At 36.4% G+C, this 57,671-nt stretch carries 54 protein-coding genes (2 of these 54 cut by a window edge); 21 read left to right on the top strand and 33 right to left on the bottom strand.

The window, feature by feature from the left end:
• On the bottom strand, nucleotides 1-77 hold the 5' portion of the coding sequence (locus tag CIK00_RS05640) for a transposase (RefSeq protein ID WP_101767940.1). The gene continues 931 nt to the left of window position 1, outside the view; the window shows 77 of its 1,008 coding nt (coding positions 1-77); the start codon lies at nucleotides 75-77; the stop codon falls past the left edge of the window.
• An 81-nt stretch (nucleotides 78-158) separates the two neighbouring features.
• Nucleotides 159-743: a hypothetical protein gene (locus CIK00_RS05635; protein ID WP_101767939.1), complete on the bottom strand. Its 585-nt coding sequence runs from the start codon at nucleotides 741-743 to the stop codon at nucleotides 159-161.
• Between the two features lie 335 nt (nucleotides 744-1,078).
• On the opposite strand from CIK00_RS05635, the gene CIK00_RS05630 reads away from it, so the two are divergent.
• Complete coding sequence (locus tag CIK00_RS05630) at nucleotides 1,079-1,417, top strand: cytosolic protein (protein ID WP_101768016.1); 339 nt, start codon at nucleotides 1,079-1,081, stop codon at nucleotides 1,415-1,417.
• Between the two features lie 29 nt (nucleotides 1,418-1,446).
• Here the strand turns inward: CIK00_RS05630 and CIK00_RS05625 are convergent, their stop codons facing one another.
• From CIK00_RS05625 to CIK00_RS05605, 5 genes are all read right to left on the bottom strand, one after another.
• On the bottom strand, nucleotides 1,447-1,863 hold the full coding sequence (locus CIK00_RS05625; RefSeq protein ID WP_101767938.1) for a GFA family protein: 417 nt from the start codon (nucleotides 1,861-1,863) through the stop codon (nucleotides 1,447-1,449).
• A 401-nt stretch (nucleotides 1,864-2,264) separates the two neighbouring features.
• On the bottom strand, nucleotides 2,265-2,693 hold the full coding sequence (locus CIK00_RS05620) for a helix-turn-helix domain-containing protein (protein WP_101767937.1): 429 nt from the start codon (nucleotides 2,691-2,693) through the stop codon (nucleotides 2,265-2,267).
• Nucleotides 2,690-3,001 carry a type II toxin-antitoxin system HigB family toxin gene (locus tag CIK00_RS05615; RefSeq protein ID WP_045039475.1) on the bottom strand — a complete coding sequence of 104 codons (312 nt, stop codon included), beginning with the start codon at nucleotides 2,999-3,001 and terminating at the stop codon, nucleotides 2,690-2,692. The genes CIK00_RS05620 and CIK00_RS05615 overlap by 4 nt, the downstream gene beginning before the upstream one ends.
• A 513-nt stretch (nucleotides 3,002-3,514) precedes the next feature.
• Nucleotides 3,515-4,138 carry a restriction endonuclease gene (locus CIK00_RS05610; protein WP_232583335.1) on the bottom strand — a complete coding sequence of 208 codons (624 nt, stop codon included), beginning with the start codon at nucleotides 4,136-4,138 and terminating at the stop codon, nucleotides 3,515-3,517.
• 447 nt (nucleotides 4,139-4,585) lie between these two features.
• On the bottom strand, nucleotides 4,586-4,783 hold the full coding sequence (locus tag CIK00_RS05605) for a hypothetical protein (protein ID WP_036791113.1): 198 nt from the start codon (nucleotides 4,781-4,783) through the stop codon (nucleotides 4,586-4,588).
• Nucleotides 4,784-5,255: 472 nt separating this feature from the next.
• Between CIK00_RS05605 and CIK00_RS05600 the strand changes: the two genes are divergently transcribed.
• Nucleotides 5,256-6,194, top strand: coding sequence for a Dyp-type peroxidase (locus CIK00_RS05600; protein WP_101767936.1), 939 nt, complete (start codon nucleotides 5,256-5,258; stop codon nucleotides 6,192-6,194).
• Nucleotides 6,195-6,456: 262 nt separating this feature from the next.
• Nucleotides 6,457-7,308 (top strand): hypothetical protein, encoded by an 852-nt coding sequence (locus tag CIK00_RS05595; RefSeq protein ID WP_101767935.1) that lies wholly within the window; start codon nucleotides 6,457-6,459, stop codon nucleotides 7,306-7,308.
• A 115-nt stretch (nucleotides 7,309-7,423) separates the two neighbouring features.
• On the opposite strand, the gene CIK00_RS05590 is transcribed toward CIK00_RS05595, so the two are convergent.
• The 5 genes from CIK00_RS05590 to trmY all read right to left on the bottom strand — a co-directional run bounded on the left by CIK00_RS05590 (nucleotide 7,424) and on the right by trmY (nucleotide 13,468).
• Nucleotides 7,424-8,401: an alpha/beta fold hydrolase gene (locus tag CIK00_RS05590; protein WP_232575300.1), complete on the bottom strand. Its 978-nt coding sequence runs from the start codon at nucleotides 8,399-8,401 to the stop codon at nucleotides 7,424-7,426.
• Between the two features lie 71 nt (nucleotides 8,402-8,472).
• The gene (locus tag CIK00_RS05585; protein WP_101767933.1) at nucleotides 8,473-9,462 is read right to left on the bottom strand and encodes a patatin-like phospholipase family protein; all 990 of its coding nucleotides are present in this window, start codon (nucleotides 9,460-9,462) and stop codon (nucleotides 8,473-8,475) included.
• A gap of 153 nt (nucleotides 9,463-9,615) precedes the next feature.
• Nucleotides 9,616-10,935: an ABC1 kinase family protein gene (locus CIK00_RS05580; RefSeq protein WP_101767932.1), complete on the bottom strand. Its 1,320-nt coding sequence runs from the start codon at nucleotides 10,933-10,935 to the stop codon at nucleotides 9,616-9,618.
• A 92-nt stretch (nucleotides 10,936-11,027) separates the two neighbouring features.
• Nucleotides 11,028-12,488 (bottom strand): peptide MFS transporter, encoded by a 1,461-nt coding sequence (locus CIK00_RS05575; protein ID WP_101767931.1) that lies wholly within the window; start codon nucleotides 12,486-12,488, stop codon nucleotides 11,028-11,030.
• A 383-nt stretch (nucleotides 12,489-12,871) separates the two neighbouring features.
• Nucleotides 12,872-13,468: a tRNA (pseudouridine(54)-N(1))-methyltransferase TrmY gene (trmY, locus tag CIK00_RS05570; protein WP_101767930.1), complete on the bottom strand. Its 597-nt coding sequence runs from the start codon at nucleotides 13,466-13,468 to the stop codon at nucleotides 12,872-12,874.
• A 169-nt stretch (nucleotides 13,469-13,637) separates the two neighbouring features.
• On the opposite strand from trmY, the gene CIK00_RS05565 reads away from it, so the two are divergent.
• On the top strand, nucleotides 13,638-14,036 hold the full coding sequence (locus CIK00_RS05565; protein WP_101767929.1) for a thiol-disulfide oxidoreductase DCC family protein: 399 nt from the start codon (nucleotides 13,638-13,640) through the stop codon (nucleotides 14,034-14,036).
• Nucleotides 14,037-14,242: 206 nt separating this feature from the next.
• Here the strand turns inward: CIK00_RS05565 and CIK00_RS05560 are convergent, their stop codons facing one another.
• A complete protein-coding gene (locus tag CIK00_RS05560; RefSeq protein ID WP_101767928.1) occupies nucleotides 14,243-15,499 on the bottom strand; it encodes an adenylosuccinate synthase in 1,257 nt (418 codons plus the stop codon).
• A gap of 173 nt (nucleotides 15,500-15,672) precedes the next feature.
• On the opposite strand from CIK00_RS05560, the gene CIK00_RS05555 reads away from it, so the two are divergent.
• Nucleotides 15,673-16,578 (top strand): LysR family transcriptional regulator, encoded by a 906-nt coding sequence (locus CIK00_RS05555; protein ID WP_101767927.1) that lies wholly within the window; start codon nucleotides 15,673-15,675, stop codon nucleotides 16,576-16,578.
• A gap of 118 nt (nucleotides 16,579-16,696) precedes the next feature.
• Here CIK00_RS05555 and CIK00_RS05550 read toward each other — a convergent pair whose 3' ends face one another.
• The 4 genes from CIK00_RS05550 to CIK00_RS05535 form a co-directional block, all read right to left on the bottom strand.
• Nucleotides 16,697-17,137, bottom strand: coding sequence for a copper resistance protein NlpE (locus CIK00_RS05550; RefSeq protein ID WP_101767926.1), 441 nt, complete (start codon nucleotides 17,135-17,137; stop codon nucleotides 16,697-16,699).
• A 98-nt stretch (nucleotides 17,138-17,235) separates the two neighbouring features.
• Nucleotides 17,236-17,802, bottom strand: a complete 567-nt coding sequence (locus CIK00_RS05545; protein ID WP_101767925.1) for a hypothetical protein — start codon at nucleotides 17,800-17,802, stop codon at nucleotides 17,236-17,238.
• Nucleotides 17,803-18,169: 367 nt separating this feature from the next.
• The gene (locus CIK00_RS05540; RefSeq protein WP_101767924.1) at nucleotides 18,170-20,083 is read right to left on the bottom strand and encodes a metallophosphoesterase family protein; all 1,914 of its coding nucleotides are present in this window, start codon (nucleotides 20,081-20,083) and stop codon (nucleotides 18,170-18,172) included.
• A gap of 31 nt (nucleotides 20,084-20,114) precedes the next feature.
• Entirely contained in the window at nucleotides 20,115-20,999 is an 885-nt protein-coding gene (locus tag CIK00_RS05535) for a LysR family transcriptional regulator (RefSeq protein WP_101767923.1), read from the bottom strand.
• A 93-nt stretch (nucleotides 21,000-21,092) separates the two neighbouring features.
• On the opposite strand from CIK00_RS05535, the gene CIK00_RS05530 reads away from it, so the two are divergent.
• From CIK00_RS05530 to CIK00_RS05515, 4 genes are all read left to right on the top strand, one after another.
• On the top strand, nucleotides 21,093-22,469 hold the full coding sequence (locus CIK00_RS05530; protein ID WP_193435454.1) for an MATE family efflux transporter: 1,377 nt from the start codon (nucleotides 21,093-21,095) through the stop codon (nucleotides 22,467-22,469).
• Nucleotides 22,470-22,795: 326 nt separating this feature from the next.
• Nucleotides 22,796-23,743 carry an SIS domain-containing protein gene (locus tag CIK00_RS05525; RefSeq protein WP_167388520.1) on the top strand — a complete coding sequence of 316 codons (948 nt, stop codon included), beginning with the start codon at nucleotides 22,796-22,798 and terminating at the stop codon, nucleotides 23,741-23,743.
• Nucleotides 23,740-25,035, top strand: coding sequence for an RraA family protein (locus CIK00_RS05520; protein ID WP_101767920.1), 1,296 nt, complete (start codon nucleotides 23,740-23,742; stop codon nucleotides 25,033-25,035). The genes CIK00_RS05525 and CIK00_RS05520 overlap by 4 nt, the downstream gene beginning before the upstream one ends.
• Nucleotides 25,022-26,047, top strand: a complete 1,026-nt coding sequence (locus CIK00_RS05515; RefSeq protein ID WP_167388519.1) for a glycosyltransferase family 2 protein — start codon at nucleotides 25,022-25,024, stop codon at nucleotides 26,045-26,047. Before CIK00_RS05520 ends, CIK00_RS05515 begins: the two co-directional genes overlap by 14 nt.
• Here CIK00_RS05515 and CIK00_RS05510 read toward each other — a convergent pair.
• Genes CIK00_RS05510 through CIK00_RS05495 form a run of 4 tightly spaced genes read right to left on the bottom strand, consistent with a single transcriptional unit; the run spans nucleotide 25,995 to nucleotide 31,541 of the window.
• On the bottom strand, nucleotides 25,995-27,299 hold the full coding sequence (locus CIK00_RS05510; RefSeq protein WP_101767918.1) for an O-antigen ligase family protein: 1,305 nt from the start codon (nucleotides 27,297-27,299) through the stop codon (nucleotides 25,995-25,997). The genes CIK00_RS05515 and CIK00_RS05510 overlap by 53 nt on opposite strands.
• A complete protein-coding gene (locus CIK00_RS05505) occupies nucleotides 27,263-28,588 on the bottom strand; it encodes a GumC domain-containing protein (protein ID WP_101767917.1) in 1,326 nt (441 codons plus the stop codon). Before CIK00_RS05505 ends, CIK00_RS05510 begins: the two co-directional genes overlap by 37 nt.
• Nucleotides 28,582-29,751, bottom strand: a complete 1,170-nt coding sequence (locus tag CIK00_RS05500) for a polysaccharide biosynthesis/export family protein (RefSeq protein WP_101767916.1) — start codon at nucleotides 29,749-29,751, stop codon at nucleotides 28,582-28,584. The genes CIK00_RS05505 and CIK00_RS05500 overlap by 7 nt, the downstream gene beginning before the upstream one ends.
• Nucleotides 29,751-31,541 carry a WecB/TagA/CpsF family glycosyltransferase gene (locus tag CIK00_RS05495; protein WP_101767915.1) on the bottom strand — a complete coding sequence of 597 codons (1,791 nt, stop codon included), beginning with the start codon at nucleotides 31,539-31,541 and terminating at the stop codon, nucleotides 29,751-29,753. Before CIK00_RS05495 ends, CIK00_RS05500 begins: the two co-directional genes overlap by 1 nt.
• Nucleotides 31,542-31,565: 24 nt before the next feature.
• Between CIK00_RS05495 and CIK00_RS05490 the strand changes: the two genes are divergently transcribed.
• The 3 genes from CIK00_RS05490 to CIK00_RS05480 all read left to right on the top strand — a co-directional run bounded on the left by CIK00_RS05490 (nucleotide 31,566) and on the right by CIK00_RS05480 (nucleotide 33,769).
• On the top strand, nucleotides 31,566-32,438 hold the full coding sequence (locus CIK00_RS05490; protein ID WP_101767914.1) for a glycosyltransferase family protein: 873 nt from the start codon (nucleotides 31,566-31,568) through the stop codon (nucleotides 32,436-32,438).
• A gap of 72 nt (nucleotides 32,439-32,510) precedes the next feature.
• A complete protein-coding gene (locus CIK00_RS21285) occupies nucleotides 32,511-33,137 on the top strand; it encodes a hypothetical protein (RefSeq protein WP_101767913.1) in 627 nt (208 codons plus the stop codon).
• Nucleotides 33,071-33,769, top strand: a complete 699-nt coding sequence (locus CIK00_RS05480; protein WP_101767912.1) for an MATE family efflux transporter — start codon at nucleotides 33,071-33,073, stop codon at nucleotides 33,767-33,769. Before CIK00_RS21285 ends, CIK00_RS05480 begins: the two co-directional genes overlap by 67 nt.
• Nucleotides 33,770-33,803: 34 nt before the next feature.
• Here CIK00_RS05480 and CIK00_RS05475 read toward each other — a convergent pair whose 3' ends face one another.
• From CIK00_RS05475 to CIK00_RS05460, 4 genes are all read right to left on the bottom strand, one after another.
• The gene (locus tag CIK00_RS05475) at nucleotides 33,804-34,463 is read right to left on the bottom strand and encodes an alpha/beta hydrolase (protein WP_101768014.1); all 660 of its coding nucleotides are present in this window, start codon (nucleotides 34,461-34,463) and stop codon (nucleotides 33,804-33,806) included.
• Nucleotides 34,464-34,497: 34 nt separating this feature from the next.
• Complete coding sequence (locus tag CIK00_RS05470) at nucleotides 34,498-35,754, bottom strand: ABC transporter substrate-binding protein (protein ID WP_101767911.1); 1,257 nt, start codon at nucleotides 35,752-35,754, stop codon at nucleotides 34,498-34,500.
• A gap of 13 nt (nucleotides 35,755-35,767) precedes the next feature.
• Nucleotides 35,768-37,219 carry an ATP-binding protein gene (locus CIK00_RS05465; protein WP_101767910.1) on the bottom strand — a complete coding sequence of 484 codons (1,452 nt, stop codon included), beginning with the start codon at nucleotides 37,217-37,219 and terminating at the stop codon, nucleotides 35,768-35,770.
• Nucleotides 37,220-37,296: 77 nt separating this feature from the next.
• Nucleotides 37,297-38,025, bottom strand: a complete 729-nt coding sequence (locus CIK00_RS05460; protein ID WP_101767909.1) for a response regulator — start codon at nucleotides 38,023-38,025, stop codon at nucleotides 37,297-37,299.
• Nucleotides 38,026-38,665: 640 nt separating this feature from the next.
• Between CIK00_RS05460 and yidA the strand changes: the two genes are divergently transcribed.
• Entirely contained in the window at nucleotides 38,666-39,475 is an 810-nt protein-coding gene (gene yidA / locus CIK00_RS05455) for a sugar-phosphatase (RefSeq protein ID WP_101767908.1), read from the top strand.
• A 64-nt stretch (nucleotides 39,476-39,539) separates the two neighbouring features.
• Here yidA and CIK00_RS05450 read toward each other — a convergent pair whose 3' ends face one another.
• Nucleotides 39,540-39,950 carry a YgiW/YdeI family stress tolerance OB fold protein gene (locus CIK00_RS05450; RefSeq protein WP_101767907.1) on the bottom strand — a complete coding sequence of 137 codons (411 nt, stop codon included), beginning with the start codon at nucleotides 39,948-39,950 and terminating at the stop codon, nucleotides 39,540-39,542.
• 131 nt (nucleotides 39,951-40,081) lie between these two features.
• A complete protein-coding gene (locus CIK00_RS05445; RefSeq protein ID WP_101767906.1) occupies nucleotides 40,082-40,687 on the bottom strand; it encodes a TetR/AcrR family transcriptional regulator in 606 nt (201 codons plus the stop codon).
• A gap of 196 nt (nucleotides 40,688-40,883) precedes the next feature.
• On the opposite strand from CIK00_RS05445, the gene CIK00_RS05440 reads away from it, so the two are divergent.
• A complete protein-coding gene (locus CIK00_RS05440; RefSeq protein WP_101768013.1) occupies nucleotides 40,884-41,981 on the top strand; it encodes an efflux RND transporter periplasmic adaptor subunit in 1,098 nt (365 codons plus the stop codon).
• 3 nt (nucleotides 41,982-41,984) lie between these two features.
• Entirely contained in the window at nucleotides 41,985-45,038 is a 3,054-nt protein-coding gene (locus tag CIK00_RS05435) for an efflux RND transporter permease subunit (protein ID WP_101767905.1), read from the top strand.
• An 89-nt stretch (nucleotides 45,039-45,127) separates the two neighbouring features.
• On the opposite strand, the gene CIK00_RS05430 is transcribed toward CIK00_RS05435, so the two are convergent.
• Nucleotides 45,128-45,706 (bottom strand): TetR/AcrR family transcriptional regulator, encoded by a 579-nt coding sequence (locus CIK00_RS05430; protein ID WP_101767904.1) that lies wholly within the window; start codon nucleotides 45,704-45,706, stop codon nucleotides 45,128-45,130.
• A gap of 124 nt (nucleotides 45,707-45,830) precedes the next feature.
• Here CIK00_RS05430 and CIK00_RS05425 point away from each other — a divergent pair, with 124 nt between their 5' ends.
• The 6 genes from CIK00_RS05425 to CIK00_RS05400 all read left to right on the top strand — a co-directional run bounded on the left by CIK00_RS05425 (nucleotide 45,831) and on the right by CIK00_RS05400 (nucleotide 53,012).
• Complete coding sequence (locus CIK00_RS05425; protein WP_101767903.1) at nucleotides 45,831-46,874, top strand: alkene reductase; 1,044 nt, start codon at nucleotides 45,831-45,833, stop codon at nucleotides 46,872-46,874.
• A 169-nt stretch (nucleotides 46,875-47,043) separates the two neighbouring features.
• Nucleotides 47,044-47,919, top strand: a complete 876-nt coding sequence (locus tag CIK00_RS05420) for a phospholipase A (RefSeq protein WP_101767902.1) — start codon at nucleotides 47,044-47,046, stop codon at nucleotides 47,917-47,919.
• A gap of 261 nt (nucleotides 47,920-48,180) precedes the next feature.
• Nucleotides 48,181-48,897, top strand: coding sequence for a PAS and helix-turn-helix domain-containing protein (locus CIK00_RS05415; protein WP_227990347.1), 717 nt, complete (start codon nucleotides 48,181-48,183; stop codon nucleotides 48,895-48,897).
• Between the two features lie 100 nt (nucleotides 48,898-48,997).
• Entirely contained in the window at nucleotides 48,998-50,434 is a 1,437-nt protein-coding gene (locus tag CIK00_RS05410; protein WP_101767901.1) for an amidohydrolase, read from the top strand.
• 226 nt (nucleotides 50,435-50,660) lie between these two features.
• A complete protein-coding gene (locus CIK00_RS05405; protein WP_101767900.1) occupies nucleotides 50,661-52,586 on the top strand; it encodes a RecQ family ATP-dependent DNA helicase in 1,926 nt (641 codons plus the stop codon).
• 126 nt (nucleotides 52,587-52,712) lie between these two features.
• Nucleotides 52,713-53,012, top strand: a complete 300-nt coding sequence (locus tag CIK00_RS05400; RefSeq protein WP_101767899.1) for a DUF406 family protein — start codon at nucleotides 52,713-52,715, stop codon at nucleotides 53,010-53,012.
• Between the two features lie 101 nt (nucleotides 53,013-53,113).
• On the opposite strand, the gene CIK00_RS05395 is transcribed toward CIK00_RS05400, so the two are convergent.
• The 5 genes from CIK00_RS05395 to CIK00_RS05375 form a co-directional block, all read right to left on the bottom strand.
• Nucleotides 53,114-53,422: a DUF1496 domain-containing protein gene (locus CIK00_RS05395; RefSeq protein ID WP_101767898.1), complete on the bottom strand. Its 309-nt coding sequence runs from the start codon at nucleotides 53,420-53,422 to the stop codon at nucleotides 53,114-53,116.
• 133 nt (nucleotides 53,423-53,555) lie between these two features.
• Nucleotides 53,556-55,337 carry a class I poly(R)-hydroxyalkanoic acid synthase gene (gene phaC, locus CIK00_RS05390; protein ID WP_101767897.1) on the bottom strand — a complete coding sequence of 594 codons (1,782 nt, stop codon included), beginning with the start codon at nucleotides 55,335-55,337 and terminating at the stop codon, nucleotides 53,556-53,558.
• Between the two features lie 105 nt (nucleotides 55,338-55,442).
• Nucleotides 55,443-55,793, bottom strand: coding sequence for a phasin family protein (locus CIK00_RS05385; RefSeq protein WP_101767896.1), 351 nt, complete (start codon nucleotides 55,791-55,793; stop codon nucleotides 55,443-55,445).
• A gap of 75 nt (nucleotides 55,794-55,868) precedes the next feature.
• Nucleotides 55,869-57,074, bottom strand: coding sequence for an acetyl-CoA C-acetyltransferase (locus CIK00_RS05380; RefSeq protein ID WP_101767895.1), 1,206 nt, complete (start codon nucleotides 57,072-57,074; stop codon nucleotides 55,869-55,871).
• A 58-nt stretch (nucleotides 57,075-57,132) separates the two neighbouring features.
• On the bottom strand, nucleotides 57,133-57,671 hold the 3' portion of the coding sequence (locus CIK00_RS05375; RefSeq protein WP_101767894.1) for an SDR family oxidoreductase. 202 nt of this gene lie beyond the right edge of the window; the window shows 539 of its 741 coding nt (coding positions 203-741); the start codon falls outside the window, past its right edge — the gene reads right to left on this strand; the stop codon is at nucleotides 57,133-57,135.

Raw genomic sequence — 57,671 nt, 5'->3', positions numbered from 1 at the left:
CGACGTACACAACGATTAATTACATGATAAAAAGGCGTAATTTGAGGCTCTATCAATTTGCGTCTTGAGATAGTCATTCGTTTCACCATAAGCAACTTGAAGCTTAAGTGTAGTAGCTCATGGTTGATGTGCAAGGTTATGGCTGTCCTTTGTTTTCTTTATTTGTTTTCTTTAACCCGCTCATATGTTTCTTTCATTTCTTCTGGAGCAATACCATATTCATAATTAGCCAAATAACCATCTTTATAGACCGTCATTCCATTGTCACTCCAACTAACTTTAATGGTTGCCGTTTTACCATCTTTACTTCCCATAAGTTTGAGCATTTCAGTATCAATCAAAATGGCTTTTATCGTTTTAATACGTTTAAAAGATTGAAATTCACTCGATACAGGTAACTCACCATAAGTCTTAACCCAAGTAGACTTAGGAACTAACCATTGATTATAAATATTATCAACAATCGGAGTTATTTTACTCGCAATTACAATATCATTTGTCACACGGTTAGAGGTTTCAACAATAAAACCACCTTTAGTATCAGAAATATAAGTCGGAAAAACTGAACCCATTTCAGTATCTGTGGGTAATCGTCCTAATGTTTTATCTTTCTTTACAAAAACTTGAGCATGTTCAAATTTAGCCATGATTTCAGGGATTTTCTGAAATTCAACGGGAGCAGCAAACACATTACAAGTTAAAGTGAACATAGAAGCAGCAAATATGGTTTTTATCATTTTCATTATCTTATTCTTTAATATCACAGTCAAAAGACTCAGTGAATAATGCAACATAACGGCACATTACCTATCCCATCTTACAAGGTAAACGCCCAGTGACTATTGATAATTATAATTGTGCATTTCCTCACATTACTCACTCTTTAAATAAATCATTCATCACCCCTGACAATAGTGTTAACAATTGTCTATTTTATAAAGCGAAAATTATGGCTGTCCTTTGTTTTTATGTTTGTTTTCGAAATGGCACAGAATTACCACCTTTAGTAACTAAATCCCTACTACATTCAGCCCTTGATAGTGATAGAATCTCCGCATCAGAATTACCGAGAAACTCTATGTTTATCCATCACGTTAACGGCATCGACTGGCTGGTGATTACAGCTTTTGAAGAAATGAAAACTTTATTTATCGAAGAAGCTGGTGCGATCTCCTGTTGCTTCTCTACCGCCAGCGAATTGGACCTAATTGATCAAGCCAAGCGCACTTATGGATATTTGCCTACACTCAGCGGCATAATCACCGATACAGGCACATTTCAACGCCAGAATAACGAAGAAAATTTAGACCCACAGCTTGCCTGCCTAGTTGAGGGACGTGGTCGAGTGTTTATCTATCACGGTGGCTTTGTAGCTTTTGTGGATGACGAGCAAACCTTTATTACTCGAATGGACTAACAAGTTAGCCCCACAAACACCCACCTCATCTACATTTTATCGGCAAAATACGCCATGATTTCAGCGGTTGTCATTTCTTTGGTTTGATTAGTAAAACAATAATAACTAGGGCGGGCATCGCTGAAATACTGCATATTCATTGTTAGCCCTTTTAAATCAGGGAACAAACCTACAGGCATATTATATTCACCACTGGCTTTTATTTTATAGAACAAATGAGTGCCACATTCAGAACAAAAACCACGCGATGCCCAAACTGATGATGGATATATTTTAATGTTCTCTTCACCTTCAAAGGTTACTTGAGTACCACATTGAACAGCAAAAAATGGCGCACCACCCCACGTTCGACATGACAGGCAATGACACACTGAAAACTTAGGATTAGCGTCTGCTGCAACAATTTTTACCGCACCGCAAAGGCAGCTTGCTTTTGAATCTGACATAGTAAAACACCGTCAATTAATGGATAGAGAAGAATAGATATCCAGTCATCATAATTACACATTAAATACTGTATATAAATACAGTTCTATTTTGTGATGTTACTCAAAAACATATTTAGAATAACGAAGACAAAAATATAGGACAGCCATATATTTATGTTAAAAATTCAACACTCTGTGAGTAGATTCCCTATCGTCCTCGCGGGCATTCACTGTAGGAAATGACGATAATCAGTCCTGCCAATAACATTAATTCTTATCTGTTTTCTAAAGGGAAATTTATGGGTGTCCTATGTTTTAGTTTTTCATCATGACATGCGTAATATTTACTTATATAAGGCTACTCGGGCTTGTCCAACACTTCGGATATGTGTCGGCTGCACGACACATATCCTTATCAGTTAAACGCAGCTAAAAAACAATGCAGGGCTGATATTATATTTATATGAAATGGCTTGGATATGCTCTTTCGTTAGCTTACGAGAACCATTAAGGATCATTGAAACTAAACTTTTACCACCAATGACATCTTTTAAGTCATCAGCTTTAAGTTGATACTGATCCATTAATACACGTAGTGTTGCTACACCATCATCTAAGTTCTCAATACGAGCATTAAACTCTGCAAATTCATCTGCATGATCTTCCCAACGTTCGATAGAGACTTCCAAAACCTCAATTAATGGTTTGTAGATATCATATTCTTCAATAAGATCTTCCATTAACGCCAAGGCTTCAGCATATTCTTCTTCCGTTGAAATATGACCGACAAAACTAGCCATTGAAAATAATTGTAATGCTGTTGATTTAACTTGACTAAAATTTTTCATTTCGACTCCTTTGCGTATTTTGCACATAATTTGTCATATTCTGCGTGAGGAACAATATGCTTAACAAACATTCTATTATCTCGAAATTCGATAAAAGTCATTAATCGTAAATTATTCCCACCGATATCCAGAACATACCATTTATCTTTATACTTAAAGTTATCTAAGCTTGGGTAAACATTTTTCATTTCAAGTGGATTTGAAAAGTTATTATTTTTTAATGATTTATATATTGCATCAATGGCCGCAGCATCATTCGGGTATTTTTTTGCCGCATCACTAAAAGGTTTTCTTGATATTACGTGCATAAACACCTCTAAGTTCACTATATGTGAATATAGCACCTACGAACCAAGTTCACAACTTGTGAACTTACAAAAAAACGTTTAACAACTTGCCCGAATTTGTTCTTTGAACATGCGCCCGTATTTATCTTTTAATAATATAAAAAACGTTATAAATCAGATGCATTTTTACTTATAAATCCTGATAGTAATTACAAAATAGGGCACTTACCATTTAGTTCCCGGTTTTTCTACTAATAGCTATTACTGTGCAGCGAATAAAGGACAGCCATATCTTTATTTTAAAAATTCAACGCGCTGTGAGTAGATTCCCTATCGCCCTCCCGAGCATTCACTGTAGGAATGGCAATAATCAGCCCTGACAATAACGTTAATTCTTATCTGTTTTCTAAAGGGAAATTTATGGGTGTCCTATATTTTTTTTCATGACATTCGCAATATTTACTTATATAAGGTTGCTCAGGCTTGTCCAACACTTCGGATAGGTGTCGGCTGCGCGACACATATCCTTATCTGTTATATTCTCATTTCCTCATCGAGTGAAGATATATACTCCTCAGTGAGTAATTTTGTATTATAGCAATCAGCATCTGAATACGAAAAAATCTCGCCAGCAAACTGAGGTAAATCAATAGGAACAGGCGTATCTTCAGTAGACTTAGTTTCATATATTGCTTCACCATCAATAATACGTACTAAAGCAATACCGTGTTGTGTTGCATATTGAATAGCTCCTTTTTGAAAACCAGTTGTTGCGACGATAAATCCCTTATGAGCACCTATTGACTCAAGTTTCCCATGAAGAAGCTGAACCACATCCCGTTTAATAGGATTTTTGTGGCGTTTACATTCAACTAAGACCTTAAAATCACCACCGAACATTTCAAACTGACAATAGATATCAATTTGATATTCTCCATCATGAGACTTTATTTTTTTATCATGCTCAACGGTAATGTCTTTTAACTTATGAGTTAAACTTGAAAGCCATGCAGTTACCTGTTTTTCAAACTGAATTGGTGAAATATCTAATTCCGATTCAAACCAAGGCGGTAATCTTTTCTTCAATTGAATGTCCTTATCTAATACAAAAGTTAGCCTGAGAATATAACAACTTGCCCGAATTTGTTCTTTGAACATGCGCCCGTATTTATCTTTTAATAATATAAAAAACGTTATAAATCAGATGCATTTTTACTTATAAATCCTGATAGTAATTACAAAATAGGGCACTTACCATTTAGTTCCCAGTTTTTCCAGAATAAAGGACAGCCACATCTTTACTTGAAAAATTCAACACCCTGTGAGTAGATTCCCTATCGCCCTCGCAGGCATTCACTGTAGGGAATGACGGTTGTTATTTGGGGGGTATTTAAACAAAAAAGGGACACTACGATGAGTATCCCTAGGAAGAGTTCAGAGTGCGAGCTATAACAGTTTGCTTATACCTCGCGTTAATAATGTAAGTTGCCTTACCTTGCCTCTGACATTGCTGTACGTTCACGATTTGGAACGTTGTAATGCGGTTAACGAATAACTGACACATGCACCTCGCCTCGTTGGCTAATGCGCTAATTCATCCCATTCTTAATGCAATAAACCCAACTCTCTGGCTTCGGCTAAGGTTAAGCCACTGGCTTGAATATCGCGTAGCATCTCAATGCGTCGTCGTGCAGCACCTTGCTGCTTCTTGCTATCTGCGATGTTGGTTGCCGAATCGTCTTTGTGTTCCCACTTAGATGAGACGGAAGAAATTTCTGAATAATCGATAGAGTTAATAGACACAATACCCTCCTAAAGAAACCTGTGTCGACATGCAGTATTTAGTATCAAAGGTTTTTAATTGAAAAAAGCACATAACAACAACTTTGTGAACAAGGCCATATTCGTAATAAAATAACTAAAAAAGACTAGTAATAGATCTATTTATTGCGTAGCTTTGATCGTTCACGCCTTACAAAAAACGCATGCTTAATCGCAAATATTTATTCCGTTATGTCGCCTTTTTGCCCCATGTGTTTATTCGCTTTTATACCTAAAAAACTCGACTAAGTTCATAACGTCACGTTAATACCATTAGAAGTAAAAATTATTAACGATATAAACAGTTAATGCACTTCGTTGTTTCACTATTAACAACAGATTAGGTATCATTTTACAGTCTAAAATGTGAAACTTTACATTACAAAAATTTACCTATAGCCCGCTATCTAAAAAGCGTACCGTAACAAGATAGCTTTAATTAAGGTCTACTATTATGAATGCAATGTCATCTGAACGTGCCCAACCAGGCGCTTTATCAAATCCAAATACGTTTGCTGAATATCTTACTTTTGTTTTTAAAACAGATATTGATGCCGAAGCCGTTAGTGATGCTTTCGCTAAAATTCAGATCATTGAAAAATCCATTGGTCAAAAAGATTCAGCCGCAGACCTTAGTTTCACACTAGGTGTTTCTCAACACGGCTGGTCTACTGCTTTCCCTACAACTCCTGCACCAGCCTTATTACAAGATTTTAAAGCGATGGTTGATGGCGAACGCCAATTCCCTAGCACCCCTGGTGATGTATTTATCATGATTAAATCTGAACGTATGGATTTAAACTATCAAGCCGCTAAATATCTTGCACAAGCATTTGCTAAAGTAGCAACATTAATTGAAGATATTCAAGGCTTTAAATACCTTGATAGTCGCGACATGATTGATTTTGTTGATGGTACTGAAAACCCTAAAAACACCGCCCGTTTAAATGCTGTATTAGTGGTTGATGATCTTGAAATTCACCAAGGTGGTAGCTACTTAACAGTTCAACGTTATATTGACCGTCAAGGTTTATGGGACAAACAGTCAACTGAATACCAAGAACAAGTTATCGGTCGTACTAAACTAGATGATATTGAACTTGATGATGATGTGAAGCCTGTATGGGCGCACAACAATAAAAGTAAAGTGATCATTGATGACACAGAGATCAAAATGCTGCGTCAAAACCGTCCGTTTGGTAATGCGATGGAACATGGCACCATGTTCATCGGTTTAACTGCATCTCCTGTTATTATGAGCACATCATTACAACAAATGGTCTTTGCTGATAGTGATGGCCATTACGACCGTTTACTTGATTTTGTTGAAGCGAAAACAGGTACTAACTACTTTATCGTTTCACAAACATTGCTAAATACTTTTGCTGATTAATCTCATTTAATAATCAGTTATTTTTCAGCCCATTATCGTTTATCGCTAATGGGCTGATTACGTTATACACCAAATAAATACTATAATAAGCAAATATAAGTCAATCTTTGTTATCACTAACTCATTGAATCTATTAATACTCATTTTAATTTACAGAATAATGGCTTGCTTCCTAACAATTTCTGTTGTCCCCTATAGACTTATTTATTATTAGCGATTTTTTTATCACGTCGATGAAAAAACATTTTCTCTGGGGGCAAGAATGTACAACACCCTGTTTTCTCGCGTATCACTCGCCGCAGTTATTGCTGTTGTTGCGGGTTGTAGTTCAACACCACCACCATCGCCACCAAAACCAGCACCTGATTTCAGTTTTAAAACAGCAGCCAACAAATTCATCGCAGCCGATAGCACGCGTAGCAATGGTGTTGTTGTTGATAAAGGGATGTTTTATCCAAAAGAAACCTTTGCTTATAGCTACCGTTATTGCACTAATAGCGATCAACAAGCACAACAAGATATCGCACAATTTAACCAATTAGCCGCCAAAACCTGTAGTGTAAATAAAGGTTCACTGGTTAATTTAGAGACAGGCACGTGGTGTGTTCAACATGCCAATACCGATCAAGAAACGCCCCTCTTTGCTGCACGCATTTCTTCTATTGATCTATGGGCTGATATTTGTTCTGGTGGCCCTTTCGTTACCATGCGTATTATTGAAAACCGTGACATTCCACACTCTGCATGGGTAGATGGCGCTGAGTTATTAGGTTATCAACCCTATTCAGTACATCGCACATTAATGACGACCAAAGCGATTGGTCAACTTGATGATGCGACACTACCACCAGCAGAAGAAGCATGGACGGAAGAAACAACCTTTATTGCGACTCATGTGGGTGAAACTGTCTGTATGTATAAAAAGTCAAAAGACGACGCTTACGGGGCCACGTACAAGGGCACCATTGAAAGCGTAAAAGAGGGTCGTGTCCGTGTGCTTGCTACACGTAAAATCAAAGGTGACGTTCGTATTGCACCTATTTCAACACCATTACCATGGCATAAAAAAGCCATTATAGAAGCTGACGCTAAATCTTGGTTTATCTGCCAATAACAACGTTAGTTTGTATACCAACAAATAAATTTAGCTCACATAAAAATAGCGGCGGTATTTTCATTAAATACCGCCGCTATTTTAACTGTAATATCTGTATATGTTTTTAATCAATTTACACTATAAATTGATTAAAGAAGGCCAGAGTCTCACACAGTGCTTGATTTCGAATAACATCTTTTTCCATTAACATTTCATGCCGTGCATTGCCTATGATTTTCATATGACAATGTTTACTCTGACCACAAAATCGATGATGGCTATTATTATCAACAATAGTGTCACTGCCTGCCTGTAAGATGAGTACTGGGATCTTTATTTTTTCAACATCACGAATACAATGATTTGCAGCTTCAATGGCTTGCCATAACCAACGGGGACTTGGGCCACCGATACGCAATTCAGGATGAATTTGATATAAATGCTTTGCCCAAACATAACGTAATTTACTTTGGCATACTGTGTTATTTTCAAATGGCTCTTCATGATAGCGCTTTTGTCCTAACACATATGACGGCTCATGTTGATAGTGCTCCATGAGCTTTGCAATCGATGATGCAATTAATTTTAAAGGCACTGGCATATGAATACCAAACATCGGTGCATTTAAGACGACCGCATCAAATTGGCTATTATATTTTTCTAAGTAAAGCGTGCTGATTGCCCCACCCATTGAGTGAGCCAATAAAAAACGATGCTGATAACTTTTTCCTTTATCAACAATTTTAGTAATAAATGTATGTAAGTCATCAACATAATCATCAAAATTATGCACGTGACCGAGCTCAGGATCTTTTGTTAACCGACCAGAAGCACCTTGGCCTCGATGATCGTATGCATAAACGTCATAACCCTGTCGAGAAAATTCAAAGAAAATTTCTTGGTACTTCCAAAAACTTTCATTCCGACCATTCACAATGACAATACAGCGAGTATTTATAGGATTAGTGACACTGATCCATTGAATCTGCACCCCATCTTTACCACTAAATGCATTTTGCTTACGCTGTAACCACATACTGTGAACATCATTTTCCATTAACTGTTTAAACACCGACTCCTTGGTTGAAAACTCAACATTATTCTGGTTCATTTATTCGCAACTTCTTAGTAAAAACGCCTCAAATATATCTCTTTTATGCTGACATCATTTGAATGTTAACATTAAGCATATTTCATTAAATTAACATTCTCGGTATCATGCTTATAATTCGTTTTATAAGGCGTATTTTTAATCTTAATATGCCGACCAACAGTATTTAGAAAATATTTACCTGATTGATAGCCCAAATGATAATCCTGATCAAGCGCCGCCAAATCACTGCCAATCATTTTTGAACTCAACGGTTTTTGCGGATAAATTTCAAAGATCGTAACATCATCAGGCGGATTACTTAAGAACGCTTGGGTTTTACGGTAATTATCTTCGTGCTCTAATAACATTTCAATCATACCTGCCGCTTTAGAATGGCCTAAAGCTCGACTGATATTGGTCATCCAACAATGATCAAATGACGTATCTATTGGTACGGTTCGTATTACAACAATATGACGATAGCCACGTTCATAAGCTTCTTGCACTGGAATAGGCGCACATAAACCACCATCAACCCAAAATTCATTTTGAGAAAATATCGGTTGTTTATTTAAAACAGGCACTGCACATGAGGCTTTTAATGCCAACGACCAGTTATCACTGTTTAAGTTAAAATATGCGGCTTGATGGTTCGTAATACCACTTGCTGAAGCAAGCACTGTACGTGAGCGCATATTTTCACGCCCTTGCTGCCAATCAAGCTCCAGACTGGTGCACGTTTGTTTCATCAACCAATCAAGATCTAACCCTTCTCGACCAAAAATAAATCGATAAACATCAAAAAAATGATGATCTGTCGTTGCTTGTGTAATTACTTTATAGGCGTGTTTATCTTGACCACAAATATATGACGCTAAATTAAGTGATCCAGCTGATGTGCCCACCATCAACGAAAATGGATTAAAATCAGCTTCTAAAAAAGCATCTAATACACCAGCCGTAAAAATACCTCGTTGACCACCCCCCTCGGTGACTAAGGCTATTTTAGATATATCAGTTGCATCAAAGGAAAATCCTTCAATATTTTGTACTGCATAAGAGATGTGTTTACCGGTCATAACATTTTTACTTTTTTGTGGGCATTTGTCATACAAATGAACAAGGAACGATGAGTATAGTCACTGTTGAGGAAAGTATAAATTACTCAAAATAATAACTGATATTCTAAATATGAGTCGCTTGACTCATCATAAACACATGGATCTATATAATTATTCAATTATATGAGATAAAAATATTTTATGGATGTCTACACGTGCTTTTAATTTTGCCGCTAACAAATAAAGCCCGCCTAATTTACGATGTAAAAAAACAGCATCAGCAGGCGGTGTATGCCAATAACCTTGTTTCATGCTTAATTGACTGCCTACATCACGGATTCGGCGCATCATATTTGATTGTCCAAAGTCATACTTACCTTGATATCTTAAAGGCTCACAAGCTTGTAAACACAATGCTAATAACGCTTGCTGTGCTTGAGGTTCTATCGGCTGAGAGAAAAAACCAATCTGCTTCAATGCGGCTAACATTTGCGGTTGATCATCAATCACAGCCCCTGTCATTAACTGACGATAACCTTCCGCTATCACTTCGGAATATACCCGTGTCGCACCAAAATCAAGTAGCACTAATTGTTGAGTCTCAATGTCATAACGATAGTTAGCAAAATTAGGATCTGTCTGTACTAATCTAAATTCAAACACTTCTCGAAACATTAAACTAAAAGCGAGCTCAATAACATGATCACGAACTGTTTGAGGTTGATCGACTAATTTATCAACATCAATACCACCAACAAATGTCATTGCGAGAATATGTTCTGTAGTCAAATCATCGGCAATATTCGGTAAGACATAACGAGTATCAGAAGCTAATAATTGACGATATTGCTTTACATATTGTGCTTCAAGTAAATAATCTGCTTCTGCATGAAGTTGCTTTTTTTCTTCATTTAATAATTCAGATATATCTATCTGTTTTGGAACTAAACCACTAATATTTAATAACATAGCAACATTATTGACGTCACTATCAATGCTTTTATTGATCCCTGGATATTGAATTTTTAGCGCCAATAGACGTCCGTCTTGCGTTGTCGCTTTATGCACTTGCCCAATCGATGCCGCAGCGATGGGATAAAAGGAAAACTGACTAAATTGCTGTTGCCAATCACAGCCCCATTGCTGTTCAAGCGAATGGTTAAGTTGACTAATCGGCATTGGTTTGGCATTTGCTTGTAAGCGAGACAATAATTCAGTTAATTGTGGCGGCAAGAGATCACCACCATCCATTGATAATAATTGCCCGACCTTCATTGCTGCGCCGCGTAAATCCGCTAATTGATCTGCCACGCGTTTAACGTTTGTTGGGGTTAAAATTAATTCACTCATTTTAGGTCGATGCCCCGCAGCTAATTGCTTTGCCCCTTCAGCAACAATACTCGAAGCAACCTTCGTCGCTAATGATCCTAATTTAGCTAAACGGGATAAGCGACTACTGGGCACTTTCGCATATTGCTTTTTATCATTCATTTAATGACCCTTTGCTATAAATAACCCAAAAAAAAGGTCGGTAATGGTGGCTAAAAATAGCCCCCATTACCGACCTTTTCTAAGAATAGAAATTAATCGTATTCAGGTTCGTTACGCGTTTTGAAATTCACTAATAAACCCAAGATAAAGACGACCACGGTTACAATAAATATTGATTGGAACACATGGTGATACTGAGCAGCAGATGCAATCAAATCAGCCGCATTCGTTGCTTGCGTACCGGTTGATGTTAACTCTGCAATATTAGCGGCTAAGTAGTTAGCCACTGAGCCACCCATTAGCATATAAATACCCGCTACTGTACCCGTTGCACCTTGAGGGTTCATACGTGTAATCGCGGATAACGCTACAGGGTCAATAAATAGCTCGGCAATACCAATTAAGAACAAACCAATAAATAACCATAGAAATGTTGTGTGACCGCTAGCCATTGCTAATTTAGACGATAAAGCAATCAAACTAAACCCAGCAGTAAGCAGGAATAAACCCAGATTAAGCTTAGTCAAAGTCCGTACTGAAATTTGACGAGCAGCTAATACTTTCCACAACCATGCAACAGCAATACCACCCACAATAACCGCAACAGGGTTCACTGATTGGAAAAATGCTGTTGGAATATGATAGCCAAAGATATCGGTATCAATATTACGCTCAATGAACAAACTGATAGAACTACCACCTTGCTGATCAAATGCCCAGAACACCATACCAAACAACATAAAGTAAATAATTGCATTTAATTTCTTACGATCTTCTGTACTACTCTTACGGTATAAACGGAACATCTGTAATGCAGAGAAAACCAAAACAACAGCAAGAATATAACCTGCAAGTAAATCTTGTAAGACGAAGACTAAACCCGTAGCACAAACAATGACGCCAAGAATAATCAATTGCCAATGGCTAAAACCTGCGGTCTTTTTACGTAATGCTGGTAGGTTAGCTTTTTGTACATGTGCGAAGTGTTTACGCCCAGTACTAAAGATAATCAAACCAATAAGCATACCGATACCAGCAAGTGCAAAACCGACGTTCCAGCCCCAACGACTCGCCGCGTAACCACAGAATATCGGTGCTAATGCTGAGCCAACATTACCGCCAATATAAGAAATAGAAAATCCAGATTCACGTGCCTCTTCATGGTCTTTATATAACTCACCCAATAAACAACTTGAGTTAGTTTTAAAAAAACCATAACCACAAATAATCAATGCTAATGCTGCATAAAGTACCGTATTATCATGACTTGGAATACTCAGCACAGCGTGCCCAGCAACCATTAATGAACCACCAATAATCACTGACCAATAATTACCCAAATAACGGTCAGCTAGGTAGCCACCGAGGATAGGGGTAACATAAACTAATGACGTATAAGCACCATAAAGGGCATACGCATGGTCATCAGACATTAAAAGTTTTTGAGTTAAAAAGAGGATTAATAACGACCGCATGCCGTAATAACTAAAGAATTCCCACATCTGTATCGCAATGAGGTGAAAAAGCCCTTTAGGCTGAGAGGATAATTGCATATTGTTTCCTAATAAAGGGGCCATATAGGCTAACGGTAATAATTGTTATTTGATTTGAAATACCGTTGGTATTTAATACTGAAAATACACTGAACAAGCTCAAGCTCAAGCTTAATCTTACTCCATATTTAGTATCTTAATTTTCATATAAATAAAATGGATATTATCGTATATAAAAAATGGCAAACGATTATATGCCATTTATCAACATTATCTACTTACAGTTACACTTTTGCAACCAACATCACATAAAAAATCACTTAAAACCCAATATATGCATATTAATTCATTTTTGTCACAATAAAAAAAACGTTAAATGATCGGTTGAAACATCAACAACCACTTAACGGCTTTTATTTATTAACAACTAATAACAATAAAAATTATAGCGTTAAATCCAATTCATTATGTATTAATACAATACATTGCGATGCAAATAACATCTTCGGCCCTAAACTGATTTTTTCCGCACCTAAACGCTTTAAGCTATTAAAGCTTTTTTTCGGCATCGGCATATGATCTGTCAGTAAAAAACAAGGATTTGCAGCTAGCTCGATATCTCGAATAAAGTCACCTTTTTTATCGAGCATATATAATTGGTAATCTTCTGCCAGCTCGCTCACTAATTTTTCAAAACTAATGGTACGAACAACAATACCCGGTTCAACATTACGTTGTTGTTCTTTCGCCATACCTAATGACTTATCTAGAGCATGCGCAATTTTATCAAGCCAAGCTTGCTCATGGAAACCTGATAAATTAGTAATATCATTAGAATTAAAGCTAATAGTGCGAGAGAAGTCTTGAGTACTTTCAAGAACTAAATGCACCATAATATCTTCACGATGTGATTGCGCTACAAAAATAGCATTCATTAAAACGTGAGCCAAAATCTCAGTGTGAGCATCTTGTCCAACTGAAGCTAATAACATCTTACTGTCTGTTGGAGCAGAACGGGCTCGTAATACGAAAGCGCGCATAATCAATATCCTAGAAGTTTAAAATTTTCTCGTTAATCATTCACAACCGAAAATTAACGATAGATAATCACTATTATCCTAGGTTTTACAGTCGATGTAACCTTAAATAATAAAATTAGCCAAAGAATGCTAATTAGTCGCTATTATTAATAGGTATCAGGAGGATCTTATGAAATTAATCTTATTCTATGACAGCAGTTGTCCACTCTGTGTTACTGAAATGCGTCAACTACAAACACACAATAATCATCAACAGCTTTTGTTTGAGGATATTCTTGCACCTGATTTTAATCAACGTTTCCCTTATATAAAGATTACTGACGCCTCAACAATATTACATGGTTTATATTTCCCTGATCCTCAACAATCACCCCAATTATTACTTGGACTTGATGTCACTTGCCTTGCTTGGAAATCAATAGGAAAGAAAAAATGGCTAGCATTACTGCGCTGGCCTATCATTAGTTTTTTTGCCGATAAATGTTATTTATTTTTCGCCCGTAATCGCTACAAAATTTCCTATTTATTTACGGGAAAATCACGCTGTAAAAATTGCAAAATCAATTAGTAATAATCCACTAAACTGACAAAGAAGCTTACTTGAGCCATCGTGACAAGCAGCAACTCATATCGAGAGTCAAGGGTGTGCCATTATCATGATAAGTACACAGATTATATCCATTTCCTGCCCTTAAATTACGTATAAATAAACAGATAAAAAAACGGGCGAGTTACTAAGTAACTCGCCCGTTATAATGTCTGATTACGCTACGATTAACGTAGGATCATTTGTTCGCGCTCAGGACCTACTGATACCATTTTAACTGGCACACCCATTAGTTCTTCAATGCGAAGTACGTACTGTTGTGCACCTTCTGGTAGTTCTTCAAACTTACGGCAACCCGTAATGTCTTCATTCCAACCCATCATTTGCTCATAGACTGCTGTTAGAGATGCAGTTTGAGGCCAAATTGGGTTTTCAGTGTGGTCACCGTTGTAAGCAACACAGATCTTAAGATCTTTCATACCACTTAGGCAGTCAATCTTAGTTAATGCGATTTCTGTTGCTGCTTGTAGTTCAACACCATTACGTGTTGCAACTGCATCAAAGTAACCCATATCACGTGGACGACCTGTTGTTGCGCCGAATTCTTTAGCATCTTCACGGAATTGGTCTTGATCTTCCATTGCGGTGATCAACGTACCTGTACCTACTGAAGAGCTGAATGATTTAGCAACAGCAATAACGCGTTCAGGGTGAAGTGCTGGTAAACCACTACCGATACCTGCATAAGCTGCAGTTACGTTAGATGATGTTGTCCATGGGTATTCCCCATAAACTAAGTCACGGCCAGCGCCTAACTGTGCTTCAAACAATAATGTTTTGTCTTCTTTTTGTAGTGCTTTTAGTGGCTCAGTAACGTTACAAATACTGTCACGCCAAGGTTGAGACACTTCAAGAAGCCACTCTGTCATTTCTTCAGCAGTTTGCGTAAATTCCATTGAAGGATATAACGCTTTAAGCTGTGGCAGTTTCCAATCCATCATGAATTGAATACGCTCAAGAAGTACTGCAGGCTGATTTAACCAACCAATAAGAATACCCTTCTTCATTACACGGTCGCCATATGCAGGTGCGATACCTTGACGAGTTGAACCGTAAGCACCAGCGCCGAGACGTTCTTCTTCTAGCGTATCTTCTAGTGCGTGTAATGGTAGACATAGTGTTGCACGATCAGAGATGCAAAGTTTCACATCAACACCAGCGGCTGCAACTTCTTCAATTTCTAGGCTTAATTTCTCTGGGCTGATAACCATACCAGGGCCTAAAACAGCAATACAATCTGGGTTAAATACGCCGCTTGGTAATTGGTGTAGTTTAAAAGTACCAAAATCATTAACAACAGTATGACCTGCGTTATTACCACCTTGAAAACGAATACTAGCTGAAGCTTGGTCTGCTAAGAAATCAACAATACGACCTTTACCTTCATCACCCCAGTTAGCACCAACAACAACAATAGACGACATAATTAACTCTCCTTAAAAGCGATGTAGCTATCCTATGCTCAATAGCTCAATAAAAATAATTAATAATCGTTATTAACTTGATAAGAATCTCTTATATGGCGTACATTATCCATTGTCTTTATTCAGATAATATTGCAAACAGTAATAACATCGAAACCAAATAGAAGGTAAAAATGATAGATTTGCATTGGCTCAATACATTCGTTGCACTTTCTAAACATCAACATTTTGGAAAGACAGCTATTTCGCTTCATATGACTCAACCTAATGTCAGCCTTCATATAAAACAATTAGAACAAACAACACGAGTAAAATTAATTGAAAGAAATCCATTTCGCTTAACACAAGCGGGTGAGCGGTTACTGAAAAGCGCTGAAAACACCTTAATGGAATTACAAATTTGCCAAGCTGATCTGAATGCGATTAACGAACTCAACCAAGGTACACTGACAATTGCTGCCAGTGATATTATCTCGCGATTGTTACTTATCAGTCCATTTCAGGCGTTTAAAAAAGAATATCCGGGTATCGATTTATCTCTTTTTAATACCACCTCGTCACAAGCAACAGAGCTCGTAAAAAGTGCCAAAGCTGATTTGGGATTTGTGATTGCCCAGAAAGAAAGCCAACCATTACATTTTATGGAATTACGCCAAGTTAAATGGTGTGCGTTAGGTAATGGCTTAAAACGTTGGCAACAATTATCACAAGATCCAGAAGCGATAATTGAACAGTCGGCTCTTGCCGCAGATGAACCAACATTAATTTTATTGGGTCACGATACCCGTACTCGCGAATTAATTGATTTAGCATTACCCAGCTTACAACTCGCTAAGTATCATGTGATGGAAGTCAGTAGTGTTGATGCTCAAATTGATTGGGCAGAAGCGGGATTTGGGGTAGCTATTGTTCCTAGTTTTTCATTGCATTCGAAATTACATCTACAAACAACCATTACACCGTTACCACATTTCCCGACCACGAGTCTTGGCTATATAGTGCGTCAGAATCAAGTCTTATCACGCGCAATCAAGCAGTTATTACGCTGGGTAGATGATGAAATTCAACGGTCACAATAATTAAGCAATGGTTAACAACATAGTAATAATGGCAAGACAAATAAACTAATATCTATTATCAATAACAAACCCTGATATCTATACTTAATAAAAAGACATCAGGGTGTTTTTTTATAAATTAATCATCATCAGTTTGCTTAAGAGTATAAGCATCGGCTAAATCACCGGTAATACGCTGACCTTTTTGATCAAGTCGGAAAATACGGCGCTCACCCACAAAATATTTCACAGACTTGTTACTGGTAAGATTCAATGTGATGGTATCACCATGATCATTCCACTTAAAGTTACCTTTATTAACAAATGGCTTCGTCTCTTTACCTTGGTAGGTTTCATTTAAAACAAATGTACCGTCTTTATTTAAGGTTAAGCTCGTCTCAATACCAGAACAATCACCACAAGGCTGAATGCCGTTATATTCACCCATCCAATCTAATGAATTTTGTGCCGTATGCACGTCAGCTTGTTTTGCTGTGGAAACATTAGCGCTGTTTTTTGCTTGATCACAACCTGCTAATGCAAGTACAACCATCGCGGCCAATAAATATTTTTTTTTCACCGTAAACTCCTTGTGAAAAAAGAATAACCGAGCACTCAATTAATAATGCTCGGCTTCTTAATGTGAATATCAATATTTTTATTACTTTATTATATTGATTAATTTGTTAGATCAGTTACTTTTTTCTCTGCTGAATCAACAGATTTATTCATCATATCAGCGGCGTCATTTATCGCTGATTTAGTTTTATCAATAGTGCTATCTTTTACTTCTGTCGCATTATTAGCAGCATCAGTCGCTGCATTTTCCATCACAGCCTTAGTATTATCTGCCGCTTCTTTCGATGCATCAATAGCGTTAGTCGTTGCATCTTCTGCGCTATCTTTTAGCTCAGAGGCTTTATCTTCAACAACATTAGTCGAGTCAGATACTGCCTGCTTAGAATCAGCCATTGCCGCATCAGAACTATCGACTACGCTATTTTTCATTTCTTTTGCTTTATTCACTGCGTCGTTAACTGTATTTTTTACAGCGTCTGCAGAATCATTTACCGCTTTCTTCGTTGAATCAAGCACTGCATCCGTTGTGGTAGCAGCATCCTCTTTTACCTGTGTTGCTGTTGCCTTTACTGAAGCCGCAGATTCTTTTGCCGAATCGTGACTTGCTTGATCACAACCAACAAGCACTAAACCAGCAATAGCGATAGCAATAATATTTCTTTTCATATCAACTCCTGTAAAATCCACCTTAAAATATAACCTTAACAGTATCTACTATTAGTTTGAGAAATATATCTAGTTAACGTCATGTCAAAGTCAATAATAGGTCATTTTTTTTGGTTCTGCGGTATTAAATCTGTTTTATTTATAAAAACAAAATCATAAATATGAGAAATTATATTCATCTCTATTAATATCCATTTTTAGACGTAAAAAACAATAAAGCAGATCACACCTTGACAACAAAAATAAGACTATTAAATACTTTATTAATCAATAATAGTGATAATAATAAAGATCACATAAAATAAACCTAGAATGATTATTATCAAATAATATATATACCAACGGTGAACATACTGTCATTTTATCATCAAGAAACTTTCGCTGGAAAATGAATAACAGTTCCTTCAGCGGTTAATATATCAATAACTAATGGCGTTCCCTGTTGATCAAGGAATAATTCACCAATAGCACTCTGATTAATTAGCCGATGATGGCCCGCGATGTCGGGATCCCGTTTTTCAATCAATAATCGCTTACGTTTAGTAAACCAGTTCAGGGGCGAATGTGGACTATAAAGACCCCGATCCATCAGATCGCAAAATCGCAATAATCGAGTTGGAAATTCATTTTTCAGCCCACTACACGTTATTTGAAAGATTTTAAACTGCCCTTTCAAATTACGTAGCGTAATATCATAAGCAAAAGAATAATGAACATCGCCCGATAATATTATAAATGTCGTTGGGGTTTTAGTATGGGTAAAAATACTTAATAACGTATTGGCAGAACCTGGATGAGCCATCCAATTTTCAGCATCAACCACTAAAGGTTGTCCTAATAACGTCATCATTCGTTGTAACGTTTCAATAAATTTAACCCCAAATATAGGGGCTGCAGAAACAATGATGACTGCAGGTTCATGTAATAATTCTTGCTGCAATTCAATCAATGCTTCCCAATCCATTAATCCTGAGGGGCGATTGGGATGTGATTCTGAACGCCAACGACGTGTACGAGTATCTAACACCACAATCTTTGGCACTGTTGCGATTGTATAGTGCCAATCTTCAAAACGATAAAAATACGCAGCCAGTGCATCATGCCTCTCAGCTGTTGGTTGCTTAAAAAACGTTCGTGCTAATGCTAAACAAGATGGCGTGAATTTTTCGGGCGCATTCCCCCAGCCTTGACATAACCAATAGCTAATTAAAGCATTACCAATAATACGGCGTGAAAATAAATTATCGTAAGCTGCTGTTTCCCAACGTCGATTAAGCTGAAAATCATCAGTAATATCATGATCATCAAAAATCATATACGTTGGGATATGCGCCATTAATCGACGGACATTATCAAGCCCTGCAACAAAATCATCAATAATAGGTGCTTCATGTTGCCATGTTTGCTGCCACTTAAGCGAGACTGCAACACCTGCATTACAATATCCATTACGCACAAAACGGTCACGATCAACAAATTGCCACAATGTTGGTGACCACACCAATAAATACATCGCAAAAAATTCACTGAAACTAATTAAATGATTTTCACATTCACGCGAGCTAAAAATAGGCTGAGTCGTTGTCGGCAAACAACGTCGCCACCAACTTTCATTATTAACATAATGCGGTAGTAATTTATCACGACCATAAATATTATGTGGATGTTGATACAACGCAGTAGTATCCGCAATTGTCGCTTGTTCAAAGGTCTCATCAGGTAAACCTAACAATACCGTTATTTGTTCAATTGCATCCAACATTGGCCCTGCAACATGATCGGCATAAATTTGATCGCCACTCATCATTAATAAGCTCGGGCGATCAATTGCAGCTAACGTACTCACTTTATGATCAGCGGCAACTAAACTGTCTTTACTTGGGTAATGCGGATTACGACACGAACCATGTAATACATAGTCAGCCCGTTGTTGAATGACGACACTTAAACGAGATTCATCGCCATACAATAAATTAGGGACTAATTCAGTTAGTAAGCCTTCAACTGTCGTTACTTGATATTCAAGTGGTGTATCTTGCGGGAAATTACCCTTAAAATGCGCGAGTACAACCCACGCATGTTTACCAATTTGAATTTGATGAGAAGCGTCAAATTTTGCCTCATAAAAAGGTGTTTCACTTGATCCCATGAAAACACTAAAATCAGCTTCAAATTGACGCGTTGTCACTAACCAGAATGTTAATTCTTTTGCGGTTGCTTTACGTAAAATAGGCCCCGCTACAATTAATGGTAGGGGATCTCTTGCCACCGTGTTCTTCATTTTTTTTCTACCATCTCTAAATCAAAAATTGCTAGTTATGTTGTGCGAACATTGTTTTAAGTTCTTGATACATCCAACGTAATACTGGGCCATTACCTTGATCACGTCGTTTTACTAATCCCATATCAATCCAAGGCGAGGTTGGAATATTTTCAATCGATAACCGCACTACCCCATCTTTAAATATTGAATAATTAAACACATGATCAGGCACAAACGCCCATCCCATATTTCTCAACACAAATGCCGTGATCGAATAATAACTATCAATATGCCAATAGTTAGCTGAGAGTGCATCCGTATGGTAATACCCCATTCGATCACAAATTAATAATTGTCGATATTGGCCTAACTGCTGCATCGTGGGTGCTGATACTGTTGCTAAAGGATGATTTTTAGCCACAATTAACGATGAATTAAATTCACAAATAGGGGTAAACTCTAAACTATTAGGCAGTGTTTTACTGAAAAACAAAATCCCTAAATCAGCGGTTAAGTCGTCAACTTGACTTGCGATATCATCTTTTGAACCACTGATAATAGTCAACTTTAGCAGTGGAAAAGTAACGGCTACGCGCTCAAAAAACTCTTCAAATACGGTTGTCGGTGTCGCCTCATCCATTGCGATCGTGAGTGATACTTCCTCACCTTTCGTTAATGTTAACGCCCGCGATTGTAATCGGTCGCATTGTGCTAAAACCACTTTTGCTTCTTCATACATCTGCTCGCCAGCCGGCGTTAACACCGGTAAACGGGCGCTACGATCAAACAAATCAAAGCCTAAATCAGCCTCAAGATTACTAATTGCGGTACTGATACGTGATTGTGCTTTGCCTATTCGCCGAGCGGCACCTGAAAACGATCCCTGTTCTACTGATATAACAAACGCATTGAGCTGATCTAATGTCCAATCCATAACAGTTTAAACCATCCGAAAATAAGATAGATATTATCTTTGAACAATCTAAGAAACAAGGATAATACCGTTATCAATATCATGAGGCATCTTATGCAAATTACTCACTTACCACCGCCAACACTCACTATCAACCAAAATTTTTGGCGTTATGCTATTCCATCTATAGCTGCAATGTTAGTCACTGGATTATATCAAATTGTTGATGGTATTTTTGTTGGCCACTATGTGGGTTATCAAGGATTAGCGGCGATTAATATGGCATGGCCGATTACCTATTTATTATCAGGTTTAGGTTTGATGATCGGTATTGGTAGTGGCACACTGATCTCTATCGCTAGAGGGGAAAATAATTCACAACATGCACAGCGCGCATTAGATCATGCGGTACTATTAATTGCCGTAGTTAGTACTATTGCATTAGTGTTATTTGTTCATTTTGGTGAAACATTATTAACGATCCAAGGTGCTAACCACTCCATAAAAACACTAGCACTGCAATATGTTCAAAGTTTTGGTTGGGCGGCATTTGTGACTATTTTTGCTGGTGCAATTCCAATGATTATTCGTAATGATGATAGCCCTAAAATAGCAACTGGCTTATTAATTACGGGAGCATTAACCAATATTGGATTGGATTATCTCTTTATTGGTGTCTTCAACTGGCAATTACAAGGTGCTGCGATTGCGACTATTATTGCTCAAGCCATTACAGTTATAGGCGGGATCCTCTACTTTTGTTCTTCATATTCACCGCTTCGTATCCGTTTAACAATGATTAATATTCAATTAAACCACTGCTGGAAAATCGTTAGCCTTGGTTCATCAGTATTAATTATGTACCTCTATACGAGCTTTGTTGTTGCACTACATAATTATCAATTTATGCAATATGGTACTGAACTAACAGTCGGAGCATTTGCGATTGTCGGCTATATGATGACATTGTATTACTTAGTCGCTGAAGGCATTGCAGAGGGCATGCAACCACCAGTCAGTTATTACTATGGTGCTAAACAACCAAGAAACATTAAGAAAACAACATACTTAGCAATTAAAGTCACCATTATTGCAGGTATCACATGGTTTGCATTACTGTACAGTTTCCCACGCACATTGATTGGATTGTTTAATAGCGGTAATGCCGCATTGACATCAGAAGCGGTGGGTGGCATTCAATTACACTTATTTGCAATGTTTTTAGATGGCTTAATTGTCCTTGCAACGGTGTACTTTATGGCGGTAGATAAAGCAGGCAAAGCGTTAGCTATTTCAGTCAGTAATATGTTAGTACAACTTCCTTTTTTATACTTTCTACCACAATGGCTAGGCGTAAAAGGGGTCTGGTTATCAATGCCACTATCAACTGTTCTACTCAGTTTTATTGTTATTCCTATGCTGTGGTTAGATATTCGTCAGCGTTGTCGAGAAAATACAGCTGATATTGAACCATTAATACTTCAGCCTTAATTTTCGATATCACGTTAATATCTGTCATTGAATTATTACCATTATAATTTTTTGACAGGTATTTTCTTTATAACTGCCGTTCCAATCCATAAATAACGTTATATTATCAGTATGATAGTTATCTATTTTATCGCTTGCAAAAAGCAAAGCAAAATAAATATTCAATAAAAAATATAAAATAAAACCTCTTATTTATAGGAAAATATGCATGTAATAAGAAAATATATCAGCAATTGATAATATACATGACATATAAGATACTACGCTATTGGCTTAATATTTGCTTATTTTTAAGAATAATAATCAATTTTGAGGCAAGAAATATAATGCATTCACTAATATCTAATTCAATGTCATTACAAATTGGGGCACTTCAAGATATGCAGCGCCAATTAACAACGACGCAATCTGAAGTATTGATGGATTTAATCCAACGTCAAACAGGTCAAATTATATTTTCAGGTATCGGTAAATCAGGTCATATTGCCCATAAAATCACAAGCTCAATAAAAAGCCTCGGCATTAATGCAACATTCCTTCATGCAAGTGAGGCCATGCATGGTGATATAGGGCCATTAAAGCGTCATGATCTGGCTTTTTTGATCTCCAACTCTGGAGAAACCCCTGAAATACTTGCACTACAATATCAACTTAAGCAACGCAAGATCCCTACTATCACGTTAACTCGAAATCATACTAATAGCGTCGCTATGCAAGCCGATCTAAATCTTATTGCAGGTTCATCAATAGAAGCAGATTCTGACAGTATATTACCGACATCTTCAACAACTTGTGCATTGGTTATGGGTGATGCTATCACTATTGCCATTGCTAAAAATCATGCATTTTCTAAGACTGTTTTTGCTAAAAATCATCCCCATGGCAACTTAGGATTAAATGCGTTAAAGCCACTTAAAACCCAATTGCAATCAGTACCTATTATTAATACAGATACCCCATTACAACAGGTATTATCTCAATTATTATCAGGCCATCAAGGATGTGTACTCGTCGGTAGCCAACAACAACTCCAAGGCCTAATTACCGAAGGCGACCTTAATCGCGCTATCTCTCGTAACCCTCAACATTGGCAAAACATTCCAGCAAAGGAAATCATGTCGGTCAATCCAATAACCTTAAATGACAATCATACGGTACATGATGCAGAACAACTTATGCAACAACACAATATTAATACTATTGTTATAGTATATCATAACAACATTCAGCATATCTCAGGTGTATATACTCGTATTTACAGGAAGAAAATATGAAAATAATTGCAGTTGTTCCAGCAAAAGGTAATAGCGATCGCATACCATCAAAAAACAGTCAACTACTTGATGGTAAGCCTTTATTTATCAATATGTTAGAAAAATTAGTAAAGTGTCCATCTATTGATGAGGTATGGCTTGATACTGATAGCGAGCAATTTATAGATATCGCTAGCGAGCTTCCTATTCACATCATGAAACGAGAGCCTCAGCTAGCCAGTAACACAACCGATGGTAATGCTTTATTTTTAAATGAAGTTTCCCATATTGATGCTGATATTTATTTACAAGTACTATGCACCAGCCCATTTATTGAAATTCAAACCATTGAAGATACCTTAGCAACACTCATAAGCAACCCTGCATATGACAGTGCCGTGATGGTAAAAAAAGAAAAACAATATTTATGGAATAATAACCAACCTAGTTATGATATTGAGCATATACCCAATAGTGTCGATCTGAATGATACGATCATAGAAACCATGGGTATGTATATTATGTATCGTGACCATGCGCTTACATTAAAACGACGTATAGGTAATAATCCTTACCTTATCTACGCAACACCAATAGAAGCCATTGATGTTAATTGGGCTGAAGATTTTCAACTAGCCAATCTCATTGCTGCTGGAATACGAGAACAAGAAAATCATTTATTACAAAATATTTCAGCATCAATATCGAGTGCAATATTGTCAGATATATTAGATGAACTCGGTTACCCAAACCAAGTCATAAAAAAACTTAAACCTTATACCCCGACAAAAATTTTTGGCCGTGCAAAAACCTTAAAGTTACGTAAAAAACACCAAGACGAATCACCCGCAGGTATTTACAATGCATTAAATACCTATAAATATATTGTCCCTAATGACATTATTGTTGTTGAAAATGAAATTTCAGATTATGCCTATTTTGGTGAATTAAATGCAAATTTAGCCATTAGAGCAGGAGCTATCGGAACCATTATTGATGGTGCAACCCGTGACAGCCAGAATGTCGCAAACTTGAATTATCCTGTATTTTCTAAAGGTTATAACTGCCAAGATGTTAAAAATAGAGCGGTAGTTGAACATTTCAACAAAACAATTACGCTTGATAATGTAACTGTTGAGCCCAATTGTCTTATTTATGCCGATAATGAAGGCATTGTTATTGTACCGCAGCAAGTCGAACACCAAGTAATTGAACGGGCTCTTACACTCATCCGTAATGAGCGACATATTTTAAATGACATATCCAATGATATTCATGTTGATGAATTGGTGGCGAAATATGGCTTCTTCTAATGCTCCTTTTTTTTCGATTGTAATACCGATCTACAACGTAGAAGAGTATCTATGTGATAGCTTAAAATCGGTATTACTACAAAGCTTCTCAAATTTTGAAGTACTCATGATTAACGATGGCAGTAAAGATAACAGCGTTAATATATGCAAACAATTTATAGAAAAAGATGACCGATTTCGGCTTATCGAGCAAGAAAACCGGGGCCTAAGTGGCGCTCGAAATACTGGTATTCGTCATGCTAAAGGCACGTTTATTGCTTTTTTAGATGGGGATGATTTGTGGCATAAAGATAAGTTAAAAGCCCATTATTATTTACATCAATTAAATTCTGATGTGTCGATGAGTTATAGTCAATCGAAACTAATAAACATGGATAATGAATCTATTAACCTACAACAGACGCCTAAAATAAATAACATCACAATCAGTGATCTTTATTGCCGAAATCCTATCGGAAATGGATCATCTGCCGTCATTAAAACAGTCGTCTTAAAAAAAATTGGCTTTTATTGTCAAAAACACCATTCTGATATGCAATTTTTTGATGAATCATTAACCCAATCTGAAGATGTTGAATGTTGGATGCGGTTATTTACCATCACAAATCTGAAAATGAAAGGATTAGCTTACCCACTAACTGTCTATCGAATAAATATTCAAGGATTATCGTCTGATTATAAAAAACAACTCTTGAATTGGTTAAAAATGAACACTAAAGTACGAAACTATAACCCCAATCTAATTAAACAATATAGACATAAAGCACTCGCTTATCAGTTACGATATATTTCACGCTGGGCTATAATAAAAAACAAAAAGAAAGAATCTATCTGTTACATATTTAAAGCTATACGGATCTATCCTAATATATTAATTGAAGAGCCAACGAGAACAATTGTTACTTTAGGATCTAGTCTACTCTTAATTATATTACCTAAGACGGTTTTTCATCGTCTCTTCACTTTCGCACAACAAAAGCTTGGCCGTTATCTTCAAAGTCAATCGCATTAAGATCACAGCGATAAGAACATGCTCTTAATGACATTCCAATAAATAACCATCCTGGCCACATCAGATATGATAATATTTCAATATTTTCAGTAAATGAATACATTAAAAAAATAAGAATAACAAAAAATCCGGCCAAATAATCACGTCGAATAAAACTTTTAAAAAACAAATATACTGTCGTTAGTATTAAAGGAACTACATATAATAAAAGTCCTATGATACCTTTTATAAATAATAAACCAATAAACGTATTATGACTTCCAATTGGCATAAATTGAACGATATGAGGCCCTCGCTCAACATTCCCATGACCAAACCAAAAAGACTCATTATACCAACGATATAGCCCAATATTATTTAATGTTTTCCTTATCATACTAGAATCAGATCGCATACTATTTATATAATTGATTGAATCTAATATACCTCCAATTATTTCCTCGCTAAAAACCCCAAATATCAAAATAGAGAAAAGAAGAATAAATAAAATATAAATAATATCAAAAAAACAACTAATAAAATAAACAAATAATAATATGAGCAAGATTATCACTCCAGCTCTAGATTCAGATAATAATATCAAGGTGATAGAAGAAAAAATAGCAATATATTTTAACCTGTCAGAATCTCTTGGTAAAATAATTGATAATGCTAATAATGCATAAAATGCTAAGGCTGGTGACCATGGTGCAAATAATTGCCAGCGTGGTAATCCTGTATTTATATCATTCCAGTACAACCATACTTTGAAAAATTGCTCGCCACCACCGCCGAATATTTTTAAAGGTGAAATGTAAAGCAACGTTGGAAAATCAAGAAAAGCCACAATAATAAGAAGTGGTGATATTAATAAACTTTGCCATAATATATTAATTACCGCTTGTTGTAATATATAATACCTTATAGGTAAAATAGCACCAATAAAAATAAAAACACCAATTAATGCCCATCCTTTTGCCCAACCAATCGTTGATTTAATCGTCATTAATAAACTATGTCCAGTATTGAACGACCCAATAACAACAACAATTTCAATTAATAATATTGAAAACAACCAAAGCATTGCTAAATAATGAATTTTAACTTTATGATTAAATATAATTGTTACTGCATGGTATAATAAAAACCAAGCTAAAACAGGTCCAACTAAATATAATCCACCAAGTAAATATAATGGATAAGTAAGCACTATAGTGTAATATATTATTTTTTCATCTATATTTTTAAATGTTGTTTTTTGTAAAATAGACATAAAATAACAATCCAAATAATAGTTGCGATAATACCGATAATAATAATTATTATATGCGTATATTTCCCTTTTTCATTTACTATTTTAGCCTCTTCCCATAATTGAATGTCAGGATAAATATATTCAGCATCATCAATATAAGCTTGCTCATTACTTAATTTAGAAAAATATATTGCCTCATGGAGTTCTAGCTTTTTAGTTAACATCTCTAATTGGTTTTGTTTATCTAACATCTCTATTAATGTATTTTTTAATGTTTTTATCTCAATATCAATTTGATTAAATTCATTAACTATTGTTTGATATTCTATTTTGTTTAGCACATAAACTTTAAATATTTCAGAACGCTCATCAATATCTATATTTAAAATTAATCGTTTTGTATTATTGTCATTTAGACCTTTATTTAAAAAAGATAGCCTATGATTTATATTTTTTGTTAACTGGCGATATTCTTCTTTTATATTTTTAAAATCAGGATTATTCGCACCACTAACAGCGGCTAATAATGAAAGTTTTGATGATACTTCAGCTCTTTCTTGATATAGCTGTTTCAAAATATAATCTGAATTAATATATAGAGCTAATGATGCGTCTTCTGCTGTTAACTTTAAAACTTTCTCAAATTGTTCTAGTTTTGTTTTTAATGATATAAGTTCAATTTTTTTATTACGAAAAACATCATCTAGTTTATATAACTTTTCAGAGTAATAGTTATTAGAATCATCATGCAAAATATTATATTCAACTCTAATGTTTTTTATTTTTTCTGTTAACAAGTCTATCTTAAATTTAGAATTGTCAATTTTACTTTTATTAGATATATTTCTAAACTCAATATATTTAATTCTATGCTCTTCTATTTTACTATTTAAGTTATGTAATAATGAATCTAGCATTGATACCAAGTTTTTCTTATGATCACTAATCATCGAAATTTTAATTAATGGTGTTTGAGGTACATTAGTAATTTTTGGTACGGGAATATTAACTAATAGTACATCAAGATCATGAGCAATGCTTTCCCTTAATTCATTACTCATAATAATCTCTTTATATGTTTCTTTAGGATCTATTTTCATATTAGAAAAAATAGATTTATTATTTGTTGTCATCTCACCAATACTTAATAACTTTAACCGTGTATCTGATTGAGAAGATGGAAATATAAGTGTTAATCTCCCTTCATATTTATTTTTCAATACTAAAGACCCAAGAAGTACTCCCCAAATAAAAGTAAAACCTATAATAAAAAATAGAATATTATATTTTAATGCTTTAATTACCATCCTATTAGTCCATGCATAAGAGTAACTGGCAATAATGTTTGCGTTAATGACTTAATAATAGCTAAATAATTTGTCATCCCTGAATCATAACAAGCCATCTTGTCTCCATTCATTAAATAAGGATTATAATGCGGATTATTTCTATATTTAATTAAATCATAAGTACTAATTTTTAATGCTACTAAATTATCATTATTATTTAGTGATGTTATTAATAAAACACCACGATTACTATTTGTTGACTCAGTACCTCCCATACAATTAGCCCCAAAGGCGGCATCTATAAGCCGAGAACCATAAGGCATTTCTCTCGTATCACGATTAATATTACTTAAATTATTATTTTCTGCTGGTATTGTTGTATTAGATAAAAATAGTTTAATACCAATTGGGGTTATTTTCGACACTCGTATCAAATCTACATCGACACATGATGCGGATCCTATATAAATTTCATCACCGTTAGCTAATGGAATATCTTTAAAGCTACCATCGTTTAAAATACCATTAAGATCAATTGTATAACTTACCCCATCACGCACTAATCTGACATTTGTTATATCAGCCGTCGGTTTTATTCCTCCTGCTAGTTTAATCGCTAAAGTAAGCATCTTATCCTCTGTATGAGAAATACCTAAATCTTTATAATGGTTTAATAACGGATCATTTTTATTAATAATAATAAAACCAGGTTTAAATACAGCCCCATTTACTTTTATTGAAATTGGAGCATATTTTATCACCGTAATAACAGAGTAAAAACTAGCCTTCTTAAAAACTTTATTATTCACATAAGAATAGCGTATATTATCACTTAGTTCATCAATTGATAATCCCTCAGCTTTTATTGGCTCAATCCATGGTAAATATATTTTACCATTTGATTTAATGATATAATCTTTTGATAAAATCACATTATTCATTATATTAACATTTAATACATCACCAGATGATAATATTTCATTTGTATTAAATATCTTCGTTAAATTTTGTTGAGTTATCATTCCATTGACATTACTATTTTTATTTTGTCGTAATAATGTATTATTACAATTCTCGTTGCAATAATTCAAACAATTAGTTGCACTATAACTATTAATAGTATTTTTACTTGTACAACCCAATAATAATACAATCATTACTAAAATAGTCATTAATCGCATTACATTGCTCCTCTCGCACTAAGTACTGCAGGAACTGTTTTTATTAAAATAAGTAAATCTAGCATTATATTTCTAGTTACAACATAATGTAAATCCAACTCAAATTGTTTATTACATGATAATTCAGAACGCCCAGATATTTGCCATAATCCTGTCATACCTGGCTTTATTAACAATCGTAATTTATGAACTTGAGTGTATTTTTCAACTTCTTTCTCTAAAGCAGGTCGTGGCCCAACCAATTTCATTTCACCTTTTAATACATTAAGAAATTGAGGGATCTCATCCACAGAAAACTTTCTTAACCAAAAACCAAATTTTGTTATTCTTGGATCTGATTTGTTTTTATATCTTATTCCATCACTCACATACCGTTTAAATTCCTCTTCGTCTAAAATGATATTATTGTCCATTGTTGTATATTTATACATAGTGAAACGTTGACCATTTTTTCCAACTCTTACTTGTTTAAATATTGGGTTTTTCCGTTCTGTAATAAATAATAGACAATACAAAATGGTATGGAATGGAGCCCATATCATTAATGCTATAAGAGAAATAACCACATCAATGGTTCGTGATAAAAAATTCAAACAAAACATTCGAATATCTAATGCATGTGATACATTCCAAAAAATAAAGTTGGCGTTACCTACAACATACCTGTTCCATAACCTTTTTGGCTCTTGATATAATCGATATAACCATTCAAAACCAACCTGTCTAATCAATAAAGGTGCACGTCGTACCTTACCTGCATAGAAATCAAACATTCCTCCCACACAAATAACAATATTAACTGATAAATATTTATAATTATCAACAACCCATTGCTCTTGTATCGGCGTTCCAAAACCAACAAATAAAATCTGAGCTTTTGATTTATTAATATAATCGATAACTAATTGATCATTATCAAAAAAACCATGATGGCTACCAGCAATATTTAATTTTGGATATATATTTTTAAATCTAGTTAATGCTTTTTTAGAAATCTCTCGTTCACCACCAAGAAAAAATACTGACCAATTTTTTTGTGCTGCTAATTCTAAAATCTTTGGGCTAAAGTCAGTACCATTTATATTATCACCAGGCAAAATACCTTTAAGTTTTAACGCCCATTTAAGACCAACGCCATCAGGTAGTACTAAATTAAATTTAGATAAATTTTCACGATAATGATGACTATCTTTAAGCTTATTTAAACAATCAGCATTAACATAACCAATTAAGCTTGGATGTTTCTTCGGTATCGCTATAATTAGCTGTTGGATTATTTTTAAGGCTACATTTTGATGACCATTAAAGACTTCGATACCAAACCATTTTATTCGCTGATTGATTGGTTTATCGACTACTTTAAACAATAAAGAATAGGCATATAGCAATGGGTATATGCATTTTTTCCACCAATAAATTTTTAACTCTACATCATCATTTAAATGATGATATTCAATAGGCTTAATACCTAAATTTTCATGTATATCTCGTGCAGAAAAAGCACCTACATATTGATTATCACTGCTGTATGCTATTTTTGGAGAATAACCAATAAGATGTAAGTCTCCTTTTACGACAGCTAAGAGTCTTGCTAATCGACTGGTCTCACAAAATCGATAATCAAACCCACAACAATATTCATAACGGCTTAATACTCGCCCACATAAGCTATAGTTTTGAATCGCGTAGCAAACCCATACGGGAAAACTAACTACACTGTATAGCAGTGCTATTAAACGATCGAGTATAGATACATCCGTTATCGTAACTCTATTAATCACTCTATTCATAACACTACCTATGGATAATAATTAATGAAAATACAATGTGTTATCTTTAACTATAATCTTCCAAAGCAAACAGATAAGACATATGACATTCTAATTAAGAATAGTTTCTTAGCAGAACATATTATTGTCGTTGATAATGGCTCAGATAAATCACCTCAAGCACTATCTACCAACTTATCACTGCCTTTTAATGTCCGATTTTCTGGACAAGCAAATACTACCCTTCAATTTCTGATGACTTATCGTCCTTCTGACTACTATCTGTTGATAACGACTAGTGCAAAACTTGATCCTGCCGTTAACTATTTTGATATCTGTCATCAGACGATTGATGAGCTATCAGAATCCTTTGGTGTCGTCATGGCTTCCCTTATTGGTGGTGAGACTGAAAAAATCACGCCAGAACAATCTCATCATGACCTAGTACATCAAACGATACCCTATCGTGCTGTCTATTCCGCGCAACCTATTATGACTCTAGTTTCGCACCGACTTTTATCTATCTGTTACAAAAAACATGCCGCTTATTTCAATACTGACTTAAAAAGAGGACACGGTATCGATATTGAGCTTCAACATATGGCGTTAAGTCACGGATTAACAACTGTTGTATCACGCGATCTATGGGTACATTGGAAGACAAATCAAGCACATAAATTAAACCTTGCTGATGAATCCGCTTATGAATATCGCTGCCAAGCTCAAGCTGAAATGGAAAAATGTTTTGCAAAAAGATATGGCGAGCAATGGGAAATACAATTTAGGTCGCAATTTGCAAAAAAAAATGACACAAAAATGAAAATACCGACACGAAGTCGATACAAATTCGCATCCTTACGACAGTTATGGTATCGAATAAAATTATCTTTTTTTAGACTTAGAAAAAAAAGAAAATAGCATATTAGTTGGTATTAATATTGCTTAGTATTTTTATACTAAAATAAAAAACATATCAGGATAGGATATTCTATGACGTCTTTTTTCAAAAAATCATCTGCTTATTTAATATCTAATATTTTGAATGGTTTATCATTACTCTTTCTTCTACCATTTTTAACGCGTTTTCTTTCCACTCAAGAATATAGTCAAATAGTATTATTCCAAACCTTGATTTTTGGTTTATTATCCTTTCTACACTTAAATGTTTTTCAAGCTTCAAATATAAAGTTTTTTGACCAAGAGACTACACATAAAGACATTCAACACTATAATAGTGGCTGTATTATTATACTTATCTTCTCTATCTTATTTTTTACATTGATATTATCAAATAATTTATTATTTTTATCTGAATTATTATCATTGCCAGAATCATGGATTATATATGCAATGATCATTGCTATATCACAAATCTTTATTCAATTTTGTTTATGGCAGTGGCAAATGAGAAAGCAAGCATATCAATATTCACTCTATAACTCCTGCTATATTATACTGTCTTCATTATTTACATTGATGCTACTGTATATATTACACGATAAAATAGATGCTAGGATCTATGCCTTAATGGCTATTTCTGCGGTTTTTTTTTGTATTCAATATTTATTATCATCAAAAACAAATGGCTTATTTTCTCTCGTATATCACTATCAATAATAAAAGATATTCTGAAGGTAGGTCTTCCATTAGTTCCCCATTCAATTGGCATTTTTATCTTAGTCGGGGCCGATAAATTCATTATTAGCGGCATCCTTGGCCTTGCTACTATTTCATCATATCTTGTCGTATTTCAAATTAGCACTATTTTTATATTTGTGTTTGATGCTATCAACAAAAGCTATTACCCGTGGTTATTTGAACAATTAAATAAAAACAACGACAATACCAAAAATAAACTGTGGCTTTTAACCTCTGTTTATTTTATTTCATTATTAACAGTATCAATATTCTTCTTTTTTCATGGCTCTGCCTTAATTACATTAATCGCCGGTAAAAATTACATGATAAGTAACAGTATTGTAGGTCTTATTTTTCTTGGTCAGATATTTGGTGGCATGTATTTAATGATCAATAACTATTTATTTTACGAAAAAAAAACCATGTTAATTTCAACAATAACGATTGTATCTGGCATTATTCACTTGTTATTAATTTCTTTATTCTCATATTATTGGGGGCTCACTGGCGCAGCGTTATCTTTTTGTCTCTCTAAATGTATTCAATTTTTACTAACGTGGTTGAATGTCTATAAAATAACAGCCATTCCATTGGCAATTAAAAGCGAATAAATAGATTCCTCCTCATTTATCCGCTTGTTAAACCCTAGCTTAAGCGTGCTGTTATCCATTGTGCGATATCTTGAATTTCAGGCATGCACACTTGGTGTTCCATTGGATAGGTTCGCCATTGTGGATGATAATCTGCCGCTATCAAATCATCACGAGCCATTTCACCCAATTTAGGTACAACCACCGGATCATCGCTACCATGCATGATCTCAATTGCAATATCTCGATTAGCATCACTGTATTGAATAATATTTGAGGTTGGGAAATACGTTGATAACGTAAGTAACCCTGCCAATGGTTTGGCATAGCTCAGCGCAGCATGATATACCACAGCCCCACCTTGAGAAAATCCAGCTAAAATGATTCGCTCAGAGGCAATGCCGCGGCTAATCTCTCGCTCAATCAGGTCAATAACACACTGCGCTGAATCTATAAGCTGATCGACATTAAGCTTACGTGACACATCTAATGAAATAATGTCATACCATGCTGGCATAACAACACCACCATTAATGGTTACAGAAATAGAGGCTGCATGAGGAAAGATAAAACGTACTGGCATATCAGCGGGTAGCTGTAATTCTGGCAATAGTGCTTCAAAATCATGGCCATTAGAGCCTAAACCGTGCAACCAGATAACACTCGCTGTCGCCTTAACGGTTGGTTCTACTTCAACACAAGGTAAATAGGTTATATTCATGTTCTTATCCTTATATAAACCGTTATCACTATATCGCTGATTTTATTGCTCGCGCAAGTCGAGATGGTGCTAATTCTGGGTCAGGATTTTTCTGATTAAAAAATTCACTCACAACATCAACAATCGCTGATTGTACATCCGCGGTTGTAGCTAAATTTTGTGAAAAACTTGGGACTAAATCTCCAGATAATGAGGCTTGCTTAAATGCTTTCATTGAATCTAGCGCACACTGGTCAAATGCCGACATGTCCATGTCTAATCGAACCGGAATCGAACCTTTATTTAAATTAAACACCCTTTGAAAATAAGGGGTTAATAATATTTTAGCCAAATCATGCTGAGCAACATTATCGGCCGCTGTGCCTTTTAATTTAAAAAAGGCCAAACTATCGATATTAAATGTAAATTGATGCTGAGTACCCGGTGCTGGAACGCATAAGTAATCTTTACCCGCTTGTTTATTCGCTTGTGCAAATTCACCTTTAGCCCAATCTCCCATAAACTGCATCGCGGCTTGACCATTTATCACCATTTCAGTTGCAGAATTCCAATGTCGCCCTTCCGCTTCTGGATCAATATACGCTTTCATCCGTTTAAATTGCTTAAATACATCCACCATTTTAACGCTATTAATGACGGTCATATTAAGATCGACAAAGGCTTTACGGTAATCAGCTGAACCTAATACTGCCAACGCAATACTTTCAAACAAAGTGGCGTCTTGCCATGGCTGACCACCATGTGCTAACGCAATGAATCCTGCTGCTTTAATTTTATCGGCGGCAACAAAGAATTCAGCTAACGTGGTAGGTACAGTGGCACCAGCGGCTTTAAATACCGTAGGATTAACCCATAACCAATTAACGCGATGTACATTAATGGGGACCGCTACATAATGATTATTATATTTCATTATATTAGCAACCACAGGCGGCAATACATTGTCCCAGTGCTCTTGTTGAGCGACGTCATCAAGCGAGGTTAAGAACCCTAAACGTCCCCATTCCTGAATATCATGACCTTTTAATTGAGCCGCCGTCGGGGGATTGCCAGAAACGGCTCGCATTTTTAGTACTGTCATTGCACTTTCACCACCGCCACCAGCTACGGCAAAATCTTTCCAGCTATCACCTTGTTGTTCCATCATATGTTTCAGCACTTTAACTGATTTAGCCTCGCCGCTCGATGTCCACCAATGCAGTACTTCAACTTGACCCGCAGCATTAGCTTTTATGGCAAATAACAAAGATAAAACAAAGGTGAGTATTATATATTTTAGTTTCATGCTTTCTCTTTCTTTAGGCTAATGCAACAGACAAAACTCGCGGTAAGACGACGATCACAATGAGCCCCTGTGTTAAGCCATTTTTAATAATCAACTTTCCACCATGAGCATGAATAATATTACGTGCAATGCCCATCCCTAAGCCATGACCATCATTGTCAGTTGCTAAACGAAAATAAGGTTCAAATACCGCTGATAATGATGATTCTGGAATACCTTTACCTTGATCGGTGATCGTCATAATAATTTTGTCCGGCTTATCGATTACCGCAACAGTAACTTTATGACCATACTTAACCCCATTATCAATTAAATTACTTAAACACCGTTTTAACCCTAATTCTTTACCCATCATTGGCGAAATAATGAATGTGGGTAAAGTTACTTTTTGCTCGTGGTGATTATGGCGTTCAGCAATACTGGCTAAAAGCAGATTTAAATCAATTGGGACAATATTTTCGTGTAAATCAGTGTCTTTTACACACTGTAACGCCCCTTTAACCATCATCTCTAATTCATCAAGATCATGATTAAATTTATCAATTTTTTTATCATCATCCATTAATTCAACCCGTAATCGTAATCGCGTAATGGGGGTTTTTAGATCATGAGAAATCGACGAAAATAATTGCTCTCGATCTTCAATATAGCGCCGCAATCGCAACTGCATTCGATTAAATGCTCGAGTCGCCATCACCAATTCCGTTGCGCCTTCCTCTTTCAGTGGCGGTTGATAAATATCAAGACTTAACGCATTTGCAGCATCGGCCAATTGTTTTAACGGCTTGGTTTGGCGACGAACCATAATATAGGTAAACACCAATAATAAACTGGTTATAAACACCAAAAATAATATTTGTTGGCGAGTGATCACTTCATCTTTTAAATTCATATAAGGTGCAGGTAATAACGCAGCGATATATAACCACTGGTTTTTTTCTAATTCAATCTGCACCACTAAAATCGGTGGATTTAGAGGTTCTAGGCTTAATGTATTATGTACCCATGAACGAGGCAAATCGCTCAATAAAATATCATTTTTAAGAACATGCAACGTTTCAGGACGAGAGAATTCAACCTTTATAGTCGGTAGACGCGGTAATTTTTGATGTAGCACCTTTTCAAAAACAGAAACCGCCATTTGTTTTTGTTCTGAATGAGCAATAGGATCAATCTGAATTTCTTCATCATTAAAAGAAACAAAAAAACGAGTCCCCCCCATATTGCGCAGTTGGTCTAGCACAATATGCCGATATTGCATTGGCAACGATTGAAAAAATGTCACTGTTGAAGCAAACATTATCGCCATGCTTGCTGATGTCGATTGCAAGCCGTCTAAATCTCGTTGTTTTGATTGACTATACCAAATAGACGTTGCAATAACTTGTGCTAAAAAAACAGCTAATAAGGTTAACCACAATGTTCTTGAAACCAATGATTTCGGGTAAAACACTTTCCAATTCATTAACCATTATCCATAAAGTAAAAAAGTGTGACACTCATATAAGCGATCACACTTTATCGAACATAGTTATGATGATATCAGGCGTCTTCATAAACCACATCGGCAGTAAAGATATAACCATTACCTCGACTGGTTCTTATTAACCGCTGAGTACGACCTTTATCACCTAACCGTTGTCGTAAGCGACTTAAAGCGACATCAATTCCTCGCTCTGAAGGTAAGGTATCTCGCCCTCGAGTCGCATAAGAAATCGTATCACGATCCAATATTTCTTGTGGGCGTGATAAAAACAGCATCAATAGTGAGTAATCCCCACCTGTAAGTTCAAAATCTTGTTTTTTATCAAGATCAAACAAACAATGCGTCGTGGTATCAAGTCGCCAATTGGAAAAACGAATAAATTTAGCTTCTGTTGGTAATGATTGGCTTTCTGTGGGCTTTATTCGCCTTAATAAAGCTTTAATCCGTGCCAATAATTGACGAGGACTAAATGGCTTAGCAATATAATCATCAGCCCCAATTTCAAGGCCAATAATCTGATCCATTTCATCAGAGACAGCCGTTAACATAATAATAGGGACGTTTGAGCTTTTTCGAATATACTGGCATAAAGTAAACCCATCATCACCCGGCATCATCACATCTAATAAAATCAAATCAGGGTAACCAGCCGCTAAACGCCGTTTCATTTCTTCGCCTCCTGCTGCTGTAATAACCTCAAACCCGTTTTTTGTTAAATACTCATCCAGTAATTCACGAATTTCTTGGTCATCATCAACAACAAGTACCGTCTTAGTTGCCCCCATTTTACTCATCCTTACAAATTAGAAAGCATATTTACACTGACGTTTTTAACTGCGCATTCTATAACAAGTAGACAAAATGCTTCAATACTGAATAAAACTCACCATGTGATCTACCTATCACTAAGCGTATTCAATTAGAAAACATTTACTATAAATAGCAAATAAAAAGCACCCTCAACAGTAACGTCAGTGTATTTCGCTTCTATCATACTAAGAAGAGAGAGTAAAACTACATTATTATTTTGATGATGCTTACTCAATGAATGCTTCCGCTAATATTGAACGTGATAGTTGTCCAATAACATCACCCTCATCATTAATCACGGCTAATGAAATCAGAGAATGTTGCCCTGTGAATTTTAAGTGCCCTTCTTTGATGCCACAATCAAGCGCACGCTTTAAGGCATTACTCCATATTTCAGGCTCCCTTTTTTCTCTCTACGCATAAATAACTTACCTTAATTTACTGACAAACAAACCACAATAGACACACAGCCAACATAAAAAAACACCGCAAAACCCTCAGTTAGGGAAAAAGTAACAATGTCTTTCTGCTAAATATAAATACGACTTTTTATCGTTTTTATGGCTAATTTTGCTTATTATGTGGCGAGTATTTTATTAGTTATGGACAATAACAATGTATAAATTAGTTGCACTTGATATGGATGGCACATTACTGAATTCAGACGGCGCGATTTCAGAACACAATAAGCAGGCTATTGCTGCTGCGCGCGAACAAGGTGTCTATGTTGTATTAGCATCAGGTCGTCCTATTGAAGGCATGACATGGGCACTAAAAGAACTCAATATGGATAGCGATAATGATTTTGTATTGTCATATAACGCTTCATTAGTACAGCGAGTTGCCAGTCAAGAAGTTGTTAGAAGCCAAACATTAATCGGTAGCGATGCAAAAGCAATCGCAACAATTGCCCATGATTTGGGCGTTCATGTTCATGCTTTTTCTCGTCGTCAGGGTTTGATTACTCCTGAGCATAATTACTACACCGATCACGAAGCAAAAATTAATGGTTTAACCATCACATTAGCTGATTTTGCAGAACTGGATGACAATGAAGAAATCATGAAAGTGATGATCATTGATGAAGAAGAACGTCTTGAAGCGGCTATCGCACAATTACCTTCTGACCTATATCAGCAATATACTATTGTAAGAAGTGCACCGTTCTTCCTTGAGTTCATGCACACTAATAGCAACAAAGGTGTCGGCGTTAAAGCACTCGCTGATTTCTTAAATATTAAGCAAGATGAAGTAATTGCGATGGGTGATGCAGGTAATGATCATCATATGATTGAATTTGCAGGTTTAGGGGTAGCAATGGGTAATGCTACCGAAGCAACCAAAGCGATTGCTAACTATGTTACTGATACTAATAATAATAGTGGTGTTGCACAAGTAATTGAAAAATTCATTCTTAATGTCTAAGTCATAAAAAACGCCATAAAAAGCCAGCACTTATGCTGGCTTTTTTCGACTATTACACTGTCAATTATTTAGCAAGCGTAACCGTATTAACGTCAATAGTACGAACCGTCCAATCTTTATCTACTTCACCACGAAGGGTAATTTCAGTCGTTGGTGTTACTGTAATGCCATGCCAGTCTTTATTATCAATTTCGACTTTTATTTCACCAGTCCCATCTTTAAACATGTAATCTTCTTTGCCAATCGAAGATGTAATATGACCAGTAAGCTCTACTGCCGCATTATCATCCGCTTGAGAAGCAGCTTTCACTGTATTTAATACTGGGATAGCACTAGGACCATTAAAACCGCCTTGAGCCTGAGTAAGTGGAGCCGTCTCATGTGGACCACTAAAACCACCTTGATTTGATTGTGGTGCTGCCATTACTGACATTGATGAAAACACAAGAACTGAAGCTGCAAGTAATTTTTTCATTGGTCTATATTCCACAAGGTTATTCAATGAGATGATAATATCTCGAATACATATATTGTTTAAATTATAACGCTAATAAATTAAATTCGACAAGATTGTTTTTTAAGCGCTATACATTTAGATCAAACTGGTTATGCTAATTCTTTGATCATATGTGATGCTAAAAACACTGACACTATCGTTTCAATATTATCTTCAAGTTCTTTGCCTTCACTATTAGGTGAAATATTCATCACTTGCGGCCAAAAAAGAAGCCCCTGAAATAAACTAATATAAATATTCGTTAATAACATTATATTTTTATCAACCATACAACCTGCTGCGATCGCTTGTTGAAACCAATCTGTAATCGCTTTTGTACTGTATAAATCTTTAATTAAATTCAATGCTAATTCTGGCTGACGTAAAAATTCCATCACAATCGTGCGTGACAATGGAATACCATAAGTTGAATACAAAATATCCGCTTCACGACAAGTAATAACGGTTAATTGCTCTGTTAATGTCTTCGTAGGATCAAAGTCATACTTAACATTTTCAGACACAGACTCTTGAATAATGGTCAAGACTGAAACGAATAACACCTCTTTACTCTCGAAATGACGGTATAACGTCCGTTTAGAGACCGCAGCTTCTGTTGAGATACGATCCATATTTGACGCTAAAAATCCATGAGTTATAAATTCCTCTTTAGCCGCTTCAATAATTGCTAAGTGCTTACGTTCCGTTTGCTTCATCCTTCAAAGATTCCTCATTGTATTTTTATTTCAGTTTATGAGCGCAGTCTAACAATCTGAAACAAAAAAGTATACTGAGTAGTTTACAAAACCATTTTTATCACTAAAATGCACTTTAAGTTTGCTTCTTTAATAGCAATAAATATGACTAACCAATCTAATGATAGTGGAGAACACGGTGAAAACTCATTCAGCAATGTCCAATGTGACATCGTTAACAATTAATAAACTGGCCATGGCGGTGAGTTTATCTTTAGCGGTAGTGCTGTTGTCAGGATGCGACAGTCAAAAAGAAGCAACTGTCACCGCACCTATCATTAATCTTGCGTTAACTAAAATTGTAACGCCACAAACAAACACTAACTTAACCTTTAATGGTGTGATCCGTTCTGCTGAACGCGCTGATTTATCATTTCAAGTCAGTGGCCGTGTTAGCCATATTTTTGTTAATGAAGGCGACAAAGTACATAAAGGCCAACTACTCGCTAAATTAGATCCTAAAGATGCCCAAACAGCATTTTCAGCGGCGCAACTAGAGTTGAATAACACTAAAAAAGACTATTCACGTGGTAAATCTATTTATGAAAGCTCGCAAGCTATTTCTAAAAGTGATCTTGATGAGCTTCTAACGCGTTACGACTTAGCTCAAAACCGACTTGAAGAAGCAAAAAACCAACTGGCTTACACGCAATTAAAAGCGCCTTTTTCAGGAATTATTGGTCGTAAACTAATTGATAATCATGTTCAAATTCAAGCAAATACCTCGGTATTAACATTGCATAACCTGGATGATTTAGAAGTTGTCGTTAACATTCCTGACATTGTAATGTTAACTGGTATGCAATGTGATAAAGCCAATGCTGAGATTAACAATATTCCAGGGCATTTATTACCGTTGAGTTTACGTACTTACTCAACCCAAGCCGATCCGATTACACAAACATTCTCGGTTGTATTAGGCCTAGATGATCTTAAAGGACTCAATATTTTACCGGGTATGTCAGTAAAAGTTTCTCCAAGCTTAACTGAATGTCCTGAAGAAAATAATAATCCATTAACAGTGCCATTAACGGCAGTAGTGCCTGATAACCAAAACAAGCAATTTGTATGGGTTGTAGGTACTAATAACATCGTTGAAAAACGGTATATCAAAGTGGGTGCTATCAATAAAAATTGTATTACTGTGCCTTCTGGTCTGAAAGCAGGTGAGCGTATTGTTATTGCTGGCGTATCAAAACTAAAAAATGGTATGGAAATTCGCCCATACACAGATACTACTCAAAACGGAGTGTAAGAAATGGATATCGCTCGCTATACCATAGCCAAGCGCACCAGTGTTTGGGTAATGATGGCTATCATTCTAATTGGTGGCTACATCAGCTATCTAAAATTAGGGCGTTTTGAAGATCCTGAATTTGTTATTCGCCAAGCCGTTATTATCACACCTTACGCGGGTGCAACGGCACAAGAAGTATCAGATGAAGTTACTGATATCATTGAAGGTGCTGTCCAGTCATTGCAAGAACTGAAAGAAGTTAAATCAGTTTCTAAACAAGGCATGTCTGAAGTAACGGTTGAGATCAAACTTGAGTTTGCAAAAAGCCAAGCCGACCTTCAACAAGTATGGGACAAGCTACGTCGAAAAGTGGTTGATGCACAGCGTCAATTACCTCCAGGCGCAGGTCCATCCATTGTCAACGATGATTTCTCTGACGTTTATGCTTTATTTTTTGCAGTAACAGGTGAAGGCTTCTCTGACAAACAACTGTCTGATTATGTAGATAGTTTACGTCGTGAGCTGGTACTTGTTCCTGGTGTTGCAAAAACCGCAACCCTAGCAGAACAACAAGAAACCATTTTTGTTGAGTTCACCAGTGAGCGTTTGGCTAAATTTGGTTTATCCGTCGATAATGTTCTATCAGTATTACAAAAACAAAATATTGTAACTGTCGCGGGTAGCTTAACATCAAATGGAATGCGCATTCCTGTAATGCCAACACCCAATGTTAACTCGTTTAATGACCTGAAAAATCTTCAAGTGGGTATTGGTGATAATCACACCGTATTACATCTTCAAGATATTGCGACCATCAAGCGTGGCTATCAAGAACCCGCATCAATGTTAATGCGTTATAACGGTGAACGTGCGATTGGTTTTGGTATTTCAAATGTCACTGGCGGTAACGTTGTTGATATGGGTGATGCGGTTAAAGCACGTATCGCTGAATTAGAAAGCCAACGCCCTTTAGGTATGGAACTGAATGTTATCTCAATGCAATCAGATTCTGTACGTGATTCGGTAACTAACTTTATTGATAACCTTATTGCAGCGGTAGTGATTGTATTTATCGTACTACTGCTCTTTATGGGGCTGCGCTCAGGCGTTATTATCGGTTTTGTATTAGTACTTACCGTCGCTGGCACGCTATGCATCATGCTAATGGATGACATTGCGATGCAGCGTATTTCTCTAGGTGCACTAATTATTGCCCTTGGAATGCTGGTTGATAATGCAATTGTTGTTACTGATGGTATTTTAGTTCGCTTACAAAACAATGAAGATCGTGAAGTTGTTATTCCCGAAGTCGTTAATGCAACTAAATGGCCATTATTAGGCGGTACGGTTGTTGGTATCTGTGCATTCAGTGCTATTGGCTTGTCACCATCAGATATGGGTGAATACGCAGGGTCGTTATTCTGGGTTATTCTTTACTCTATGCTTTTAAGTTGGTTGTTTGCAGTAACGGTTACCCCATTACTGTGTCACCAATTCTTAAAAGTTAAAGTAAAAACAGATACTGATAAACCAAGCAAAGTTGTCAGTGGCTACAAAGGGTTATTATCGTGGGTATTACTTCACCGTAAGACCACGGGTTTATTACTGGTTGCCACTCTTATTGGTGCAATTTGGGGCGTAAAATTTGTCCCTCCTGGTTTTATGCCTGAATCACAACGTGCGCAATTTGTGGTGGATGTGTACCTACCACAAGGTACTGATATTCAAAACACACAAACCTTTATTGCTAACATTGAGAAAGACGTTAAACAAAAACCAGGTATCAGTAATATCTCAAGCTTCATTGGTGGTGGTGGCTTACGCTTTATGCTGACCTATGCACCAGAGGCTCGCAACCCTAGCTACGGTCAGTTACTGATCGACATTGATGATTACCGTAATATTGCGCCATTATTAGTTGAACTCCAAAAAGAGCTCGACCTTAAATACCCTGAAGCATCAATCAAAGTATGGAAATTCATGCTTGGTCGCGGCGGCGGTAAGAAAATTGAAGCAGGATTTAAAGGCCCTGATAGTAAGGTATTACGTAGCCTTGCAGAACAAGCTAAAGCTATCATGCTAAGTGATCCAAATTTGATCGCGGTTCAAGATGATTGGCGTCAGCAAGTTCCTGTAATAAAGCCAATATACTCAACTGAAAAAGCACAACGTTTTGGTTTAACTAACCAAGAAATAAGTCAAGCTATTGCGCAAACATTAACCGGTCGTAACATCGGTGTGTACCGTGAAGGTAATGATTTAATCCCTATCGTCGTGCGTGCGCCAGATAATGAGCGTACTCATGAACGTGCAATTGAAAATACTGAAGTTTACAGCCGTATGGTTAATGGATTAATTCCTGTAAGCCAATTGGTTGAGTCAGTAAACGTTGCTTGGGAAGATGCCATTTTACGTCGTATTAATCGTATTCCAACCATTCTGGTTCAGGCAGATCCTGCACCGGGTGTTTTCACTGCGGATGCATTTAATGATCTACGTGGCAAGATTGAAGCGATTAAATTACCGCCCGGTTATGAATTGACATGGTATGGCGAATATAAAGCATCTAATGACGCAAACGAAGGTCTTGCTAGCTCTGCCCCTTACGGCTTTGCGGCAATGATTTTAGCGGTGATCTTTATGTTTAACGCGCTTCGTCAACCATTAGTGATTTGGCTAACCGTGCCGTTTGCTTTAGTCGGCGTAACTGTTGGCTTAGTGATATTCCAAACCCCGTTTGAATTTATGGCGATTCTAGGTTTCCTAAGCTTAATCGGTATGATGGTAAAAAATGCAATTGTATTGGTCGACCAAACCGATGTTGAAATAGCCGCAGGTAAAACAGCATATCAGGCAATTATTGATTCAGCGCTTAGTCGTGCTCGACCAGTATTGCTAGGTGCATTTACGACTATTCTAGGTGTCGCGCCGTTACTGGTAGATCCATTCTTTAAGAGTATGGCAGTAACGATTATGTTCGGTCTGTTATTTGCAACAATCTTAACATTAGTGGTCATTCCACTGCTGTATGCGGTATTGTTCCGCGTTAAAGTAGAAGAAACACCACCAGCATAATTAGTACAACAAAATAAAAGGGAGTGACATCATTGATGTACACTCCCTTTTTTATCTTTTGATAGTTATAAATAATCATCAAATCGCTGTTATTGTTTAATATAATCAATAAGATCAGCAGCTAAACGTCGCAACATGCCAGGATCTGGATGCGTATGGGACAGCACACGAATACCATAAATTCCCATCACTAAAAATTGCGCTAACTGTTGGCTATCTCGCTGGTAACTAATTTCATTATTTTGTTGTGCCAACACAAGCTGCTCGGCCAATGTTTGCTGCCATTGTTTTAACATATAACTAATCACATCAGCCACTTCAACATCTTGTTGAGCAAGTTCACTCAATGCTTTTTGCAATAAACAGTCTTTAATCTGTTCACGCTCACACTCATCAACAACATGCTCAAGGTAAGTAGCAATCGCTCCCATCACTGATGTTGATTGCGAAAACAAAGTAACAAATTGTGTATAACGTTGATCTCGATAATGTTCTAGCGCAGCTAATAACAACCCTCGTTTATTTTTAAAAGCACAATAAATAGAGCCAGGATGAAGCCCTGTTGCTTGTTTCAAATCTTGCATACTGGTATTGCCATAACCTTTGGCTATAAAAATATCCATTGCCGATCGTAAGACACTATCACGATCAAATTCAGCACTACGCATAATGACTCTCTTTTGCTTTAACTCATGCTAGTTTACTTAATATTGAACAATCATTCAAAAAAGTCTTGAATGATTGTTCAAATAAGCCTAACTTGAATGAGCATTCAAATTAGAGGTAATAATCATGCTCGATACCCTATTTCATCCTTTTGTACTTAACGACACGCTTACTTTAAAAAATCGTATTCTTATGGCGCCATTAACACGTTGTATGGCTGATGACAATTTAGTCCCAACCCAAGCAATGATCGATTATTATGCCCGTCGTGCAGATACTGGGCTTATTATTTCAGAAGCGATTTTAATTCGTGCTGATGGTCAGGGGTATCCACATACGCCAGGATTATTTACACCAGAACAAATTAACGGCTGGCGTAAAGTAACAGATGCTGTTCATAACAATGGTGGTAAGATCTTTGCACAATTGTGGCATACAGGTCGTGTAGCTCATCCATTCTTTTTTAATGGTGAGTATGTACTTGCTCCTTCTGCAATAGCACTTGAAGGGACGTTACCAAGAATGCGGGAGTTAACTTATACCGTTCCTAAGCCTGCAACTAAAACTGAAATTGAACAACTTATTGCCGATTTTAGTCAAGCAGCAGCAAATGCAATTGATGCGGGGTTTGACGGTGTAGAAATTCATGGCGCAAATGGTTATTTAATCGATCAATTTCTACATTTCAGCACCAATGAACGTGATGATGAGTTTGGTGAAACACCAGAGAATATGGCTCGCTTCCCACTTGCTGTTATTGATGCAATTAGCCAGCGCATTGGTCGAGATCGTACTGGTCTACGTTTATCACCCGGCGGTTACTTCAATCTTGAAGGTGATGCACGTGATCGTAAAGTGTTTGATTACTTGTTACCTGAAGTTGAAAAGCGTTGTTTAGCGTATTTGCATGTTGGTATTTTTGATGACAGCATGAATTTTGACTATCTTGATGGCAGCGTATCACAATATATGCGAGCTCATTATCAACGTACCTTAGTCGGTGTTGGCTGCTATAGCCCACAAACAGGCAGTGATGCAATCGAAGCGGGGAAATTTGATTTATTAGCGATTGGTCGTCCATTAATTGCCAATCCTGATTACGTTAATAAAATACAATCAGGTAAAGCACTTACTCCATATGACGACACCATGCTAGCTCAGCTAATTTAACACTACTTTTTACGCCTTAATCACGAGCTATTAAGGCGTTTGTGTTGCTACTATTCATAATTTAGTTTTAAATCACAAAAAATCATTGTTTGCATTTGTATCGATAGACAAAAACCCAGTTTAGCTCTTATGATAACAATAGATAAAATAATAAACATAGAAAATAATAATGAATATCAAACAGCACCAATCAAATTCGAAAATTTTATTAACGGGTTTATTTATCGTAGCAAGTGGCTATACGTCTTATGCAAATGCTGACACAATAGCGCCCTCAACGTTAAATAATTCCTTAAATTATAGTAGTACTAATCCGCTACTTTTAGAACAATATAAAGATAACTTTGTTTTACCTTTTTATTATACCCAATCTCCAAATCACAAAGAATATCAATCGATTATCCCTGAAGACGGCAAGCTAAGTAACTATAACGTCAACTTTCAGATCAGCTTAAAATACCGTTTATTGTCAGGTATTATAAATGATAATGACCAACTCTATTTTGCCTATACTCAACGTTCAAACTGGCAAGCCTACGCGTCATCTGCATTTTTTAGAGATACCGAATACGAACCTTCTGTTTTCTGGACGTTCCCCACTCAAACAACGTATACCAATGGCTTTCAGTATGCTGGTAGTACATTCGGTTTAGTTCATCAATCTAATGGCCGTGGTGGTGAACAAGAACGGAGTTGGAACCGTGCCTTTGTTGATATGACCTTCAAAAAAGATGCATTAACCTTTAGTGTTAAGCCTTGGGTAAGACTCAATTTTGGAGCTAAAGATTATAACAAGGACATCAATAACTACCTTGGTTATGGTCGTGTCAGTATGAATTGGAATATTGATGGCAAGAGTATGCTCACCTTTACAGTACGAAACGCACTAGAAAGTGGCTTCTCTCGCGGTTATGAAAAAATCACCTTGAACTTTCCCATTTATAAACGTTTACGTGGCTACTTAATATTTGAAAGTGGTTATGGTATTTCTATTTCAGACTATAATCATTATGATAATGCCGGTGGTATTGGTTTTTCATTTTAATTAAACAATTAAATTTATATTTATCTCTAGTCTTAAGTAGCATATAAACAATATGCATAAAAAACTAGAGATAATATGTTTTCCTCTTAATATATGATTCATCTCATTGATAAAAATATAAAAAAACAAAATTTCAATTATCATTTAATAATTATTTCTTTACTCATCGCATATTATATGTTTTTAATAGCATCACTATAAAAATATATTCATCTCACTTTAAAATATTATTATTAAAATGATTATTGATAGAATTAACTTGTGAATATTAATCAATCGACATACTTATCTGTACTTATTCAGATGTTATCATTAATGCCTCATCCTGCTGGTTTAAAATCGAAAGAGGGTGTTTTTGAATATGCCAATGAGGCTTATCGGCATCTCGTTAATGCACCACAAAATATAAAAGGATTAAAAGATAGTGACTTGCCCTGTGATACTGCTGCATTTTGCGATATTTATCTTGAACAAGATAAATTATCATTAACGCAAAATAAAACCATAATAACTATTGAAGTGCACAATTACGCACATGGCATTGATGCATATATATTTACCAAACAACCCATTGTTATTAATGGTATACCTTGGGGGATTCAATTCACCGCAAATAAAGTAACAGATTTAATAAATATGACTTCGTTTGTAGAAGTTCTAGCCGCAGATAAATTAAATTTATCTTTTAGTACAACCCGTCCTTTAGAACCCAAATTAACCCCCTCTCAAGAAATTGTCTTATTTTGGTTATTACGTGGACGACAAACAAAACAAATAGCACAACTTATTCATCGAACGCCCAAAGCAGTTGAAAAACAAATAGCAAATCTAGTCTCCCGATTTTCCTGTTATGGTATTTCAAGTCGAACAGGATTAATTGAATACGCACGTGGCAATGGCTGGTTATCATTAATACCAGCACAACTATTTAAAACATCAATATCTCTTATTATCAATCAAGATGAACAAAGTGATTAAGTTCACAAAAAACATAGTAACTTAAGCAAAGGATTGTTTAGTTACATTAATTTGCGTTTATAATCCTGCCAATTTTTTCGCTTCTTATCATTGGTCATTTATGCACATAAAAATCAGTTTAATAACAACATTACTTCTTATTTCTGGATGTGGATCTTTATCCACCATAACCCCAGTATCTCAAGTAAGTTTAATCATTAAAAATGGCCAGGTCATCACCATGAATGGTCAAAAACAGCTGATTGAAAATGGTGTTGTCATCATCAATAACGACACCATTGTCGCCGTGGGTGATCAAACATTATTATCTCAATATAATGCAACTCGTATCATTGACGCACAAAATGGGATTGTGATGCCAGGAATGGTCAATACTCATAACCATTTACCGATGATTGCTTTTAGAGGATTAGGCGAAGAAGGGATCGAAAACCGTTTATTTGCTTACTTCTTTCCTCTTGAAAGCGAAAAACTCAGCCGTGATTTAATTTATCAAGCCACTCGTCTTGGTGCAATTGATCTTGCACAAAGCGGTGTAACAACCTTTGCAGACATGTACTACCATGTTGATGAAATGGCCAAAGCAACCAAAGAGATTGGCCTACGTGCGGTTTTAGGTGAAACCGTTATTAAATTCCCAGTGGTTGATGCAAAACAACCGTATGGTGGTCTAGAGTACGCCCAAAAATTTATTACTGAATATCAGCATGATCCTTTAATTACCCCAGCTTTTGCGCCACATGCCGCTTATACCGTTTCAAAACAAAAACTACAGCAAATCAATACACTCTCTAAAAAATTAAACGTTCCCGTATTAATTCATGTGGGTGAATTTGGTAATGAAGCCGCACGTATTAATGACAATCCGAAACAACTGAGCCCTGTCGCTTGGCTTAAAGACATCGGAGTGCTTGATCAACGAATGGTATTAGCGCATGCGATCCATATTAACCAAGCAGATATTGATCTTATCAAACAATCAGGGGCGGGTATCGCCTATAACCCAATGGCTAACGCTAAAGGTGCGACAGGCATTGCACCTGCATGGGAAATGTATCAACAGCGCGTTCCAATGGGGTTAGGGACTGATGGCCCAATGAGTTCGAATCAAGTCGATTTATGGCGCACACTGAGTTATGCCGCCAATATGCAACGTTTAAAACATAATGACCGTACTATTATGATCCCAGAGCAAGTGATTGAACTCGCGACCATCGGTGGTGCTCGTGCACTGCATATGGACGATAAGATTGGTTCACTTGAAGTAGGTAAAAAAGCCGATGTTATTATTGTTGAAACTCAATCAGCTAACATGATGCCTAATTACAACCCTTATGCCACCTTGGTCTATCAAGCAAATCCAAGCAATGTTACAACGACAATCGTCAATGGCAATATTGTGATGGAACAGCGTCAAATGGTGCACGTTGATACAGCCGATGTAACTCGCCATATTCGTGCTATCGAAACGGATATTGCAGCATTTGCCAAAGAGCTAGCAAAGAAAGCCATTACATCACCAAGCCTCATGAAATAAGCCACATCCTCTCTACCCGTTTATCACAATACGGTGTCGTCAAATACAGTATGTAAGGAAGGTGATCCCTTACATACTCAACAATTTTAAATGCAACAATGAATCGACTTCGTTTTAAATGCGAATAACCGCACCAGAAATAGCTTAACTTTCGTTGTGCTTTTTACCTTTACGTAAATCAATACGGTATGATAGCTACCAATCAATGGTTAGCGGGTATTAAGACATGTATCATCAAACACTTAAAAAATATTTTGGCTTTGATTCTTTACGCCTCGGGCAAGAAGAAGTTATTACCCGTGTCCTCAATGGTTATTCTGCCGCGGCCATATTTCCGACAGGATCGGGGAAATCATTATGTTATCAATTACCCGCGATTGAATTACCCCATCTTACTTTGGTCATTTCACCACTCTTAGCATTAATGAAAGATCAGCTCGACTTTTTAGCCACCAAAGGCATTCCAGCGGCCTCAATAGATTCCAGCCAAACATGGCAGCAAACCCAACAAGTGATGCAGCAAATTCGTCAAGGTGAAATCAAAGTACTAATGATCTCAGTTGAACGTCTAAAAAATGAACGTTTTCGCCATTTTATTAGTCAAATCCCAATTTCATTATTAGTCGTCGATGAAGCACACTGTATTTCAGAATGGGGTCACAACTTCCGTCCCGATTATTTGAAACTGCCCCACTACCAACAAGCATTAAACATTCCACAAGTCCTACTGCTCACAGCAACCGCAACCCCTGCGGTAATTCAAGATATGCAGGACAAATTTGCCATTGATAAAGATAATATTATTGTGACTGGCTTTTACCGTAATAACCTTGATTTAACGGTATTAGCAGCTGACGAAGATGAAAAAATAGACACCCTTAAACACCAGCTTTCCCAGCGTAGTAATGAGCCATCTATTGTTTATGTCACCTTACAGCACACCGCAGAACAAGTGGCAGAAGCACTCACTCGCAGTCATTTTCCAGCCCAAGCCTACCATGCTGGAATGGATTCAGAGCATCGACAACATATCCAACAACAATTTATGAATGGTGACATCAATTGTATTGTTGCAACCATCGCTTTTGGTATGGGGATCGATAAATCCAATATTCGCCAAGTGATTCATTTTGACTTACCTAAATCTATTGAAAACTATAGCCAAGAGATTGGACGTGCAGGACGTGATGGCGAAATGTCACAATGTACCGTTATTGCGAATAAATCAGGGCTTAATGTCTTAGAAAACTTTGTCTTTGGTGACACACCCGATCACAGTGCTATTGCTTATATTTTACGTGAAATACAAGCACAAGATCAGCAATGGGAGATCATGAGTAGCCGCTTATCTAAAGACAGTAATATTCGTTTATTGCCGCTTAAAACATTATTAGTTTATCTTGAAATTCGTCATATTATTGAACCAATGTTTACCTATTTTGCTGATTATCGTTACAAAATGAACATCTCTCAGCAGGATATAGCCCAACGTTTCCAAGGTGAACGCCGACAGTTTATTGAAACAATTTTTGCTTGCTCACCCAAAGCGCGGGTTTGGCATACTTTAGATATGGATGCATTATGGCAAGGCTACCAAGTCGATAGAAAACGGGTTGTCGCAGCTATTGATTATTTGAACGAACAAGGTTGGATCACCCTTGAAAGTAAACAAATGACCGATGTTTACCGTATTAATCAACACCATTTTGATATTGATGTAGAAACAGAAGCGCTCTATCAATTATTTCAACAAAAAGAACACAGTGAAATTAATCGTATCGGAAATATGATTGCTTTTTTTGAAAGTGAAAGTTGTCTAAGCCATAAATTAGCCAGCTATTTTGCTGATCATCATGCACCTAAACAATGCGGCCATTGCTCTGTTTGCCGTGGTAAAATAATCACCTTACCAGCATTACCAATGCTACCTGAGATTACTGATCAACAAATAACGATGTGGGCTGATAGTTTTATTCAACGTAATAGTAGCGCCCCATCAATGGCTGCAATCACTCGTTTTCTGCACGGTATGAGTACACCGCTAAATAGCAAACTCAAAGCAAAACAAATTGAGGGATTTGGCGTGTTAGAAGCCTATCCTTTTCAACAAACTTTCGACCATATTTGCCGCCTATACCACAGTAAAGGTTGAATAAACGTTCATCAATTACCGTAACTTGACGCTTTAATAGCTAAAAACTGACTTTTCATATTAATCAATGGCGATCTGACTCACATCGCTTTAAAATGCAAAGACTAACAAATAGGAAGTAAAGTTATGACAACAGAAAAAGAACAATACCAACCTTGCGATGCTTGTGGTGTTTCAGCTGAAATGGGCTTTATGATCAAAGAACATGATGATGTTGCCGATGTACATGTTTTTGCAAAGGGTAAAACAGCATTAGAATTAGAACTTGCGAACTACCTTACGCTAGCAAAACAAGTTAATGTTAACTTTAAAGTTGAAACAACGCCAGTTGATGAAGCAAGTACAGAATTAACAGCACGCATCCAGTTTGAATGTAGTGCTGAAAAATTAATTTTTGAACTAAAAAGCCGCTCTCTAGCGAAGTAAGTTATCAAAGTCGGCATTATTTGCCATTTTAATAACGAATAAAGCCAGTAAACAGTTATATTTTGTATATTCATACAACATACAATCTGATGCTGGCTTTATTATTTATGTCCTAATGGTGTTACATATACCGCAGGAAGCTGACGTACCACCCATTTTAAAGAGCCATTTAACTCAATCTCTTGTGCTGAACGACATTCCAACACAAGATTATCCATGGTAATAATAGCCCCCAGCGAATACCCTTTTCCAGCATATAAACACTGACGTTGTGGTAATGTATTTAACTGAAGTTCAGTGACAGGTTGAATCGCAGGTATATTATCCGTGCTGTATTGCTTTGCGTAACTGATAGTAACAAAACTAATACTACCTATTATAACTATCCATCCCCGCTTTAAAAAATGCATATTCTATCCTTATTGCTTTAATCTATAGTAAATCAATACAATTGAATCATTTAAAAGATAATTATCATACTTTCCATAAATTAAAGTTAAAAAAAAGCCCAGAATAATCTGGGCTTAAAGAATAGTCACGCAATTAAGATTCAGAAATAGGTAGCCTTTGTTTTACATAATCACCCGGTGCAACAGATAACGATGCATAGGTTTCACTTCCAATTTCATACGGTTGCACTTGTTCTGCAGGGCTAAACTCAGTTAACCATACATTCCAATGTGTCCACCAAGAACCATCCTGACGTTTAGCTCCTGCAAACCAAGCCTCAGCATTTTCTTCTTTACTATCGTTAACCCAGAAACCATATTTGTTCTTTTGCGGATGGTTTACAATCCCCGCGATATGGCCTGATTCACCAAGAACAAATGTTGATTTACCGCCTAACTGCTTAGCACCACGGTAAGTACCTTGCCATAAAGCAATATGATCTTCTTGCGTCGAAATAAAGTATGTAGGTACTTTAATCTTGCTCAAATCAATATAGATACCGCCGACTTTATAGCCTTTCTTTTCAACTAATTTGTTTTCTAAATAGAATTGACGTAACAACGTACTATGACATTTAGACGCCACGTTAGTACTATCACCATTCCAATAAAGCAAATCAAAATCAAGCGGGCTATTGCCTTTCAAATAATTATTAATGTAATAGTTCCAGTACAAACTATTTTCACGTAATAAGCTGAAAGTCACACTAAGCGAACGTCCATCCATGTACCCATTAGCATCATTTTGAGCTTCAATTGCCGTAATAATTGGATCATTGATATAAGCACCAATTTCACCTGGCTGAGAGAAGTCTAATAATGTGGTAAAGAATGTCGCTGATTTAATACGATTACGAAGACGTTTAGCTGCACAATACGCTAATGTTGTCGCTAATAATGTGCCGCCGATGCAATAACCAACTGCATTAATCTGCTTTTGACCAGTAATATCTTCAATTGCATCAATAGCTTTTACTACACCGTCTAAAACATAATGATCAAAATCAACATCTTTCGATGATTCATCTGGATTACGCCAAGACATCATAAATACTGTATGTCCTTGTTCAACGAGCCAACGGACCATTGAATTATGCTCACGCAAATCAAGAATGTAATATTTATTAATAAAAGGTGGCACAACTAAAAGCGGTGTTTTATTAACCGTTTCAGTCAGAGGTTTATATTGAATAAGCTCAAATAACTCATTTTTAAAAACTACACTACCTTCAGTACAAGCGATATTAACACCTAATTCAAACGCACTATCGTTGGTCATTCGAATTTTTAATACATCAGCACTGCTTTTCATGTCTTCTTGAAACAATTCCATCCCTTTAATTAAATTTTCACCATTCGTTTCAACAGTTAATTTAGCTAATTCTGGGTTGGTTATTACAAAATTTGTTGGGGATAACGCATTGATAGCTTGACGAGAAAAGAAGCCTAAACGCTCTTTTGCTTTATCATCAACACCTTCAATTGAATCAATTGTTTCACGCATTGTGTCACTGAATAACAAATATGATTGCTTAATATAATTATAAAAAGCTTCATTTTCCCATGCAGGATCACTAAAACGTTTATCCTCTTTGGCTGGCTTAATAATGGCATTTTCTGCTGTTGTATTACCAGCGGCAACATTCTGCCAAATCTTAAGTTGATTTTCCCACCAATCCATATGGACTTTAGCTAAAGCACCAGGCTGAGCCGCAGCTTTCTCTAAAAATTGGGTGGTATCTTCCAAGCTCATTTCATTAAGCGCTTTAGTTACCGGGGTATTCATGGCTGCCTTGCCGGAGTCTAGCTCCTTCAACCATAACTGGTTCATATCTTGGAGCCTGGCAAAGTAGTCCGAAAAGAAGTGATTGTTCATAACAAAAACCTTGTACTTGGACTAAGTAATCAGCCATATAATCGTATTATATAGCTGATTAACATAAGCATCAGATAACTACACAACAGTGTAGTTTATCGTGATTTAAACAGCAGGCGTTGCTTGTTTAACATTCTCAGCAACAAACTCTTCAACTTCAGCTTTGAAGCTTTGTGCTACTGAAGAAAATTTATTGCTATCATTGATAAGCTGTTGAGAAAGCGTAGTCAATGTTTCAAGTTGCAGACCATTAAACTCAGTTAAAGATTGAATATCTTTTACTTCGCTAACCGCTTGAAGTTGCTTTAAACCAAGATCACTATAAGCACGTACAGCTGATAATTGAAGCTCAGTTAGTTGCTCAACATTTTTAGCAAATACTTTGTTGAATTTTGCGTATGGTGCTAGTGTTTTTTCTGTTTGCTCAGAAAAAGATTTAAACATTTCCGTATACATAAAACATTCCTCATTGATAGTAATAAAAGTGTGACCATATAAGTAGTATCACACTGATTGTATTAGTTTATTTTCTTACACACGTTTTAAAATAACTGCAGTACCCATACCGCCACCTACGCATAATGTTGCCATACCATATTTATTATTACGACGGCACATTTCATGTAGTAAGCTGACGAGAATACGACTACCAGATGCACCTAAAGGGTGACCTAGTGCAATTGCACCACCATTTACGTTCGCACGCTCAACTAAATCTTCCACTTTAGTACCCGTTTCTTTGGCTACTTCGTGGAATACACCTAATGCTTGACCAGCAAAGGCTTCATTAAATTCGAGAAGATCAATATCTTCAATTACAAGATTTGCTTTTTCTAATGCTTTAAGTACCGCAGGAACAGGGCCTAGCCCCATAAGCTCAGGCGCGACACCTGCTTGAGCATAACTTACAACTTCGGCTAATGGTGTCAGATTGTATTTAGCAACCGCGGCTTCAGATGCGACAATAATTGCACTTGCGCCATCATTAATACCAGAAGCATTACCCGCAGTAACAGAACCGTCACGGTTAAAAGCAGGACGTAACTTAGCAAAATCTTCAATCGAAGCATTTGCTTTTGGGTATTCATCGGTGTCAACCACAACGGTTTCACGACGACTAACCACTTCTACAGGGCAAATTTCAGCAACAAAGCGTCCTTCTTCAATTGCGGCCACTGCTTTTTGCTGGCTGGCAAGTGCAAAGTTATCTTGCTGCTCACGGGTTAAACCTACTTTTGCGACTACATTTTCAGCAGTTACACCCATGTGGTAGTTATTGAAAACATCGGTTAGGCCGTCAGCAACTAAAAGATCAGTTAACTCAAGGTTACCCATTTTCTGACCATCACGGATCTTTGATGATACACAGAATGGAATTTGTGACATATTTTCAGCACCAGCAGCAACCACAAGATCTGCATCACCCGCTTTAATATGTGCAGCTGCATCCATTAATGCTTTCATTCCACTGCCACAAACCATATTAAGAGAATAAGCAGGAACTTCATTTGGCAAACCAGCATAAATAGCCGCTTGACGTCCAGGACCCATACCTTGGCCAGCCCCAACAACATTCCCTAAAATAACTTCATCAATCGCATCAACAGGTACGTTGATTTGCGCTAATGCACCTTTAATTGCAACCGCACCGAGTTGTGCTGCAGAAACTGATTTTAACGCACCATTAAAACTACCGATTGGGGTACGTTTTGCGGCAACAATGTATACCTTAGCCATATTTTGCATCCTTTCTATAATATGATTTATTATTTTGTCTTTGTTACAACATCCACAATTAGTGCATGTATAAACCGCCATTTATTGACAATGTTTCGCCAGTAATATAGGCCGCAGCATCACTTGCTAAAAAGACAACCGCTGCCGCAATTTCTTGAGGTTGCGCTAAGCGTTTCATTGGGATTTCTGCTTTGATTGATTCAAGTACTTCAGGTTTAATCGCTTCAACCATTGCCGTACCTGTGTAACCAGGGGCAATTGCATTTACCGTCACACCAGCACGAGCACCTTCAGCAGCTAAGGCTTTAGTAAAACCAATCATGCCAGCTTTTGCAGCTGAGTAATTCGTTTGACCAAATTGTCCCTTCAAGCCATTAACGGAGGTAATATTAATAATACGAGCGTTACCATGTTGGCACATAGACTCAAACAAAGGTTGAGTAACATTGAATAAGCTATTGAGATTCGTATTAATCACATCATTCCATTGCTCAGCGGTCATACGCTTAAACATGGTATCTTTAGTAATACCAGCATTATTGACCAACACATCAAGATGGCCTTCTTGCTCTAATAATGCGGTTAATGATTCTTTAC

The sequence above is a fragment of the Photobacterium carnosum genome, from assembly GCF_002849605.1.
Classification (GTDB): Bacteria; Pseudomonadota; Gammaproteobacteria; order Enterobacterales; family Vibrionaceae; genus Photobacterium; species Photobacterium carnosum.
This window is presented reverse-complemented; position numbering and strand designations above follow the sequence as displayed.

What these genes read in the sequence shown, in the direction of transcription:
- CIK00_RS05535 (WP_101767923.1), bottom strand. Translation starts at nt 20,999, where the DNA reads ATGGATTGGACATTAGATCAGCTCAATGCGTTTGTTATATCAGTAGAA.
- CIK00_RS05600 (WP_101767936.1), top strand. Translation starts at nt 5,256, where the DNA reads ATGAATGCAATGTCATCTGAACGTGCCCAACCAGGCGCTTTATCAAAT.
- CIK00_RS05615 (WP_045039475.1), bottom strand. Translation starts at nt 3,001, where the DNA reads ATGCACGTAATATCAAGAAAACCTTTTAGTGATGCGGCAAAAAAATAC.
- CIK00_RS05435 (WP_101767905.1), top strand. Translation starts at nt 41,985, where the DNA reads ATGGATATCGCTCGCTATACCATAGCCAAGCGCACCAGTGTTTGGGTA.
- CIK00_RS05635 (WP_101767939.1), bottom strand. Translation starts at nt 743, where the DNA reads ATGAAAATGATAAAAACCATATTTGCTGCTTCTATGTTCACTTTAACT.
- CIK00_RS05505 (WP_101767917.1), bottom strand. Translation starts at nt 28,588, where the DNA reads ATGGTAATTAAAGCATTAAAATATAATATTCTATTTTTTATTATAGGT.
- trmY (WP_101767930.1), bottom strand. Translation starts at nt 13,468, where the DNA reads ATGCGCGCTTTCGTATTACGAGCCCGTTCTGCTCCAACAGACAGTAAG.
- CIK00_RS05470 (WP_101767911.1), bottom strand. Translation starts at nt 35,754, where the DNA reads ATGAAACTAAAATATATAATACTCACCTTTGTTTTATCTTTGTTATTT.
- CIK00_RS05620 (WP_101767937.1), bottom strand. Translation starts at nt 2,693, where the DNA reads ATGAAAAATTTTAGTCAAGTTAAATCAACAGCATTACAATTATTTTCA.
- CIK00_RS05540 (WP_101767924.1), bottom strand. Translation starts at nt 20,083, where the DNA reads ATGAAGAACACGGTGGCAAGAGATCCCCTACCATTAATTGTAGCGGGG.
- CIK00_RS05520 (WP_101767920.1), top strand. Translation starts at nt 23,740, where the DNA reads ATGAAAATAATTGCAGTTGTTCCAGCAAAAGGTAATAGCGATCGCATA.
- CIK00_RS05515 (WP_167388519.1), top strand. Translation starts at nt 25,022, where the DNA reads ATGGCTTCTTCTAATGCTCCTTTTTTTTCGATTGTAATACCGATCTAC.
- CIK00_RS05490 (WP_101767914.1), top strand. Translation starts at nt 31,566, where the DNA reads ATGAAAATACAATGTGTTATCTTTAACTATAATCTTCCAAAGCAAACA.
- CIK00_RS05385 (WP_101767896.1), bottom strand. Translation starts at nt 55,793, where the DNA reads ATGTATACGGAAATGTTTAAATCTTTTTCTGAGCAAACAGAAAAAACA.
- CIK00_RS05610 (WP_232583335.1), bottom strand. Translation starts at nt 4,138, where the DNA reads ATGTTCAAAGAACAAATTCGGGCAAGTTGTTATATTCTCAGGCTAACT.
- CIK00_RS05420 (WP_101767902.1), top strand. Translation starts at nt 47,044, where the DNA reads ATGAATATCAAACAGCACCAATCAAATTCGAAAATTTTATTAACGGGT.
- CIK00_RS05500 (WP_101767916.1), bottom strand. Translation starts at nt 29,751, where the DNA reads ATGCGATTAATGACTATTTTAGTAATGATTGTATTATTATTGGGTTGT.
- CIK00_RS05560 (WP_101767928.1), bottom strand. Translation starts at nt 15,499, where the DNA reads ATGTCGTCTATTGTTGTTGTTGGTGCTAACTGGGGTGATGAAGGTAAA.
- CIK00_RS05555 (WP_101767927.1), top strand. Translation starts at nt 15,673, where the DNA reads ATGATAGATTTGCATTGGCTCAATACATTCGTTGCACTTTCTAAACAT.
- CIK00_RS05595 (WP_101767935.1), top strand. Translation starts at nt 6,457, where the DNA reads ATGTACAACACCCTGTTTTCTCGCGTATCACTCGCCGCAGTTATTGCT.
- CIK00_RS05510 (WP_101767918.1), bottom strand. Translation starts at nt 27,299, where the DNA reads ATGTCTATTTTACAAAAAACAACATTTAAAAATATAGATGAAAAAATA.
- CIK00_RS05400 (WP_101767899.1), top strand. Translation starts at nt 52,713, where the DNA reads ATGACAACAGAAAAAGAACAATACCAACCTTGCGATGCTTGTGGTGTT.
- CIK00_RS05630 (WP_101768016.1), top strand. Translation starts at nt 1,079, where the DNA reads ATGTTTATCCATCACGTTAACGGCATCGACTGGCTGGTGATTACAGCT.
- CIK00_RS05395 (WP_101767898.1), bottom strand. Translation starts at nt 53,422, where the DNA reads ATGCATTTTTTAAAGCGGGGATGGATAGTTATAATAGGTAGTATTAGT.
- CIK00_RS05465 (WP_101767910.1), bottom strand. Translation starts at nt 37,219, where the DNA reads ATGAATTGGAAAGTGTTTTACCCGAAATCATTGGTTTCAAGAACATTG.
- CIK00_RS05425 (WP_101767903.1), top strand. Translation starts at nt 45,831, where the DNA reads ATGCTCGATACCCTATTTCATCCTTTTGTACTTAACGACACGCTTACT.
- CIK00_RS05590 (WP_232575300.1), bottom strand. Translation starts at nt 8,401, where the DNA reads ATGAACCAGAATAATGTTGAGTTTTCAACCAAGGAGTCGGTGTTTAAA.
- CIK00_RS05580 (WP_101767932.1), bottom strand. Translation starts at nt 10,935, where the DNA reads ATGAATGATAAAAAGCAATATGCGAAAGTGCCCAGTAGTCGCTTATCC.
- CIK00_RS05530 (WP_193435454.1), top strand. Translation starts at nt 21,093, where the DNA reads ATGCAAATTACTCACTTACCACCGCCAACACTCACTATCAACCAAAAT.
- CIK00_RS05450 (WP_101767907.1), bottom strand. Translation starts at nt 39,950, where the DNA reads ATGAAAAAATTACTTGCAGCTTCAGTTCTTGTGTTTTCATCAATGTCA.
- CIK00_RS05380 (WP_101767895.1), bottom strand. Translation starts at nt 57,074, where the DNA reads ATGGCTAAGGTATACATTGTTGCCGCAAAACGTACCCCAATCGGTAGT.
- CIK00_RS05525 (WP_167388520.1), top strand. Translation starts at nt 22,796, where the DNA reads ATGCATTCACTAATATCTAATTCAATGTCATTACAAATTGGGGCACTT.
- CIK00_RS05445 (WP_101767906.1), bottom strand. Translation starts at nt 40,687, where the DNA reads ATGAAGCAAACGGAACGTAAGCACTTAGCAATTATTGAAGCGGCTAAA.
- phaC (WP_101767897.1), bottom strand. Translation starts at nt 55,337, where the DNA reads ATGAACAATCACTTCTTTTCGGACTACTTTGCCAGGCTCCAAGATATG.
- CIK00_RS05440 (WP_101768013.1), top strand. Translation starts at nt 40,884, where the DNA reads ATGTCCAATGTGACATCGTTAACAATTAATAAACTGGCCATGGCGGTG.
- CIK00_RS05405 (WP_101767900.1), top strand. Translation starts at nt 50,661, where the DNA reads ATGTATCATCAAACACTTAAAAAATATTTTGGCTTTGATTCTTTACGC.
- CIK00_RS05410 (WP_101767901.1), top strand. Translation starts at nt 48,998, where the DNA reads ATGCACATAAAAATCAGTTTAATAACAACATTACTTCTTATTTCTGGA.
- yidA (WP_101767908.1), top strand. Translation starts at nt 38,666, where the DNA reads ATGTATAAATTAGTTGCACTTGATATGGATGGCACATTACTGAATTCA.
- CIK00_RS05545 (WP_101767925.1), bottom strand. Translation starts at nt 17,802, where the DNA reads ATGAAAAGAAATATTATTGCTATCGCTATTGCTGGTTTAGTGCTTGTT.
- CIK00_RS05565 (WP_101767929.1), top strand. Translation starts at nt 13,638, where the DNA reads ATGAAATTAATCTTATTCTATGACAGCAGTTGTCCACTCTGTGTTACT.
- CIK00_RS05575 (WP_101767931.1), bottom strand. Translation starts at nt 12,488, where the DNA reads ATGCAATTATCCTCTCAGCCTAAAGGGCTTTTTCACCTCATTGCGATA.
- CIK00_RS05495 (WP_101767915.1), bottom strand. Translation starts at nt 31,541, where the DNA reads ATGAATAGAGTGATTAATAGAGTTACGATAACGGATGTATCTATACTC.
- CIK00_RS05430 (WP_101767904.1), bottom strand. Translation starts at nt 45,706, where the DNA reads ATGCGTAGTGCTGAATTTGATCGTGATAGTGTCTTACGATCGGCAATG.
- CIK00_RS05460 (WP_101767909.1), bottom strand. Translation starts at nt 38,025, where the DNA reads ATGGGGGCAACTAAGACGGTACTTGTTGTTGATGATGACCAAGAAATT.
- CIK00_RS21285 (WP_101767913.1), top strand. Translation starts at nt 32,511, where the DNA reads ATGACGTCTTTTTTCAAAAAATCATCTGCTTATTTAATATCTAATATT.
- CIK00_RS05585 (WP_101767933.1), bottom strand. Translation starts at nt 9,462, where the DNA reads ATGACCGGTAAACACATCTCTTATGCAGTACAAAATATTGAAGGATTT.
- CIK00_RS05625 (WP_101767938.1), bottom strand. Translation starts at nt 1,863, where the DNA reads ATGTCAGATTCAAAAGCAAGCTGCCTTTGCGGTGCGGTAAAAATTGTT.